The 57,671-nt window shown below is 33.2% G+C and carries 58 protein-coding genes (2 of these 58 only partly in view); 36 read left to right on the top strand and 22 right to left on the bottom strand.

Annotation, left to right across the window (positions count from 1 at the left end; genetic code table 11):
• The 3 genes in view from ACFO3N_RS10730 to ACFO3N_RS10720 are tightly spaced (at most 6 nt apart) and all read left to right on the top strand, a layout consistent with a single transcriptional unit that may run on beyond the window.
• Positions 1 to 559, top strand: partial view of a cell division ATP-binding protein FtsE gene (locus tag ACFO3N_RS10730; RefSeq protein ID WP_248725983.1) — the 3' portion only. Its footprint begins 125 nt before the window's first position; the window shows 559 of its 684 coding nt (coding positions 126-684); the start codon falls outside the window, past its left edge; its stop codon occupies positions 557 to 559.
• Positions 559 to 1,443 carry a glycosyltransferase family 2 protein gene (locus tag ACFO3N_RS10725; protein ID WP_379797603.1) on the top strand — a complete coding sequence of 295 codons (885 nt, stop codon included), beginning with the start codon at positions 559 to 561 and terminating at the stop codon, positions 1,441 to 1,443. Before ACFO3N_RS10730 ends, ACFO3N_RS10725 begins: the two co-directional genes overlap by 1 nt.
• Positions 1,444 to 1,449: 6 nt before the next feature.
• A complete protein-coding gene (locus tag ACFO3N_RS10720; protein ID WP_379797601.1) occupies positions 1,450 to 2,385 on the top strand; it encodes a glycosyltransferase family 2 protein in 936 nt (311 codons plus the stop codon).
• Here ACFO3N_RS10720 and ACFO3N_RS10715 read toward each other — a convergent pair.
• The 9 genes from ACFO3N_RS10715 to ACFO3N_RS10675 all read right to left on the bottom strand — a co-directional run bounded on the left by ACFO3N_RS10715 (position 2,372) and on the right by ACFO3N_RS10675 (position 10,670).
• Positions 2,372 to 2,776: a sugar 3,4-ketoisomerase gene (locus ACFO3N_RS10715; RefSeq protein ID WP_379797599.1), complete on the bottom strand. Its 405-nt coding sequence runs from the start codon at positions 2,774 to 2,776 to the stop codon at positions 2,372 to 2,374. The two genes, ACFO3N_RS10720 and ACFO3N_RS10715, sit on opposite strands and share 14 nt — an antisense overlap.
• Positions 2,777 to 2,785: 9 nt before the next feature.
• Positions 2,786 to 3,604: a glycosyltransferase family 2 protein gene (locus ACFO3N_RS10710; protein ID WP_379797597.1), complete on the bottom strand. Its 819-nt coding sequence runs from the start codon at positions 3,602 to 3,604 to the stop codon at positions 2,786 to 2,788.
• A gap of 91 nt (positions 3,605 to 3,695) precedes the next feature.
• Positions 3,696 to 4,781, bottom strand: a complete 1,086-nt coding sequence (locus tag ACFO3N_RS10705) for a glycosyltransferase (RefSeq protein WP_379797594.1) — start codon at positions 4,779 to 4,781, stop codon at positions 3,696 to 3,698.
• Between the two features lie 34 nt (positions 4,782 to 4,815).
• Entirely contained in the window at positions 4,816 to 6,090 is a 1,275-nt protein-coding gene (locus ACFO3N_RS10700; RefSeq protein WP_379797592.1) for an O-antigen translocase, read from the bottom strand.
• Between the two features lies 1 nt (position 6,091).
• Positions 6,092 to 7,189 (bottom strand): DegT/DnrJ/EryC1/StrS family aminotransferase, encoded by a 1,098-nt coding sequence (locus tag ACFO3N_RS10695; RefSeq protein WP_379797589.1) that lies wholly within the window; start codon positions 7,187 to 7,189, stop codon positions 6,092 to 6,094.
• A gap of 12 nt (positions 7,190 to 7,201) precedes the next feature.
• On the bottom strand, positions 7,202 to 8,179 hold the full coding sequence (locus tag ACFO3N_RS10690) for a GNAT family N-acetyltransferase (protein WP_379797587.1): 978 nt from the start codon (positions 8,177 to 8,179) through the stop codon (positions 7,202 to 7,204).
• Positions 8,180 to 8,185: 6 nt separating this feature from the next.
• On the bottom strand, positions 8,186 to 8,788 hold the full coding sequence (locus tag ACFO3N_RS10685; RefSeq protein ID WP_379797585.1) for a trimeric intracellular cation channel family protein: 603 nt from the start codon (positions 8,786 to 8,788) through the stop codon (positions 8,186 to 8,188).
• Between the two features lie 176 nt (positions 8,789 to 8,964).
• Positions 8,965 to 9,819, bottom strand: a complete 855-nt coding sequence (locus ACFO3N_RS10680; protein WP_379797583.1) for a hypothetical protein — start codon at positions 9,817 to 9,819, stop codon at positions 8,965 to 8,967.
• A 107-nt stretch (positions 9,820 to 9,926) separates the two neighbouring features.
• A complete protein-coding gene (locus ACFO3N_RS10675) occupies positions 9,927 to 10,670 on the bottom strand; it encodes an RDD family protein (RefSeq protein ID WP_095931417.1) in 744 nt (247 codons plus the stop codon).
• 20 nt (positions 10,671 to 10,690) lie between these two features.
• Between ACFO3N_RS10675 and ACFO3N_RS10670 the strand changes: the two genes are divergently transcribed.
• The 19 genes from ACFO3N_RS10670 (at position 10,691) to ACFO3N_RS10580 (ending at position 30,982) form a co-directional block, all read left to right on the top strand.
• The gene (locus ACFO3N_RS10670; RefSeq protein WP_379797581.1) at positions 10,691 to 11,671 is read left to right on the top strand and encodes a stage II sporulation protein M; all 981 of its coding nucleotides are present in this window, start codon (positions 10,691 to 10,693) and stop codon (positions 11,669 to 11,671) included.
• A gap of 9 nt (positions 11,672 to 11,680) precedes the next feature.
• Positions 11,681 to 12,457 carry a glycosyltransferase family protein gene (locus tag ACFO3N_RS10665; RefSeq protein WP_379797579.1) on the top strand — a complete coding sequence of 259 codons (777 nt, stop codon included), beginning with the start codon at positions 11,681 to 11,683 and terminating at the stop codon, positions 12,455 to 12,457.
• Entirely contained in the window at positions 12,450 to 13,652 is a 1,203-nt protein-coding gene (locus ACFO3N_RS10660; protein WP_379797577.1) for a DUF4350 domain-containing protein, read from the top strand. Before ACFO3N_RS10665 ends, ACFO3N_RS10660 begins: the two co-directional genes overlap by 8 nt.
• A 111-nt stretch (positions 13,653 to 13,763) precedes the next feature.
• On the top strand, positions 13,764 to 14,777 hold the full coding sequence (locus ACFO3N_RS10655; RefSeq protein WP_379797650.1) for an AAA family ATPase: 1,014 nt from the start codon (positions 13,764 to 13,766) through the stop codon (positions 14,775 to 14,777).
• Positions 14,778 to 14,947: 170 nt separating this feature from the next.
• Positions 14,948 to 16,279, top strand: a complete 1,332-nt coding sequence (locus ACFO3N_RS10650) for a DUF58 domain-containing protein (protein ID WP_379797575.1) — start codon at positions 14,948 to 14,950, stop codon at positions 16,277 to 16,279.
• 116 nt (positions 16,280 to 16,395) lie between these two features.
• Positions 16,396 to 17,481: a phosphoglyceromutase gene (locus ACFO3N_RS10645; protein WP_379797573.1), complete on the top strand. Its 1,086-nt coding sequence runs from the start codon at positions 16,396 to 16,398 to the stop codon at positions 17,479 to 17,481.
• Positions 17,482 to 17,738: 257 nt separating this feature from the next.
• Complete coding sequence (locus ACFO3N_RS10640) at positions 17,739 to 18,527, top strand: TrmH family RNA methyltransferase (RefSeq protein WP_379797571.1); 789 nt, start codon at positions 17,739 to 17,741, stop codon at positions 18,525 to 18,527.
• Between the two features lie 259 nt (positions 18,528 to 18,786).
• Positions 18,787 to 21,006, top strand: a complete 2,220-nt coding sequence (locus ACFO3N_RS10635) for a RelA/SpoT family protein (RefSeq protein ID WP_248725963.1) — start codon at positions 18,787 to 18,789, stop codon at positions 21,004 to 21,006.
• A 21-nt stretch (positions 21,007 to 21,027) separates the two neighbouring features.
• Positions 21,028 to 21,570 carry a hypothetical protein gene (locus tag ACFO3N_RS10630; RefSeq protein WP_379797569.1) on the top strand — a complete coding sequence of 181 codons (543 nt, stop codon included), beginning with the start codon at positions 21,028 to 21,030 and terminating at the stop codon, positions 21,568 to 21,570.
• 183 nt (positions 21,571 to 21,753) lie between these two features.
• A complete protein-coding gene (locus ACFO3N_RS10625; protein ID WP_008462215.1) occupies positions 21,754 to 22,218 on the top strand; it encodes a Fur family transcriptional regulator in 465 nt (154 codons plus the stop codon).
• Between the two features lie 99 nt (positions 22,219 to 22,317).
• A complete protein-coding gene (locus ACFO3N_RS10620; protein WP_379797567.1) occupies positions 22,318 to 23,589 on the top strand; it encodes an adenylosuccinate synthase in 1,272 nt (423 codons plus the stop codon).
• A gap of 54 nt (positions 23,590 to 23,643) precedes the next feature.
• A complete protein-coding gene (locus ACFO3N_RS10615; protein ID WP_379797565.1) occupies positions 23,644 to 24,228 on the top strand; it encodes an NUDIX domain-containing protein in 585 nt (194 codons plus the stop codon).
• A gap of 38 nt (positions 24,229 to 24,266) precedes the next feature.
• Positions 24,267 to 25,760, top strand: a complete 1,494-nt coding sequence (locus ACFO3N_RS10610) for a S41 family peptidase (protein WP_379797563.1) — start codon at positions 24,267 to 24,269, stop codon at positions 25,758 to 25,760.
• A 20-nt stretch (positions 25,761 to 25,780) separates the two neighbouring features.
• Positions 25,781 to 26,605 (top strand): DUF4261 domain-containing protein, encoded by an 825-nt coding sequence (locus tag ACFO3N_RS10605; RefSeq protein WP_379797561.1) that lies wholly within the window; start codon positions 25,781 to 25,783, stop codon positions 26,603 to 26,605.
• 152 nt (positions 26,606 to 26,757) lie between these two features.
• On the top strand, positions 26,758 to 27,642 hold the full coding sequence (locus ACFO3N_RS10600; RefSeq protein WP_379797559.1) for a L,D-transpeptidase: 885 nt from the start codon (positions 26,758 to 26,760) through the stop codon (positions 27,640 to 27,642).
• Positions 27,643 to 27,943: 301 nt separating this feature from the next.
• Complete coding sequence (locus ACFO3N_RS10595) at positions 27,944 to 28,534, top strand: TetR/AcrR family transcriptional regulator (protein ID WP_379797556.1); 591 nt, start codon at positions 27,944 to 27,946, stop codon at positions 28,532 to 28,534.
• Between the two features lie 96 nt (positions 28,535 to 28,630).
• Positions 28,631 to 29,761 (top strand): FAD-dependent oxidoreductase, encoded by a 1,131-nt coding sequence (locus ACFO3N_RS10590; protein WP_379797648.1) that lies wholly within the window; start codon positions 28,631 to 28,633, stop codon positions 29,759 to 29,761.
• Between the two features lie 80 nt (positions 29,762 to 29,841).
• Complete coding sequence (locus tag ACFO3N_RS10585; protein ID WP_379797554.1) at positions 29,842 to 30,090, top strand: DNA-directed RNA polymerase subunit alpha C-terminal domain-containing protein; 249 nt, start codon at positions 29,842 to 29,844, stop codon at positions 30,088 to 30,090.
• Positions 30,091 to 30,148: 58 nt separating this feature from the next.
• On the top strand, positions 30,149 to 30,982 hold the full coding sequence (locus ACFO3N_RS10580; RefSeq protein WP_379797552.1) for a hypothetical protein: 834 nt from the start codon (positions 30,149 to 30,151) through the stop codon (positions 30,980 to 30,982).
• Between the two features lie 55 nt (positions 30,983 to 31,037).
• On the opposite strand, the gene guaB is transcribed toward ACFO3N_RS10580, so the two are convergent.
• The 4 genes from guaB to ACFO3N_RS10560 all read right to left on the bottom strand — a co-directional run bounded on the left by guaB (position 31,038) and on the right by ACFO3N_RS10560 (position 35,596).
• Positions 31,038 to 32,510 carry an IMP dehydrogenase gene (gene guaB / locus ACFO3N_RS10575; RefSeq protein ID WP_095931398.1) on the bottom strand — a complete coding sequence of 491 codons (1,473 nt, stop codon included), beginning with the start codon at positions 32,508 to 32,510 and terminating at the stop codon, positions 31,038 to 31,040.
• 198 nt (positions 32,511 to 32,708) lie between these two features.
• Entirely contained in the window at positions 32,709 to 34,103 is a 1,395-nt protein-coding gene (locus ACFO3N_RS10570; RefSeq protein ID WP_379797549.1) for a DUF5723 family protein, read from the bottom strand.
• Positions 34,100 to 34,576, bottom strand: coding sequence for a hypothetical protein (locus ACFO3N_RS10565; protein ID WP_379797547.1), 477 nt, complete (start codon positions 34,574 to 34,576; stop codon positions 34,100 to 34,102). The genes ACFO3N_RS10570 and ACFO3N_RS10565 overlap by 4 nt, the downstream gene beginning before the upstream one ends.
• A 153-nt stretch (positions 34,577 to 34,729) precedes the next feature.
• Positions 34,730 to 35,596, bottom strand: a complete 867-nt coding sequence (locus tag ACFO3N_RS10560; RefSeq protein ID WP_379797545.1) for a hydroxymethylglutaryl-CoA lyase — start codon at positions 35,594 to 35,596, stop codon at positions 34,730 to 34,732.
• Between the two features lie 211 nt (positions 35,597 to 35,807).
• Between ACFO3N_RS10560 and ACFO3N_RS10555 the strand changes: the two genes are divergently transcribed.
• Together ACFO3N_RS10555 and ACFO3N_RS10550 are read left to right on the top strand one after the other, a co-directional pair.
• Positions 35,808 to 36,422 (top strand): hypothetical protein, encoded by a 615-nt coding sequence (locus ACFO3N_RS10555; protein ID WP_379797543.1) that lies wholly within the window; start codon positions 35,808 to 35,810, stop codon positions 36,420 to 36,422.
• Positions 36,419 to 37,135 carry a DUF3307 domain-containing protein gene (locus ACFO3N_RS10550; RefSeq protein WP_379797541.1) on the top strand — a complete coding sequence of 239 codons (717 nt, stop codon included), beginning with the start codon at positions 36,419 to 36,421 and terminating at the stop codon, positions 37,133 to 37,135. The genes ACFO3N_RS10555 and ACFO3N_RS10550 overlap by 4 nt, the downstream gene beginning before the upstream one ends.
• Here the strand turns inward: ACFO3N_RS10550 and ACFO3N_RS10545 are convergent.
• Positions 37,121 to 38,155: a quinone-dependent dihydroorotate dehydrogenase gene (locus tag ACFO3N_RS10545; protein WP_379797539.1), complete on the bottom strand. Its 1,035-nt coding sequence runs from the start codon at positions 38,153 to 38,155 to the stop codon at positions 37,121 to 37,123. The two genes, ACFO3N_RS10550 and ACFO3N_RS10545, sit on opposite strands and share 15 nt — an antisense overlap.
• Positions 38,156 to 38,400: 245 nt before the next feature.
• Here ACFO3N_RS10545 and ACFO3N_RS10540 point away from each other — a divergent pair, with 245 nt between their 5' ends.
• The 5 genes from ACFO3N_RS10540 to ACFO3N_RS10520 all read left to right on the top strand — a co-directional run bounded on the left by ACFO3N_RS10540 (position 38,401) and on the right by ACFO3N_RS10520 (position 43,894).
• Positions 38,401 to 39,621 carry an OprO/OprP family phosphate-selective porin gene (locus ACFO3N_RS10540; RefSeq protein WP_095931391.1) on the top strand — a complete coding sequence of 407 codons (1,221 nt, stop codon included), beginning with the start codon at positions 38,401 to 38,403 and terminating at the stop codon, positions 39,619 to 39,621.
• A gap of 73 nt (positions 39,622 to 39,694) precedes the next feature.
• Positions 39,695 to 40,681, top strand: coding sequence for a DUF6515 family protein (locus ACFO3N_RS10535; protein WP_379797537.1), 987 nt, complete (start codon positions 39,695 to 39,697; stop codon positions 40,679 to 40,681).
• 98 nt (positions 40,682 to 40,779) lie between these two features.
• On the top strand, positions 40,780 to 41,910 hold the full coding sequence (locus ACFO3N_RS10530) for a formylglycine-generating enzyme family protein (RefSeq protein ID WP_379797535.1): 1,131 nt from the start codon (positions 40,780 to 40,782) through the stop codon (positions 41,908 to 41,910).
• Between the two features lie 117 nt (positions 41,911 to 42,027).
• The gene (gene pepT, locus ACFO3N_RS10525) at positions 42,028 to 43,305 is read left to right on the top strand and encodes a peptidase T (RefSeq protein ID WP_379797533.1); all 1,278 of its coding nucleotides are present in this window, start codon (positions 42,028 to 42,030) and stop codon (positions 43,303 to 43,305) included.
• Position 43,306: 1 nt separating this feature from the next.
• Positions 43,307 to 43,894 (top strand): YdeI/OmpD-associated family protein, encoded by a 588-nt coding sequence (locus tag ACFO3N_RS10520; RefSeq protein WP_379797531.1) that lies wholly within the window; start codon positions 43,307 to 43,309, stop codon positions 43,892 to 43,894.
• 965 nt (positions 43,895 to 44,859) lie between these two features.
• Here ACFO3N_RS10520 and yajC read toward each other — a convergent pair.
• From yajC to ACFO3N_RS10505, 3 genes are all read right to left on the bottom strand, one after another.
• Entirely contained in the window at positions 44,860 to 45,135 is a 276-nt protein-coding gene (gene yajC, locus ACFO3N_RS10515) for a preprotein translocase subunit YajC (RefSeq protein WP_053471036.1), read from the bottom strand.
• Between the two features lie 139 nt (positions 45,136 to 45,274).
• Positions 45,275 to 46,186 carry a transcription antitermination factor NusB gene (nusB, locus tag ACFO3N_RS10510; protein ID WP_250835218.1) on the bottom strand — a complete coding sequence of 304 codons (912 nt, stop codon included), beginning with the start codon at positions 46,184 to 46,186 and terminating at the stop codon, positions 45,275 to 45,277.
• 286 nt (positions 46,187 to 46,472) lie between these two features.
• Positions 46,473 to 47,579 (bottom strand): Glu/Leu/Phe/Val family dehydrogenase, encoded by a 1,107-nt coding sequence (locus ACFO3N_RS10505; protein WP_379797529.1) that lies wholly within the window; start codon positions 47,577 to 47,579, stop codon positions 46,473 to 46,475.
• 203 nt (positions 47,580 to 47,782) lie between these two features.
• Between ACFO3N_RS10505 and ACFO3N_RS10500 the strand changes: the two genes are divergently transcribed.
• The 4 genes from ACFO3N_RS10500 to ACFO3N_RS10485 all read left to right on the top strand — a co-directional run bounded on the left by ACFO3N_RS10500 (position 47,783) and on the right by ACFO3N_RS10485 (position 51,546).
• A complete protein-coding gene (locus ACFO3N_RS10500; RefSeq protein WP_379797527.1) occupies positions 47,783 to 49,561 on the top strand; it encodes an ABC transporter ATP-binding protein in 1,779 nt (592 codons plus the stop codon).
• Between the two features lie 68 nt (positions 49,562 to 49,629).
• The gene (locus ACFO3N_RS10495; protein ID WP_095931384.1) at positions 49,630 to 49,998 is read left to right on the top strand and encodes a PUR family DNA/RNA-binding protein; all 369 of its coding nucleotides are present in this window, start codon (positions 49,630 to 49,632) and stop codon (positions 49,996 to 49,998) included.
• A 154-nt stretch (positions 49,999 to 50,152) separates the two neighbouring features.
• Positions 50,153 to 50,977 (top strand): alpha/beta hydrolase, encoded by an 825-nt coding sequence (locus ACFO3N_RS10490; protein ID WP_379797525.1) that lies wholly within the window; start codon positions 50,153 to 50,155, stop codon positions 50,975 to 50,977.
• A gap of 23 nt (positions 50,978 to 51,000) precedes the next feature.
• Positions 51,001 to 51,546 (top strand): RBBP9/YdeN family alpha/beta hydrolase, encoded by a 546-nt coding sequence (locus ACFO3N_RS10485; RefSeq protein WP_379797523.1) that lies wholly within the window; start codon positions 51,001 to 51,003, stop codon positions 51,544 to 51,546.
• Positions 51,547 to 51,719: 173 nt separating this feature from the next.
• Here the strand turns inward: ACFO3N_RS10485 and ACFO3N_RS10480 are convergent, their stop codons facing one another.
• Positions 51,720 to 52,055 (bottom strand): tRNA-binding protein, encoded by a 336-nt coding sequence (locus tag ACFO3N_RS10480; protein WP_379797521.1) that lies wholly within the window; start codon positions 52,053 to 52,055, stop codon positions 51,720 to 51,722.
• 130 nt (positions 52,056 to 52,185) lie between these two features.
• On the opposite strand from ACFO3N_RS10480, the gene ACFO3N_RS10475 reads away from it, so the two are divergent.
• The 3 genes from ACFO3N_RS10475 (at position 52,186) to ACFO3N_RS10465 (ending at position 54,532) form a co-directional block, all read left to right on the top strand.
• Positions 52,186 to 53,079, top strand: coding sequence for an alpha/beta fold hydrolase (locus ACFO3N_RS10475; protein WP_379797519.1), 894 nt, complete (start codon positions 52,186 to 52,188; stop codon positions 53,077 to 53,079).
• A gap of 127 nt (positions 53,080 to 53,206) precedes the next feature.
• Positions 53,207 to 53,761, top strand: a complete 555-nt coding sequence (locus tag ACFO3N_RS10470; RefSeq protein WP_379797518.1) for a thioredoxin family protein — start codon at positions 53,207 to 53,209, stop codon at positions 53,759 to 53,761.
• A gap of 375 nt (positions 53,762 to 54,136) precedes the next feature.
• Positions 54,137 to 54,532, top strand: a complete 396-nt coding sequence (locus ACFO3N_RS10465; protein WP_095931379.1) for a GreA/GreB family elongation factor — start codon at positions 54,137 to 54,139, stop codon at positions 54,530 to 54,532.
• 103 nt (positions 54,533 to 54,635) lie between these two features.
• Here the strand turns inward: ACFO3N_RS10465 and ACFO3N_RS10460 are convergent, their stop codons facing one another.
• The 4 genes from ACFO3N_RS10460 to ACFO3N_RS10445 all read right to left on the bottom strand — a co-directional run.
• Entirely contained in the window at positions 54,636 to 54,959 is a 324-nt protein-coding gene (locus ACFO3N_RS10460) for a c-type cytochrome (protein WP_379797516.1), read from the bottom strand.
• Positions 54,960 to 55,049: 90 nt separating this feature from the next.
• A complete protein-coding gene (locus tag ACFO3N_RS10455) occupies positions 55,050 to 55,982 on the bottom strand; it encodes a peptidylprolyl isomerase (RefSeq protein WP_250835211.1) in 933 nt (310 codons plus the stop codon).
• Between the two features lie 42 nt (positions 55,983 to 56,024).
• On the bottom strand, positions 56,025 to 57,179 hold the full coding sequence (locus tag ACFO3N_RS10450) for an MFS transporter (RefSeq protein ID WP_253251866.1): 1,155 nt from the start codon (positions 57,177 to 57,179) through the stop codon (positions 56,025 to 56,027).
• A gap of 142 nt (positions 57,180 to 57,321) precedes the next feature.
• Positions 57,322 to 57,671, bottom strand: partial view of a cupin domain-containing protein gene (locus tag ACFO3N_RS10445; RefSeq protein ID WP_379797646.1) — the 3' portion only. 1 nt of this gene lie beyond the right edge of the window; the window shows 350 of its 351 coding nt (coding positions 2-351); only part of the start codon is in view: it crosses the right edge, with 2 bases visible at positions 57,670 to 57,671; the stop codon is at positions 57,322 to 57,324.

Genomic DNA, 57,671 nt, shown 5'->3' with positions numbered 1-57,671 from the left:
TGGAAAAAGTAGTTTTCTAAAAACTTTATATGCTGATTTACCGTTAATTGAAGGTGAAGGACATATTGTTGAATTTGATTTGGCAACATTAAAAGAAAACGACATTCCGTATTTAAGACGTAAAATCGGAATCGTGTTTCAAGACTTTAAACTACTTCCAGACCGTTCAATAAAAGACAATATGCTTTTTGTTTTAAGAGCTACAGGATGGGTCGAAAAAGAAGCCATGCAACACAAAATTGATGAAGTTTTGGATAAAGTAGGCATGAAAGATTTTGTAAACAAAATGCCTCATCAGCTTTCTGGTGGAGAACAGCAGCGTGTTGCGATTGCAAGAGCGCTTTTAAACGATCCAGAATTTATCTTGGCCGACGAACCAACAGGAAACCTTGATCCTCAGACTAGTTCTGAAGTTTTAGAAGTTTTAAAAGCAATTAATGCTGCAGGTAAAACCATCATTATGGCAACTCATGATTATGCTTTATTGATGAAATTCCCATCTAAAACCCTAAAATGCGAAGATGAAAGAATCTTCGAAGTGGTACAAAGAAGCGTATAATGCTTTCCGTTTTAATTCCTGTTTATAATTACAATGTTTTACCGCTTGCTAGCGAACTCGTAAAGCAGTTCAATTCTTGTGGAATTACTTTTGAGATTATTTTTTTAGACGATGCTTCTCAAAAGTTTGTAATTGAAAACGAAAGAATTAATCTATTTAAAAACGCTTCTTATTCTATTTTAGAAAAAAATATCGGACGAAGTGCCATTAGGAATTTATTGGCTGAAAAAGCAGTTTACGAAAATTTACTTTTTCTAGATGCCGATACTTTTCCTGCCCATGCAGATTTTCTTTCTGTTTATATTTCGCAGATTAGCGATACTGAAAAGATAGTTTATGGAGGAATTTTATATGAAAGTTCTAAACCTGCAAAAAAGGAACTTTTAAGATGGATTTATGGAAAAAAAAGAGAAGCTTTATCAGTTTCCGAACGCATCAAAAATCCGCATCTTTCTTTTCTAACTTTAAACGTTCTTATAAAAAAAAACATTTTTTCTAAAGTCAGATTTAACGAAAATATTCCAAATCTAAGACATGAAGACACCTTATTTTCGTTTGAGTTAAAACAAAATCAAATTGAGGTTCTTCATATAGACAATCCTGTTTTTCATCTTGGTTTGGAAGACAGTAAAACATTTTTACAAAAATCTGAAGAAGCCGTTTTGGGTTTGAAAAATTTAATCGATTCGAATCTAATTTATCCGGATTACGTTAAACTGGCACATTATTTTCAACTCATTAAAAAATATCATCTTGTCTATTTAACCGCTTTTGGTTTTAGGATTTTTAAACCTTTATTTAAAAAACAGTTATTAAGCGCAAAACCTTCGCTTTTCCTTTTTGATATTTATAGATTGGGTTATTATTGCATTATAAAAAAATAATCAATTATGGTCTTTTTTTCGGTTGTTATTCCGTTATACAATAAAGCTGATTATATTGAAAACACTATAAAAAGTGTTCTCGATCAGACTTTTGCAGATTATGAAATCATTGTAGTGAATGATGGATCTACTGATGAAAGTGAAGCTATTGTACGCAGGTTTAATGATGAGAAAATTCAAGTTTTTAATCAAAAAAATCAAGGCGTTTCTGCTGCAAGAAATTTTGGAATAGAAAAATCGAAAGGAAAACTCATTGCGTTTATGGATGCAGATGATTTTTGGCTTCCAAATCATCTACAAGAGTTATCAGATTTGTATCGTGATTATCCAAATTGTGGCCTATATTGTTCACGCCATAAAATAAGAATTTCTAAAAACCGCTTTCAAATTCCTTATTATGATGCAATAGATAGTTCTTTTAGAGGAATTTTAAAAGATTATTTTCTTTCAAACAAGCCTTTTAGAATTACTTGGACTTCTTCTTTAGCTATTCCAAAAGAAATATTACAAAATATTGGCGGATTTACGCCAGAAGTTACAAATGGTCAAGATTTAGAATTATGGACTAAAATAGGCATAAAATATCCTGTTGCCTTAACAAACAAGACAACAGCTATCTATAATTTTAATATTGAAAATAGTCTAGCTAAAAACAAAATAAACTCGAAGGTTTTGATGAATTTCGAACAATTCAAAATCTTCGAAAAAGACAATCCGTCTCTTAAAAAGTTTCTGGATCTGTATCGAATTGAATACGGATTGCACTATTATATTTCTGGAAATAAAACCAAAAAAAACTTCTATTTTCAAGATGTTGACCCAGAAAATATCCCGCTGAATGTGAAGTTTTTATTAAAAGTTCCTCCCTTCATTTTACGATCTCTTTTAAAATTAAAAAGAAAACTAAAACAAAGCGGAATTGACTTTTCTATTTACGATTAGAATAGGCAATAAATTCATCAAACTCTCTGATGTAATCCTCTTCTATATAAACTTCTGAAGCAATTACAAGACAAACTGAACCAGAAGAAAAATTCTGCAATTCTCTCCAAATTCCTGGATTAATTAATAATCCTTCATAAGGTTTGTTTAAGGTAATAATCTGTTCCTCTTTTCCATCTTTCAAAACTACATCAAAACTACCGCTTAAAGCCACTAAAAACTCCTGAAGTTCTTTATGCGCATGCCCTCCTCGTTCGGCTCCGGCTGGCACATCATACAGATAATAAACCCTTTTAATATCGAACGGAACAGTAGTATTCTCAATTACAGAAAGATTACCTCTTCTCTCTTCTATTTTAGGAATAGCTATTATTTGTATTTTATCATTCATTTAGTATACTTATATTTTCTGAAACATTTTGTGCCCTTTTATGGCACTGCTAAAAATCGCTTTCAGATTATTCATTTTTATTTTCTTCTGCTTTAAATCGAAAAACATCTTTATGAAAATCCAAAAGATATATTTCTTTCTAAAAACCCTGGTAAACATTGCTCCACTAATAAAGTATCTCTCTAAAACATCTTTCTTATCTGACGAAGTCAATGTATTATGTGCCACAATTATTTGAGGTTCAAAAACAAGTTGTTTCCCGTCTTTTTTTAAATCGGATAAAAAAACAGCTTCTTCTCCCATTTCGAATATTCCTCCTAATCCAAAATTTTCATCAAATTTATGTTTCTCAAAATCAACATGATATTTATTTAATGTTATTTCGAACGAACTTGTATTCAAAATATCAAAAATGCTTAAACTGCTTTTAGAATTGACTGCATTTTTGTTTAAAGGTTTACTATTTGGTTTTAAAGCACTAAACTTTATTATTGCGGCATTGGGGTATTTTTGATAAGCATCTATTATTTTTTCAATAAAGCCTTTCTGAAACACTACATCATCGTCTGAAATTAAAAGAATTTTTCCTGTTGCATTTTCCAACGCTAAATTTCGGCTTTTAGAAAGTCCTTTTTCAGATGAATTTATGACTCTTATATTGGGATTAGTCGAGCTAAGTTTTGTTTCATTTTGAACCTGATTGATTACTAATATCGAAATCTTCGAATAATCAAAAGATGGAAACATGGGAACTAAAAAGTCCAATGAATCTCTATTCATTGTTGAAATTAGTATTTCCACATCTTTTTCTTCAAACAAAATATTCATTTTCAATTTTATTAAACCATCATAAAAAAACATTCGAATTCAAACTTAATGCATTGAAAAGTTTACAATGTCATTTTTTTAAAACAAATCACTATTTAGCATTCCAAAAATCAACATATTGCTGTGCAACTTGTATGTAATTATGATGCTGTTCTACAAATCTTCTGCTATTAAATGAAATTTCAGGGATATCCTTTTTATTTTCTATTAGCATTTTTAATTTGCTAGCAATATCTTCTTTAGAAGGAAATACATTGACAATTGGGCGATTATTATTTTCTTTTAACAACTCATACATTTCTGGTTCTCCACCACCCATTAAAACCAAACCATTTGCCATTCCAAGCAAGCCATTCATTCCAGGCGTATAAGAATAAAGCTGATCCAGCAACACATCCGACCCTGGCATCACTTTTACATATTCCTTCCAAGGCAAAGAAGTAACTTCATTTACTAAAACCTCATTCGGATAAGTTTCTTTAATTTTCATTAATTCTTCGTGAAATAAATCGGTGCCTTTTAGTTTAGATTTAAGCTTCTGAATTCCAATAAAAAATTTTACTTTATCCTGTCTGATTTCTTTTTGCTTATAAGGAAACAAATCAGTGTTAATAGGCAAAGGAATATAGGCCAATTTATCTTTATGGTAAGGTTCGTATGCTTTGTAATATTCATACAAACAAGAAATTATACCGTTACAAGTTTCTGCAATTTCAATATTTACATCTTGGAATTCATTATTTGTCCATTCACATTTATATATATCGAGAGGTTTATCTCCAATAAACAAATCGGTATATTTAAGTGTTTTGTTTTCTATGCACAGCTTCTCCCAAAAATAGTCACTGCCAAATGCTCCCAAAAAAACTTTCGCATTATTTTTTAATAAAAATCTATAAAAGAAAAGATTTCTTTTAATCCTTAAATTCAAAAATGAAGGATTGTTTATCTGAACTACATCATAACCTTTAAACTTTGTAAAAATAGTACTTACTCTAGCTAGATATTTAATTGAACTAAAAAAATCATTTCCAGACCGAAATAAATCAATATCTCTGTCATTTCCCATCCACTTACATCCATCAGAAGCTACAGTGACATCATGCCCTAATACCCTTAGTCCTTCAGCTAATGTAGAATGAAGAGCACTATATTCGCCTATTAAAAGAATTTTCAATGTAGTATTTTATTAAAAGATTAAACCAAAAAAATTAAAATAAACTTCTCCTGAAGTAAACACATAAAACCAACAAATAAATAAAATTATCTAATGCTTGAGCCATAACCACTCCATGAATTCCAAATAAAACAACCAAACAACGGCTAGAAAAATATAAGACCGCAAGCGATGCAATTTCTGAAATTATAAATGCTTTTGTCATTTTTTTTGCAAAAAACTGAAATCCTAAAATCCATGAAGCCGCTCTAAAAACATCACCAATCAATTGCCAAAAGAAGAGTGCTGTAACGGGCATAAATTCATCTGTAAAAAGTAGTTTAATTATAAAAAAACGGCTAAAATAAATTACAATTAATGCAACTGCAAAAACAGGCAAAATATGCTTATAAAAGCTCCAAAAAATTTTCTTTGCCTCTTGATTATTTTGTGCAACAGCTAATTTTGGTAAAAAATAAACAGATAAAATTGTTGTCACAAACATCATATAATAAGAAGAAATTCTGACGATGGTCTCCCAATAACCAGCTTGCTCTAATCCTACTATTTGAATTACATTTTTTCGAATGGCTAAATAAACAATAGGCCCCAAAACTGAAGAAACCAAGGCCATAAGAGAATAAGAAGATAAATTCTTTAAAACACGAAAATCAAAATAGCGGAACTTAATTGTTCGCAAAAAATTAAATTCTTTATTAATAAAATAAAAAGTAACAAAAAACAATAACGCTGGCGAGATAACAATTGAGAGTAAAGCACCCAATGTTTTAAAGTGCAAAATCATATAAAGGGAAACTAATAAACCAATTATATTTCCTAAAATGTTTACCCAGATGACAACCTTAAATTTACCTAATCCATTAATTATAGAAAGTAAAAAAACGGAAATCGCGTACCACGGCAATACCAAAGCTATCGCTTTAAAAACGATGCGATAATCGAAATCATTTCCAAAGATTTGTTTATTCCAGAATGATGCAAAAAAGTATAAAATAAAGCTTAAAACAATCGTAACAGCTAGCAAACATATAAAAGCAGTAGAAATTATTTTGTACAACTGGTCATCTTCCTTCTTCTTTTCTGCGACATACTTCACAATTCCATTTGAAAATCCCAAAGTTGAGATGCTTTCTAATGATGATGAAAAATTTCTTAGATTTCCAACCAAAGCCATTCCGCTTGGACCAACGAAAATGGCTAATATTTTTGAAGTAATTAATCCGATTCCGATTTTTAAAGCAACGCTCAAGCTGTTTAAAGACGTAATCTTAAACAAATTGGTTTTAATTATTTTTCTATAGAAATTCAAATTAATATTGATTTAGAATTTCTATGATAAAATCAACGTCAACTTCGGTTAAAACTGGACTCATTGGCAGACTCAGAACTTCATTATGGATTTTCTCTGTAATTGGAAATGACAGATTATTCCATTGTGGAAAAGCTTTTTGCTGATGTGGCGGAATTGGATAATGAATAACCGTTTGAATATTGTTTTGAGTTAAATATTCTTGTAAATTATTTCTACTTTCTGTTCGAATTACAAACAAATGAAAGACATGGTTGTTTGAAAAATCCCAAAATGGCAACGTTATTTTTTTGTTTTTAATTCCAGTTAAATATCGTTTTGCAACTGTTCTTCTTTTATCATTATCTGAATCCAAATGGGGTAATTTCAGATTTAAAAAACCTGCCTGCAATTCGTCTAATCGCGAATTCAAACCCATGTATTCGTTATAATATTTTTTTTCCGAACCATAATTTCGAAGCGAAAAAAGCACTTTTGCCAACTCCGAATCATTTGTAGTAATCGCTCCGCCATCGCCCAAACATCCTAAATTTTTTCCTGGATAAAAACTATAGGCGATTGCTGATTTTATATTGTTGCTTTTAGATTTTAGATTTTCAGCTCCGTGAGATTGTGCTGCATCTTCAACGACAATTAAATTATGTCTTTCTGCAATTTCATTTATGCTCTCCATTTCGGCTATTTGTCCGTATAAATGAACAGCTAAAATAGCTTTGGTTTTTGGAGTTATTTTCTCCTGAATTAAATCTGGATTTATATTATACGTTTCTAGTCTTGGTTCAACCAAAACAGGAACTAAATCAGCTTGTAGAATAGCCAAAATACTCGCAATGTAAGTGTTTGCTGGAACAATAACTTCATCTCCTTTATTAAGTTCTCCGAGTTCGATATACCCTTTAAAAATAAGAACTAAAGCATCCAATCCGTTTCCAACTCCAATACAATATCTAGATTTACAATATTCAGCGAAAGCCTTTTCAAATGCTTCCACTTCTTTCCCTAAAATGTACCAGCCATTTTCTAAAACCAATTTCAGTTTTTGCTGAAAAGCGGTTTCATATGGTTCATTTATTTTTTTAAGGTCAAGAAAAGATATCATCTCTGTTTTGTTTTAAATAAGAATGCTTTCTAATTTAGTATAATTTGCAGTATCGACTTCATAGAAATCATGTACTATGGTGCTAGATCCAAAACTTTCTTTCCAATAGGTCAATCCTTCGTTTAGATTTTTTCCTTGATTTTCATTTGAAATTCCGAAATCAAAAAAACGTTTTTCAGCAAAACGTTCATTAATGAGGTAATGAAAAAGATAATCTAAACTTCCTAAATCTTCTTTGTCCGGATCTTTTGAAATATACTGGCAATGTGCCACATTTTTTGTTTCAAAAATCGTCGTTCCGCCTACAATTTCGTCATTTTTATAAATATTGAACTGATGAATATTTTCAGAAAAAAGCGATTTTAATCTGTTTATTTCATCAATGGAATGAACTGGCGCTGCATGATGTGTTTTTTCTAAATTCGGAATAAGAATTTTGCTCCAAAACAATTCAAACTGATTCTCTTCTTTAATAATCAATTCGTTGGAAATTGCCTTTTTTAGTCCTCTTTTTCTAATTTTAGAAATTGTTTTTTCTTGCTGTAAATCAATTACAGAAAGAGAATCTCTTCTCACAAGCTTTGCTTCTGCCAGAAATAAACTGTATAAAATTTCTTCTGCAGGTTTCAAATGATAAATGGAAGGAAGAGTTTTAAAGTATAATTTATCCAAATTATTTTTGTTCAGAAAAAACAACACCTCTCTAAAAATGTCGATAACCACTTTTTGTTTGGTTTGTTCTTTATAAACCAGTCCTCCATAAGTTAAACCTTGATGAGAATGTAGCGCATTTTCTTTTTTATTGGCAGGAAGAATAGCAAGTAACTTTTTATCTTCAAAAACCAAAAGCGAAAAATCTTCAAAGCTATCTTTGTGGTATTCCATAAAATCGCGATGAAACAAAAAAGTTGCATTTTTAGCCTGAGCAACAAAATCGTTCCAAACCGAATAATCTTTCTGATCGTATTTTTTAATGATAAATTTCGCCATACTGAATTACATGTGATCAAATGCTTTTAAATGCCATTTGTATTTAACCGCCATTAATCGAACCACAATAATAACCAGAGAAGTAACTAAATATAAGATATCGTCATTTAAATTTAATTTTCGTAATCCAAAAAAAACAATTCCACCCAAAATACAGATGGTTGCGTAGATTTCTTCTCGAAAAACGTTTGGAATTTCGTTACATAAAATATCACGAATTACACCGCCAAAACAAGCAGTCATTGTTCCTAACGCGATACAAATTGCTGGGTGAAGTCCCGTTATAAGCCCTCTTTCGAGACCTATTAAAGTAAAAACTCCAAGTCCAATGGTATCAAAGAGAAACAATGAGGTTCGAAGTTTGTCAAATCTTTTTCTGAAAATAATGGCTAGAAAAAATCCCAAGATAATCACATATACGTATTGCATGTCACGCATCCAGCCAACAGGAGTTCTGCCAATTAAGACATCGCGAAGCGTTCCGCCTCCAACTGCAGTAACAAATGCAATGATAAAAACACCAAACGGATCTAGTTTTTTATGCATTGCTGTTAGGGCGCCGGACATAGCAAACGCCATTGTCCCAATAATATCAAGTAAGTGAAACATTTTTTCTGAGTTACAAAGATGCAAAGCGTCAAAGTTACAAAGTTGTAAGGAATAATCTTAGTAAATCTGACTCCGAAAAAAACCTGTCCTTTTTTCTAAGCTACAAAAAAGCAAAGTATCAAAGCTACATAGTTGTAAAGAACGATCTTAGCCAATCCAACTCATAGAAATACTTACTATTTTTTTACATAAATCGGACTTCTTTTTAATAAATATGAAATAGAATCCATCCATCCGTCTTTTAATGCTAGCAAAGGTTTACGGGTTTGAGAATAGATTTTATCTGTGTTTCTGTACATATCAAAATAAACCGTATAGTAATAATAGGTTTGGTTGTTTGCTGTTGTAGTCGAAATATCGCTGGTGGTTACTTTTTTATTGTTGTTGCTTACTTTAGCATTTCCGCTATCATAAGTGGTTGCTGTAGTTCCCGTTCCAATGGTGTATGAAACTTTTGCAGCAACAATATTATCCACTCCTAATATTTTTTCCAGATCTTCTATTGGCGTTTCGTCAATGTTATTATGATCAATTCCAGCTTTGTGCAATAGACTGTTTGTGGTTCTTAAATCCTGAACCGTCAACGGAAAAATATTAGCTGATTTATCTAATAACTTATTATACAAATCGTTTTGAGCAAATTTTGCCATATCCTCAGAACCTTGCTGATTATCTGCATTTACATAAGGAACTGGCAATACAGCAATTGTATTGTGCTGTTTCTCTGCACTGACTATGTTTGGAGATGACGTACTTTGAGCACTGTTTGTTGCGTTTGGAGAAATGTCAAAGGTTTGAGATCTTCCGCTTGCAAAATCGATCTTCGCAATCTGAGAAACGTCTAGCGAAATCTGAACCGTCTCGCCTGGAAGTGAATACTCTACTGTTTTATCAGACATTTTTAAAACCGTACATTCAATAATCTGATAATCTCTTTTTATAATTTTATCTAATTTTTTTCCGCTTTGAGCAAAACTTACGCAAGCAGATAACAGTACTAGTAATACGAGAAAAGGCTTTGTAATTTTCATTTGTTTGGAAATTTATGAATTAATTATCTACATATAAATTTACGAAGAAAAAATAAAAAATTATCAGCAAAAATTAGAAAAATCAAATAATTATTCAAAGAAAAAAATTACATGTTTTGAGTATAAAAATTATAATCTTTTAAAATTATTCGAATAAAATCGATGTTGTTTCCAGATTGATTTTTAATGCCTGTTACACTTTCAATTTTTGCCACTAATTTGTAAAGAACCTCATGATCATTTTTAGCCGCTGCCTTTTGATAGGTTTCTTTAATAATTCTCATATCATTATCTGAAAGCTTAATAACCAAAGGATAAGTTGGCACATAGGCTTCACCAATTTCTTCTAAAATAGTATGGCTAATATTAATTCTATTCTTTAAAGTAATTACTGCTGTTCCTGCCGCCATGTCTCCCAATCGTTGCGATTTCTGACTCGTAATAACTGAAATAAGTCCCGGAAGACCGAAAAAAGTAAAAAAGTCAATTACTCTAAAAAACCATCGAATTAAATAATCTCCAAAACCCGCTTGATAACCGTCAATTTTAACGACTTTAATCTTCAATAATTTTTTACCCAATGACTGTCCTTCAAAAACACTTTCTAAAACCAGCGAGTACACTATAACTGGCGAATAGAGCAGTAAAAAAATCGCGCCACGCGACCAACCATCCAAATTAACCATCAGTCTATCTAGCTGTAACCAATCAAAAAGTATTATTGAAAGCGCAGTTATATAACAGATTATAATGAACAAATCAATAAAAAAAGCTCCTAGTCTTTCACCAACAGAAGCGGCAATAAAATTTATTTTGACATTTTGTGTCGTATTAATAGATAATTCTGACATATTTCATATTTTAGCCTACAATGAGAGAAATCGCCTTTATAAAACAAAACAGAGAAAAATGGCTCGAGTTTGAGCTGGCAATTTTTGGTAAAGCTAAAAAAAATCCTGATGAATTAGCTAATTTGTACATTCAAATGATGAATGATTTATCGTATGCGCAAACGTATTATCCTAAAAGTAAAACGGTTGTATATTTAAATCATCTTGCTTCTCAGATTTATCAAAAGATTTATAAAACCAAACGCACAGACCAGAATCGAGTTATAGATTTCTTTAAAATCGAAGTTCCTTTATTGGTTTACGAATACAGAAGGTATTTGGTATATGCTTTTGTCTTGTTTTTTGTTACCGTTTCAATCGGAGTTCTTTCTGCTCGCTACGATCGTGATTTTGTACGTCTGATTTTAGGCGATGATTACGTCAATATGACTTTAGAAAACATAAAAAAAGGCAATCCGATGGCCGTATACGGTTCGGGCAGTAATTGGGGAAGTTTTATCGGCATTACTGTAAACAACCTTTTTGTAGGCGCCAAATGTTATTTCTACGGTATTTTTGCAGGAATTGGAACTTTCAATATCTTTCTTCAAAACTGTATCATGCTGGGTTCTTTTCAATACTTTTTCTACGAACAGGGCGTCTTCTGGAAAAGCGTTCGAGGAATTTGGATTCATGGTTCTATGGAAATTTTCGCAATTGTTATTGAAACAACCGCTGGATTTATTTTAGGCGCTTCTATCCTATTTCCTAAAACTTTTTCGAGAATGAATTCTTTTAAAATTGGTTTCAAAAATAGCTTCAAAATATTCTTAAGCACTTTCCCTTTTACAATAAGCGCAGGATTTTTAGAAGGTTTTATTACAAGATATTCTATCGATATGCCTAATTGGCTAAGCAGTTTTATTATCTTGTTTACGCTTGCAATAATTTCATTTTATTACTTGATATACCCTTTCATTGTACACAAAAAAATTCATTCTTTAACCGCCGAAAAACTTTAAGACCAAGTAATGACAAGATTATTATTTATTTTATCTTTTCTTTTGTGCTGTAGTATTTCTCAGGCTCAGGATTCTATTCCTATTACTGAAGATCCTCCAAAAATTACTGCAATTAAATATACCGAAAAAGACATTCAAATAGATTCTGGCACTGTAGAAACCAAACATTTTGAAAAGAATTTCAAGAAAAAATATACCGACAAAGAATTTATTTACGAATACAAAGCGCCCGAAAAAAACTGGTGGGATCACTTTAAGCATTGGCTAGCAAGACTAATTTTTAATTTATTTAATTTCAGCAGCGTAAAAACATCACTAAATTTTGTTGTTATTTTATTCAGAATAATTGCTGTTTTGGTCGTAATTGTTTTGATTTATTTTATTGCAAAAGCCTTAACCAAACAAGAAGGAAGATGGATTTTTGGAAAAAATGCCAATAAAAAAACATTATTTTATTCTGATGCCGAGAAAAACATTCATCTTTTAGATTTCGAAAAACTTATTAGAGAAAGCATTGAGGCGGGCGAAAGAAGAATTGCAATTCGATATTATTATTTATGGCTTTTAAAGGTAATGGCACAGAATAATTATATTGAATGGGATATCGAAAAAACCAATTCTGATTATTTGTACGAATTATACAACCCTGCGCATAAAGAAGAGTTCACCTATCTTTCTTATTTGTACAATTATATTTGGTACGGCGAATTTGAAATTGACGACGTAACATTTAGAAAGACTGAAAACAGATTTAAAAAAGCATTAAAAACCTTTGGTAATGGATAATAAAGTTAAAATATACATTGCTATTCTGGTTTTAATTTTCGGAATAACATTATTAGTAGACAAAGGACAGCCAAAACCTATTGACTGGACGCCTACGTACTCCGTTGATGATAAAATTCCGTTTGGTTTATACATTTTTGATCATGAAGCAGACGGCCTTTTTAAACAGAAAGTAGAAAGAATTTCGACACAAACTCCTTACGAATACCTAGATTCGCAATATGATGCCAGAGAGAATGTAGAAACGTATAAAATAAAAGGAACTTTTGTTAACATTTCTGAAGTTAATAATATTGACGAGCAGTCGATGAAAGAAATTTTATATTTTGTTTCTCACGGAAATAATGCTTTTCTAAGCATGAAAGTATTTCCGAAAGTATTGCTGGATTCTTTAAAAATCGAATTAAAAACCGATTTTATGCCCGTTGACAGCGTTTCGGTTTGGATGGCAAATAAAAAAGTAAACTCTAAAAAATATACTCTTAATACAGGATTAAGCGATTACTTTTCAAAAATAGACACTTTAAGCACCAAAGTTTTAGGCTATCAAAACAGTACTAAAAACAAAAGACAAGTCAATTTTATCGAAGTGCCTTATAAAAATGGTTATCTCTATCTGCACACGCAGCCAGTAGCTTTTACCAATTATAATCTGCTGAAAAAAAATTATTATCAGTACACCGAAAATCTGGTGTCCTATATTCCGAAAGGAAATATTTTTTGGTACAATAAAAGCTTTAACGACCAACGAATTTCAAGTTCTCCGTTGCGATATATCTGGAGTCAGCCCGCTTTAAAATCGGCTTGGTATTTAGGTTTAATCGGAATTCTTATTTTTATGATTTTCAATGCAAAACGAAAACAGCGTATTGTACAAATTATAAAACCGTTACAGAATTTAACCGTTGACTTTACCAAAACAGTTGGAAATTTATATTATCAGGAAGGTGATCACACGAATATCATTGATAAAAAGATTATTTACTTTTTAGAAAAAATAAGAACCGATTATTTGCTTGATACAACCAAACTCGATGATGATTTTATAACCAAATTGCATTATAAAACAGGAAAAGACGAAAAAGATATTCGAGACTTGGTGCAATTAATTAATGATCACCGAAATAGTTATCACGGAAGTCTGGAAGAAGACCTCCTTAGACTAAACAAAGCAATAGAAAAGATTTTACATTAACTAGAATAGTTTGCCAGCGATTAAAAGGATTAAAATAATTTTATAAAAAATAATCTGCGCTAATCATTTTAATCTGTGGCAAAAAAAAAACATAAAATAACAGACCAAATTATGGACGACATCAATACAACATCAAACGAAATCACAAACGAAAATGTGAATTTTGAAACGAGAATTAACTTAACGCCTCTTTTAGAACACGTAAACACGATTAAGAAAGAAATAGAAACAGTAATTGTGGGTCAGCACAAAATGGTTGATCAGCTTTTGGTGGCTATTTTATCAAACGGTCACGTTCTTTTAGAAGGTGTTCCTGGAGTTGCCAAAACAATTACGGCTAAATTATTGGCTAAAACTTTAAATATTGATTTTAGCAGAATCCAGTTTACTCCCGATTTAATGCCTTCTGATATTTTAGGAACTTCAATTTTCAATCTGAAAAACTCAGAATTTGAATTCAAAAAAGGACCCATTTTTTCTAATTTGATTTTAATTGACGAGATCAATCGTGCTCCTGCAAAAACACAGGCTGCACTTTTTGAAGTTATGGAAGAACGCCAAATTACAATTGACGGTTCTGCTTATCAATTAGAAGCTCCTTTTTTGGTAATTGCAACTCAGAATCCTGTAGAGCAAGAAGGAACGTATCGTTTGCCTGAAGCGCAATTGGACCGTTTTCTTTTTAAAATTACAATTGATTATCCAAAATTGAATGAGGAGATTTTAATTATCCAAAGAGAACATTCTTTACAAGATCACGGAAAACTAGATGCCATTAAAACTATTCTTTCTGGAGAGGAAATCAAAGGATATCAAGCTTTGGTAAAACAAATTAGAGTAGAACAAAATTTACTGGAATACATTGCCCGAATTGTAGTAAATACGCGCGAAAATGCCTTTTTATATTTAGGGGCGTCGCCTCGTGCTTCTATCGCTATTTTGAACGCATCAAAAGGTTTTGCGGCAATCCGCGGACGCGATTTTGTTACGCCTGAAGACATTAAAGAAGCGGCTATTCCAGTTTTACAACATCGTGTAATTGTTGCGCCAGAACGTGAAATGGAAGGAATTACAAGCTCGGAAATCATTAAACAGATTATTGAAACAGTAGAAATTCCGAGATAATTTAAGTTTTCAGTAGCAGTTTCAGTTTACAGTTATTCTGAAACTGAAAAATTTGCAAACAACACTTGTCTCCCGAGCGAAATATAAGGGTATAAAGGGCTTCGACTTCGCTCAGCCTGACAAACAGAGGTAAAACTTGAAACCTGAAACTTGAAACTTGAAACAAAAAAATGAAATTCATAAAAAGTCTGTATCTGAATAATTTCTTTTTCTATGTGCTAATAGGCATTATAGGATTGTTTATCTGTGCCTTTATTTTTCCAAATATGTATAATGCAGTTTGGTTGTTGGTTTTAGTTTTGGTTACTTTTTTAGGACTTGACATTTTACTTTTATATTTATCCAGAACAGGACTAGAAGCAGAAAGAATTACGCCCGAAAAATTATCAAACGGAGATTTAAATCCCATTACAATCCATCTTAAAAACCATTATACTTTTCCTATTTCGGTGAAGATTATTGATGAAATTCCGTTTCAATTTCAGATTCGCGACTTCAAAATAAAAAAAACAATAAAAGCGGCCACGCAAAAAGAAGTTGGTTACGATCTTCGTCCAACAGAACGCGGAGAATATCATTTCGGTTCTTTAAACATTTACGTTTCTTCGCCTTTACGACTTATTTCTAGAAGATTTTCTTTTGATAACAATCAAATGGTTCCGACCTATCCTTCTTACATTCAATTAAGAAAATATGATTTGATTGCTTTTTCAAACAATTTATTTCAATACGGAATTAAAAAAATACGCCGAATTGGCCACACAATGGAGTTTGAGCAGATTAAAGAATATGTTCAAGGCGACGATTTAAGAACGCTGAACTGGAAAGCGACTGCAAAAAGAAACTCCTTGATGGTCAATCAGTTTCAGGACGAAAAATCGCAATCGGTTTATATGGCAATCGATAAAGGCCGCGTCATGCAAATGCCTTTTGACGGATTAAGTTTATTGGATTACGCCATTAATTCTTCCTTGGTTTTATCGAATGTGATTCTGAAAAAACAAGACAAAGCAGGTCTTTTTTCTTTTTCTAAAAAAGTAGAAAATCGAGTTTTTGCTGAAAGAAGAGCCTCGCAAATGCAGAAAATTCTTGAAACGCTATACAATGTAAAAACCGATTTCTTCGAAAGTGATTACAGCCGATTGTATGTTGACATTAAAAAAAACATCAATCAAAGAAGTTTGATCATTCTATACACCAATTTTGAAACAATGGATGGTCTAAATCGTCAATTGCCTTATTTAAAAGGAATTGCCAAAAGCCATTTATTGGTTGTGGTTTTCTTTCAAAATACAGAACTTAATTCCATCATCAATAAAAAAACAGCAACGATTCAAGAAGTTTACGATAAAGTAATTGCCGAAAAATTCATGTTCGAAAAACGATTAATTGTAAACGAATTAAAGAAATACGGAATCCATTCTGTCTTAACACAGCCAGAAAATCTTACGCTTGACGCCATAAATAAATATTTGGAAATTAAGTCAAGAGGGATTTTATAGCCATGTTTATCTGTTAATTTATGGTTATTTTAAAGATTGAATTTACTATTATCTCTTTTATTAAATTAGTTTTGAAAGAAAATAATCTAAATATAACAACATAAAACAGATAAAAAATGAAAAAAGCAATCTTAATTCTGTTCCTTTTATTAAGCATTCAATCTCAAGCCCAAAAAACAGAAAATATTATCATTATAACTACAGATGGTTTTAGGTGGCAGGAAGTTTTTAAAGGAATTGATCCTGCGATTGCCAATGACAAAAAATTCAATCAAGGAGATAGCGCTTACATTTATAAAAAATATAGTGATGCTGATGTCAAAGAAGCTCGTAAAAAGCTAATGCCTTTTTTCTGGTCTGAAATTGCTTCGAAAGGTCAGATTTATGGAAATAGAGATTTAGGAAATAAAGTTGATGTAGCCAATCCGTACTGGTTTAGTTATCCTGGTTATAGCGAAATTATGACTGGAAATGTAGACTTAAAAGTCAATTCAAACAGCTATAAAGCCAATCCTAATGTGAATGTTCTGGAATTTTTAAATCAGCAGTCTAAATTAAAAGGAAAAATTGCTGCTTTTGGAGCATGGGATGCTTTTGATAGAATCTTAAACGAAGAAAGAAGCGGATTTCCTGTAATTTCTGCATTTGATAAAGTGGGCGGAAACAAACCCACAGCAGCTCAGCATTTATTAAATGAAATGCGTGACAATTCATATAAACCATTTCACATGGATGAATGTCTAGATGTTTTTACGCATTATCAAGCTTTAGATGAATTGAAAACTAAAAAACCAAAAGTACTTTACATTGCGTATGGAGAAACCGATGAATGGGCCCATCACGCACAATACCGCTCGTATTTGGACGCAGCCAATCAAGTCGATAAATGGATTCAGGAAATCTGGAATTTTGTTCAAAATGATCCGCAATACAAAAACAAAACAACTCTTTTCATAACAGTCGATCACGGACGCGGAGACAAAGTAAAAGCGCAATGGACAGATCACGGTTCTGACGTTCCAGGTGCTTCAGAAATTTGGTTCGCCGCAATGGGACCAGAAATTGCTCCAAAGGGAGAAATCAAAACGAACTCTCAACTTTATCAAAAACAGTTTGCTCAAACTTTAGCAAAAATTATGGGATATAATTTCAAAACGGATCATCCTGTTGAAACAGAGATTAAAGAAGTTTTCGATAAATAATTTTTCCAGCAACGACCCGAGCGATAGCGAATAGGCGAAGTAATTGCATTAATTTTTACGAATTTCTATTTTGTTTTGCCACAGATTAAGGGATTAAAAATGATTTAATCTGTGAGAATCTCTTTAATCTGTGGCGAAAAATTATTGCAATTTGTGGCAAAAGAAACTTTATTGCTATACCTACAAGGTTTTAAAAACCTTGCAGGAAGAAAAAAACTCTGTACCTTTGCCCCTCTGCAACTTTGAGCCTTAAAAAAATGAAACAAATCACTTCAATTCAAAATCCGTTTATCAAATCTTTGGTTTTACTTCAAGAAAAATCCAAAGCCAGAAAACAAACCGGAACATTTTTGATTGAAGGTTTAAGAGAAATTTCATTAGCCATAAAAGGCGGTTACGAAATCGAAACGGTTTTGTTTTTACCCGAATTAGTTTCTGAATCGGAAATCGATAAACTAATTCAAAATTCTTTTCAAATTATAGAAATCAATAAAGAGGTTTATCAAAAATTGGCCTATCGTGATACTACAGAAGGAATTTTAGCGATAGCGAAAACCAAATCATTAAAATTATCAGATTTGAAGTTATCAGATAATCCATTGATTTTAGTGATAGAATCTTTAGAAAAACCAGGAAATATTGGTGCCGTTTTACGAACTGCAGATGCAGCCAATTTAGACGCTGTTTTAATCGCCAATCCGAAAAGCGATTTGTACAATCCGAATATTGTTCGTTCGAGCGTTGGATGTCTTTTTACCAACCAAATCGCAACAGGAACATCTGAGGAAATTATTGCTTTTTTGAAAGAAAAAAAGATCAATTTCTACAGTGCAACTTTACAAAATTCAACTTCATATCATACTCAAAATTTTACTACACCAACCGCTTTGGTCGTTGGTACAGAAGCAACAGGTTTAACGCAAGAATGGCGTGAGGCTGCAACCCAAAATATCATAATTCCAATGCAAGGAGAAATCGACAGCATGAATGTTTCTGTCGCAGCTGCAATTTTAATTTTCGAAGCTAAAAGACAAAGAGGGTTTTGATTTTAGATTTTAGATTTTAGATTTTAGATTTTCTAAAAGTCGCTTTGCTCCTTTTTGGAATTTGGGATTTAAAAATTGTAATTTATTTTTAATCCCCTTTTCGGCTGTCAGGCTGAGCGAAGTCGAAGCCCTTTTTTACAGACAAAAAAACAAAAATTGCACCCTCGAAAATCTAAAATCTTCACTCTAAAATCTACAATTATATAGCCTTGCGTATGTTCAAACTAATTCTTATTTTTAGTACTTGAACTATGCCGTTATGACAGAAATAGATATTGAAAAAGAAAACAAAGCTATTGCGCAGGAATACAAGGAATTACTTCGAATAAGTTACCAAACTTTAAGCCCAACAGACAAAAAATTAATTCGAAAAGCTTTTGATGTAGCCGTTGATGCCCACAAAGAACAGAGACGTAAATCGGGCGAAGCGTATATCTTTCATCCTATTGCAGTTGCAAAAATTGTTGCCTCAGAAATTGGTCTGGGAGCGACCTCTATCGCCGCGGCCTTATTGCACGATGTTGTTGAAGATACTCCTGTAACTGTTGATGAAATTGAACGCCTATTTAATCCGAAAGTAGCACAGCTTGTTGAAGGTTTAACAAAGATTTCATTAGTCCAAAAAGATTTGAACGCTTCAATGCAGGCTGAGAATTTCAGAAAAATGATTCTGACCTTAAACGATGATGTTCGTGTAATTTTGATCAAATTGGCCGATCGTTTGCATAATATGCAAACCATGGATTCGATGGCAGAATACAAACAAACCAAAATTGCTTCTGAAACTCTATATATTTATGCTCCTCTAGCCCACCGTTTGGGACTTTATAACATTAAAACCAAACTTGAAGATTTAGGATTAAAATACACAGAACCGGCAGTTTACAATGACATTGTAAGCAAAATTCGTGAAACAAAAGAAGAACAAGATGCTTATATCAAAGATATTTCAGATGTTTTAAAGAAATCTTTAGATAGCGAAGGTGTAGACTATATCATCAAAGGAAGACCAAAATCTATTTATTCTATTCGTCGAAAAATGCGTGCGCAAAACGTAACTTTTGATGAAGTTTATGATAAGTTCGCCCTAAGAATTGTGTACAAAGCCGATCCGCATGAAGAAAAATTCATTGCCTGGAAAATATATTCTATCGTAACAGATCATTATCGCCCAAGCCCCAGCCGTTTGCGCGACTGGATTTCATCACCAAAATCAACTGGTTATGAAGCGCTTCACATTACTGTAATGGGCCCAAAAGGACGTTGGGTTGAAGTTCAGGTTCGAAGCGAACGTATGGACGAAATCGCTGAAAAAGGTTACGCAGCACATTATAAATATAAAAACGGCGCAACAGAAGAAAGCGGTCTGGATACTTGGCTGAATCTTCTTCGCGAAGCGTTGGAAAATCCCGAAACCAATGCGGTTGATTTTGTGGAAGATTTTAAAATGAATCTGTATTCTAAAGAAATCTTTGTCTTTACTCCAAAAGGAGAAATCAAATCGTTGCCAAAAGGCGCGACTTCTCTTGATTTTGCTTTCAGCATTCACTCTGAAATCGGAATTAAAACTCGCGGAACTCGTGTAAACGGACGACTAGTTCCATTAAACTACGAATTAAAAAGTGGTGATCAGGTTGAAGTAATTACTTCTCCAAACCAAAAACCAACGGTAAACTGGTTAGAATATGTAACGACTTCGAGAGCTAAAAATAAAATTAAAAACGTTCTTAACGAGAACACTAAAAAAATTGCGGAAGAAGGAAAAGAATTACTTGTTAGAAAATTAAAACACCTAAAAGTTACATTTAACGAACAGGTAACAAACGAGTTAGTTAACTTCTTTAAACTAAAAACAAGTTTAGATTTATTTTATAGAGTTGGAATTGGTGCAATCGAAAATCAGCAGTTAAAGGATTATGCGGCGCAGAAAAGCAATTCGTTTATCAATTTCTTTAAAAATAAAATTAAGCGAACGAAAGATACCGCAGATGAGGATATTCACAAACCAGTCATTAGCAGTAACTATGACATGCTTGTTTTTGGAACCGAACATGATAAGTTAGACTATAAACTTTCACAATGCTGCAACCCAATTCCTGGTGATGATGTTTTTGGTTTTGTTACCATTAACGAAGGAATAAAAGTGCATAAAAAAGATTGTCCGAACGCGATCGGAATGCAGTCGAATTACGCTTACAGAATTATGAGTGCCAAATGGATTGATTCTTCGCAAGAGGAATTCAAAGCCATTATCAATATTACAGGAATGGATGTTTTAGGACTTACCAACCAATTGACAAAGGTAATTTCGAACAATATGAGCGTAAATATTCAAAGTATTTCGCTTAGTACAGATGCTGGAATTTTCCACGGACAAGTTGCCGTAATTGTTAAAAACAATACGATTTTGAAAAAAATGATTAGCGCCATCAAGAAAATTGACGGAGTTGACAAGGTTACTAGAGAGTATAGAACTTAAACTAATTCATAAACATTAATCATGGAAAATCAATCCTTAGAAATTCCTAAAATAGCATTTGATGAAAATGGAGAGCTTTTAATTACGGCATCTGAATCTTCATCAAAAGATGATTTTGATTTTTTTCAAGGAAAATCTGTTATTCGCAACAGAAAATTAAAATCCAGATTGACGAATTGCGATGAGTGGATTGAATTTCCTTCAACACAGGAAATGTACAAGATTTTAAATGGAATTGGAAACATTGATAATTTTCTAGCCACTTTTGATGGAGAACCTTTTGAAGGTATGACAGTAAGATTATTTAATCCGATAACAAAATTATGGAGCATTTACTGGTCAGATTCTACTACGGGAATATTAGACAAACCTGTAGTGGGTTCTTTTGAAAATAAAGTGGGGCATTTTTTTTCTAAAGATGTTTTTGATCAAAAACCAGTTATTCAAGTATTCCGATGGGATGCTCGAGACGAAAAGAATCCTGTCTGGAGCCAAGCAATGTCTGATGATAAAGGAAAAACTTGGGAATGGAACTGGTATATGTATATGTCGAAATCAAGTTAGCCATTGTTAGTTTTTTCATAAATTAAAAAAATTATGTTAATTAAGCTAAATTAACCTTTGAAAATATTTTTAACGTAAAAGCCTGTATTTAGTGCATTATAACTAATCAAAAACATGTTTAAACGTTAAACTTTAAACCCGAAACTTTTATTCATTAAAAATAAAAAATTATCTTTGCCGGATATGACACTTATTTCAACTGACAACACTAAGAATCAAGAAATTGTAAAAAATGTTTTTACACTATATCTTGAACAAAAAGGGCATCGCAAAACTCCTGAGCGTTATGCTATACTTCAGGAAATTTACGATAGCGAGGAGCATTTTGATATAGAGAACCTTTATATCAAAATGAAAAACAAAAACTATCGTGTAAGTAGAGCTACTTTATACAACACGATCGAGTTATTGTTGGACTGCGCTTTGGTTAGAAAACATCAATTTGGACAAAATCAGGCTTACTACGAAAAATCATATTTTGATAAACAGCACGATCATATCATTATGACAGATTCTGGTGAGGTAATCGAATTTTGTGATCCAAGAATTCAAACCATCAAAAAGACTATCGAAGAAATTTTTGATATTGAAATCACAAATCACTCGCTTTATTTCTACGGAAACAAAAAGCAAAACTCAAATTCATAGTTTTTTCAAATTAGACTTTTCGAAAAAAAAATAAAAAAATAAAATTAACTACATAATCAGTAGGGCAACTTAGATTGTCTCAACGCAAATTAAAACAGAATGACCGTAGATTTATTACTAGGATTACAATGGGGAGATGAAGGTAAAGGAAAAATTGTTGACGTACTTACCTCAAATTACGATATTATTGCACGTTTCCAAGGAGGACCAAATGCAGGACATACTCTAGAATTTGACGGAATTAAACACGTACTAAGAACAATTCCTTCTGGAATTTTTCATAAAAACTCGGTAAATATCATCGGAAATGGTGTTGTAATTGATCCAGTAGTTTTTCAAAAAGAAATTGAAGGTTTAGAAAAATTCAACCTTGATATCAAAAAGAAATTAATCATTTCTAGAAAAGCACACTTAATTTTACCAACTCACCGTTTGCTTGACGCTGCTTCTGAAGCTTCTAAAGGAAAAGCAAAAATTGGTTCTACTCTTAAAGGAATTGGACCAACTTACATGGACAAGACTGGTAGAAATGGTTTACGTGTTGGAGATATCGAACTAGAAGATTTTAAAGAGCGTTACAGAGCTTTAGCTGACAAACATGAAGCAATGATTGCTTTTTATGATGTTGCTATTCAATATAATTTAGCTGAATTAGAAAAAGAATTCTTTGAAGCTATTGAAGAATTAAAAAAATTAGATTTCATTGATAGTGAAGAATACATGCACCAAGCTCAAAAAGCTGGAAAATCGATTCTTTGTGAAGGTGCTCAAGGATCTTTATTAGATGTTGATTTCGGAACTTATCCTTTCGTAACTTCATCAAACACTACTGCTGCTGGAGCTTGTACTGGTTTAGGAATTGCTCCTAACAAAATCAAAGAAGTTTACGGAATTTTTAAAGCTTATGTTACACGTGTAGGTAGCGGACCTTTCCCAACTGAACTTTTTGACGAGGTTGGTGCTACAATGGCAAAAGTGGGTAACGAATTTGGTTCTGTAACAGGAAGACAAAGACGTTGCGGATGGTTAGACCTTGTTGCTTTAAAATATGCCGTTCAAGTTAACGGAGTTACTCAGTTAATGATGATGAAAGGTGATGTACTTTCTGGTTTCGAAACTTTAAAAGTTTGTACGGAATACAACTACAAAGGACAAAACATTTCTCACTTTCCTTACAACATTGAGCCAGAAAATGTTACTCCGATTTACAAAGAGTTTAAAGGATGGAAACAAGATTTAACTGGATTGACAACTTATGATCAATTGCCAATTGAGCTAAAAGAATATATTGAGTTTATTGAGAAAGAAATCGAAGTGCCAATCAAAATTGTATCGGTTGGACCAGACAGAAAACAAACAATAACAAAATAATACATTTAAACGCTCTGATAATCAGGGCGTTTTTTTTATGAAATAATTTTCCAAATGAGAAAGAATCCAGAAATCGAAATAACAGATACCAAATTGCTTTCAGACAATTGGTACATATTGAACAAAGTAACTTTTAATTACAAAAAGGAAAACGAAAAAACAGAATCACATATTCGTGAAGTTTATGATCGCGGAAATGGCGCTGGGATATTACTATACAATACTGCCAAGAAAACAGTTGTACTAACTAGACAATTTCGTTTACCAACTTACCTTAACGGAAACAAAACCGGAATGATGATTGAGGTTTGCGCAGGACTTTTAGACAAAGACAATGCTGAACAAGCTATTATTCGCGAAACAGAAGAAGAAACTGGCTATCGTTTAAGCAAAGTCCAAAAAGTAATCGAAACGTATATGTCTCCGGGTTCTGTAACCGAAATTTTATATCTTTTTGTGGGCGAATACAACGAAAACATGAAAGTAAGCGAAGGCGGCGGATTGGATGCTGAACAGGAAAACATAGAAGTTTTAGAATTTACTTTTGATGAAGCTTATGCCATGATCGAATCTGGGGAAATTTCAGATGCTAAAACGATTATGCTATTGCAACACGCTAAAATAAAAGGATTGATTTAATTTTTTTTGAGTATTTTAGATTAACCAAACCATCTAAAATGCCCAAACTTAGAATAGTATTTATTTTTCTTTTGCCATTATTTGTTCTCTCGCAAAACAAAAAATGGCCAGCTGAAAAACTCAAACAAGATTTAATCTTGTTTAAGGAAATAAGAGAAAAAGCCAATTCAGGACTTTATAAATACAGAACAAAACAACAGATTGACAGTATTTATTCTTGGGCTTTTTCGAAGATCAAAGATCCAAAAGAACTTATCGAATTCTACAAAATACTTTTGCAGATTACCGATTTTGAAGGAAGTCTGCACAATGACACAACACTTCCTGATGATTTTGAGAAAAAATATTCATCAGGAAATGTTTTCTTTCCATATCCCGTAAAATTAATCCAAAATCAGTTACTTCTTAATTTTGAAAATGCTGAAATTCCGCTAGGCTCTCAAATTTACAGCATTAATGGCATTGAGACCAAAAAACTACTTACCTCTCTCTTTAAGTATTACACAACAGACGGTTACAACACTACAGGAAAATCAATCGGAATTGGAAGTTCTTTCGCTAAATATTTCCAAATGGAATATGGTGCTCAAAAAAGCTTTTTAGTTGAATATTCACTTCCTAATCAAACGCAAAGACTGACCAAAACCATTTATCCTGTTTCGAATGAAATTCGAAAAGAAAACTTCAAAAACCGATTTTCTTTACCAATTGATAGCCTTCAATATAACCGTGCAAAAGACAAATATTCATTTAAAGTAATTTCAAGAAAAACAGCCTTACTTTCTGTTCATACTTTTGTAATTGGTCGAAATGCAAAAGACAAACAGCATATAGCCTATAAAAAATATTTGGACAGCTGTTTTCAATATCTTTCTACACATTCTGAAATTCAGAACTTAATTATCGATGTTAGAAACAATGGCGGTGGCACCGATCCAAATGATATTGTGACTTTTTCTTATTTGGCACAAAAGGTTTATCGCGAAAATGCTTCAGCTTATGTAAATTTTCAAAAAATACCTTTCCCAAATTATTTTGTTTACGAAGAAACAAATGCTAAAAAACAGCAAGAAGAACGCAAGGATTTTGAAGATGAATTAAAAGAAGAATTTCCGAAATTCGAAAATGGAAAATATTTTCAAGACGAAAAATTCAATCCTTTATTACAGCCTGATCAAAACAGTTTTAAAGGGCAAATTTATATGCTAATTAGTTCGAGAATCGCTTCTGCCGGATCGCTATTTGCTTCGCTTGTTGCAGGTAACACAAATGCCATAGCAATTGGCGAAGAAACCATGGGCGGTTATTACGGACATAATGGCCACACTCCTATCGAATATGAATTACCGAATACAAAAATCAAAACGCAGTTTTCTATTGTAAATCTAGAACAAGATGTTCCTAAAAAAGCAAATCAAATTTTTGGAAGAGGAATAATTCCTGATCATGAAATTTTACAGACTTTTGATGATTTTATGAAAAATAGAGATACTCAATTGGAATATACTTTGAAACAAATCGAACAAAAATAACTTAACCTAAAACCTAAATCATGGGATTATTTGACCTATTCAAGAAAAAAGAAACTCCGCAGAAAAACGAAACTTCTCAAAAAGACGAAACTTCTCAGAAAGACGAAAAAGGGGTATTACTTGCAATGCCTTTGTTTAATAACAACGAAAGTTACAGTATAGACCGCGTAATGGATAACCTGAAAAATTTCTGGGGATTATCTATTGTCAATTTTTCAGGAAATGATACTTCTGCTGTTTTTAAATTGGATAATGAATTAGTAGCTATAGCTTATGTGCCGGCACAAATTCCTGGCGAAGAACTTTCAACAACCATTCAATATGCATACAATTGGCATACTGCAGGAGAAGATTTAAAAAACTACACGGGACATGCAATCGTTTCTGTTATGTCTTCACAGGGAAGTCAAGTAGAACGATATACCCTTTTAAGCAAATTATTATGCTCTATTCTTGCCACTTCAAATTCAGTAGGCGTTTATCAAGGAAAACAAACCCTTTTGATACCTAGAGATCAATATTTGGAAAACATTCCTGATTTACAGCAAGGAAAATCTCCTGTTCAAGTATGGATTTATATTGGCATCAAAACCTCTGAGCAAGGAAACTACATATATACTTATGGATTGCCTGAATTTGAAAAACAAGAAATGGAAGTCTTACAATCGCCTTTGGAGCTGCCAGAACTGTTTAATTTCTTTACTAGCATTATTTCATATGTTATTAATAGCGATATTACATTGAGAAACGGAGAAACTTTAGGATATACTGAAGACCAGAAAATAAAAATTACAGCTTCGAAAGGATTTTTTGTGGAAGGGCAAACTTTAAGATTAGAAGTATAATTTCTTCAATTACAAAATCTAAAAGACAATTTAGTTATACGAGTTCTTTTCTTTCATCAATTTAAAATGAAAATCCCGAAACCTATTCCAAAAATTATGTAACCCTTTTCAGCTATCATAATCATAACTTTATATTTATAAAAATACGACCTATGAAAAAGTTATATTACACAGCAAACGCCCTACTTTTATTAATGTTAGTCTTATTAGGTTCTTGCAAAAAAACCGATACGATAACATTGACTGAAAACAAAAAAGAGAAAAAGAAAGTAATTGAATATAAAAAACCAGAAACCGTTTCTTACCAAGTTGAAAAAACAAAAGAATGGCTGAAGCTTAATGAAGCTGATAGTTCAAAAATGGATATTGTCTATGCTTTAAATCGAACTGATAAAGCTAATTTCAAAAAACTGGATTCTGTTGTTATTCCAGCAGATTTTAGTGGGGATTTAGTTTATTATCTTCCCTTCCCAATTCATGTTTCGGCTTTAGAGGAAGTTTCAAAAATTATTCTTTTTTCTTATCCAACCCAAACTTTTGCGGCTTATGAAAATGGTGAATTAGTTAGAACAGGACCAACAAATATGGGAAGAAAAAAAGATCCTACTCCAACAGGATTATTTTTCACGAATTGGAAAGCAGAAAAAACAACCAGTACTTTTAATGACGAATGGGATTTAAAATGGAATTTTAATATCGAAAACAAATTAGGAGTTGGCTTTCACGAATATGATTTGCCTGGTTATCCTGCTTCTCATTCTTGTTTGAGATTATTAGAGAAAGATGCTAAATACCTTTACAAATTTGCTGACGAATGGATTCTGAAAGACAAAGAAAATGTAAAAGTAAAAGGTACGCCTGTAATCGTTTTTGGAAGTTATGATTTTGATGGACCAAAACCGTGGCTTAAATTGGCTTCAGATCCAGAAGCTTTAAATATCTCTCAAGGCAATATTGAAAATACTGTAAAACCCTATTTAAAAGAAATCTTAGAAAATCAAAACCTAAGAGAAGCCGATCCCACAAAAACTTTATAAAATATACTATAAATAAAAGAATCAGCTGAAATGATATACTATCGTTTCAGCTTTTTTTTTGTTTGCTTTTAAACCTAAAATTTGGCTAAAGCCCTTCTCTTTGTCCTTTCTTAAACCTCCTGCTAAAGCTGGAGGCAATTCACACTTTCAAGTCTTTAGCCTCTGTCTCTTTGCACCTTTGAACCTAAATAAAAAAAACTCAGAACCTCAACCCCTTAGAACCTTAGCATCTCAAAAAAATCCATAAATAAGCGATCGTTCATTTATTATTTATATCTTTGCATCATAATTAGTTAGAATTATGAGAACTAGAGATACAAATAAAGAAGAAATTGTAAAGCAAAAAGCAATAGAAATGATCGTTGCACAAGGTATAGAAGGCTTTGGAATGAATCGTCTGGCTAAAGAATGCGGTGTTTCTGTAGCAACACTTTACATCTATTATTCGGATAAAGAAGATCTGATTCGCAAAATTGGAATTGAAATCGGTCAAAATTTCTTTGAAAAGATGTTTGATGGTTTCGCTACAGATATGTCTTTTAGAGAAGGATTACGAAATCAATGGGAAAATCGTATTTATTTCAATCTCAATTTTCCACTACAAACTACCTGTTTTGAACTTTTAAGACATTCTACTCACGGCGATGCAATCCTACAAGAAGTAACAGGAAAGTACAAGCAAATGATGACTGAATTTATGGTTTTGGCAATTGAGCGAAAAGAACTCATTTCTGTCCCTTATGAAGTATTTTGGAGTATTGCTTACGGCTCACTTTATTCTCTTTTAGAATTTCATAGAGATGGAAAATCAATGTCTGGAAAATCTTTCTTTCTCAATGACAAGATTAAAAATGAAGCTTTTAACCTTGTTTTAAAAGCATTAACTCCCTGATTAAAATTCAATAGCAATATCAATAGCAATAACAAAATCAATATCAATAGCAATAACAGATTAAATACAATATAATTTCAATAAAATGAAAACTTCATTATAGAAAATAAAAAAATCGCCATTATTGGTGGCGGACCTGTTGGGCTAACCACTGCAAGAATTTTACAAATTAATGGTGCAGATGTTACGGTTTATGAAAGAGACATTAATGCACAAGCGCGAACATCTGGAGGAACTTTGGACATTCATTCTGATTCTGGTCAATTTGCGATTCAGAAAGCGAGTTTAATGGAGGAATTTAAAAAATACGCACGACCAACTGGAGAAAAAATGGCTGATATGAACGGAAATATTACTTCTGACGAAATGCCTGATGAAACTAATGCTTTTTCGCGCCCAGAAATTGACCGTAACGATCTTCGAAAAATTATGCTGGAGAATCTAACCGAAAATACAGTAGTTTGGGATAGCCAACTAATTAATATTGAAAAACTTGAAGACCAATATGTTTTAGAATTCAAAAATGGCACAACAGCAACTGCCGATTTTGTAATCGTTGCAAATGGCGGAAGATCGAACGCTAGAAAATTTGTGAGCGATCAAGAACCTCAGCTTTCTGGAACTTATATTATTCAAGGAGAAATTATGAATCCTGATCAAGATTATCCAGAATTTAAACCAAAATACGGAAACGGAAATGTGATGGCAATGGGAGAACACAAAATGTTTTACACTCATACCATGCGCGATGGTTCTGTTCATTTTGGAGTTTCTTTTAAAGCCGATGAAGATTGGGTTTCGAACCACGGGATTAATTTTGAAGATGATCAATCTGTGATTTCTTTTTTGAATCAAACTTTTGAAAATTGGGGAGATGATTACAAAAAATTCTTTGCCGCTTCTACGGAGTTTTCTGGTTTGCCTTTAAGATTGTTTTCTTTGGAAGAATCTTGGAAAGAACATTCAAATCTTACACTTGTTGGCGACGCAGCACATTTAATGCCTCCATTTGCAGGCGAAGGTGTAAATATGGGCTTGTTTGATGCTTTCCATTTAACCCAAAATTTAACCAACGGAAAATTTAAAACAATTGATGAAGCAATCGCTGATTACGAGAAAAAAATGTTCGGCTATGCATTAGAAGCACAGCGTATGACAAAGAAAATGGAAGATTTACTGCATTCGGATATTGTGGCTGAAGATATTCTAAACAGCCGTTACGAATAAATTTCATAGCTTTATAGTTATAATGAACCTTTCAAAAAATAATAGAACTTGCAAAAAAGGGCATCACTATTTTAAAACTAGTGACTGCCCTACTTGTCCTATTTGCGAAGCTGAAAAAAAGCCCAAATCTGGGATTTTTATCTATTTTATCTGCACCTGCAAGAAGAGCTTTAGAAAGTAAAAGCATTAAAACTGTAGAAGATTTATCACAATATACTCAAGCAGAAATTATGTCTTTGCACGGAATTGGTCCAAGCAGTTTGCCAAAACTTTTGGAAGAGTTAAGAAAGAATGGTCTTGCTTTTAAAGAAAATAATTCTAACCTATAAAGTAGTTTTTATTTCTTACTTTCGTTTTCTAAGCGAAAAAAAGCGCTTTGAACTACTTATGAAAAGACTATTTTTATTTCTTCTTTCTTTTGTTACATTTTTAAACCATGCCCAATCTAACCAAATTTTAGATTTTAAAGCTGGCTATGCTCCAGAAACCAATTATCTTCAAACCACGATTAATTCATCCGATTATGAAGTTATGTATTCTGGTAGCGAAACGTTCTTAGAAACCTTAAAGAGTAATAAAGTACAAAATCCTTCTAAAATAAAAACTGTCTTTAATTTAGAAACGGTTTCTAAAACTGGTAAAAGTGATAAAAGCGGTAATTTCCCAATAACAATTGAATACCTGAAATCTGTAGATGTCGATGGAAAAACGATAATTCCAAACGGCACCCTGATTTATGGAAAAGCTTCCTTATCTACTATGCCAGAAATAGATTCTATTGTTTCTAAAGACATGGAAGAGGATTTTAAAAATACTGTTTTTCAAATGGTTAAAAACACATTTTCACAATTGGCTCTTCCGCATAAAAAGCTAAAAATAGGTGAATCTTTTACTCAAGAAAGCCCATTGACATTGCCTATCGCAGGCATAAATATTGAAATGCAAATTACTACTGTCTACAATTTAAAAAGCTTTAATTCTAAAAATGCTTTCTTTGATATTACGCAGACTTACACCATAAAAATGTCTGACAATAGATTTGAAACCAACGGATCTGGGATTGGAAAAGGCAATTTGATTTATGATATCCCCAATCATTTTATAAGCGAAAACAATTTAGAAATGGATTTTACTCTCGGTTTAAAACACACTGATTTTGCCTTAGATTTAAAATCTAAAAGTGATTTCAAACAAACATCAACCATATCAAAAGGCAAATAAACAAAAGGCGTAAGAAAAAAATCTTACGCCTTTTGTTTTATATCAAAACTTAAAATTATCTAGAATAATTTGGAGCTTCTTTTGTAATCGTCACGTTATGCGGGTGGCTTTCTGTAATTCCGCTAGAAGTGATTCTAACGAAACGTCCAGATTCTTGTAAAGTTGGAATATCTTTAGAACCACAGTATCCCATACCTGCGCGTAGACCTCCAATAAACTGAAGCATGCTTTCGTTTAATTCTCCTTTGTAAGGAACACGTCCAACGATTCCTTCTGGAACTAATTTTTTAACGTCGTCTTCAACATCTTGGAAATAACGATCTTTAGATCCTGTTTGCATTGCTTCAACAGAACCCATTCCGCGGTAAGATTTGAATTTTCTTCCTTCAAAAATAATAGTTTCTCCTGGAGATTCTTTTGTTCCTGCAAGTAACGAACCCAACATTACACAGTCGGCACCCGCAGCGATTGCTTTAGGAATATCTCCTGTATAACGAATTCCACCATCTGCAATAACTGGAACTCCAGTTCCTTTAATTGCCGCTGCAACTTCTAAAACTGCTGAGAATTGAGGAAAACCAACACCTGCAACGATACGAGTTGTACAGATAGAACCAGGTCCGATTCCAACTTTTACACCGTCAGCACCATTTTCTACTAAATATTTAGCCGCTTCTGGAGTTGCAATGTTTCCAACAATTACATCGATTTGAGGGAATTTTGATTTTACTTCTTTCAGTACATTCACCACACCTTCTGTATGTCCGTGAGCTGTATCGATAATAATTGCATCTACACCTGCAGCGACCAAAGCTTCTGCTCTTAAAACAGCATCTCCAGTAACTCCAATTGCAGCAGCAACTCTTAAACGACCAAAACTATCTTTATTAGCAATTGGTTTTTGAGTCAGTTTTGTAATATCTCTAAAAGTAATTAAACCAACTAATTCATTTTGAGCATTTACAACTGGTAATTTTTCGATTTTATGGCCTTGCAAAACTACTTCAGCTTGCTCAAGTGAAGTTCCTTCTGCTACAGTTACTAAGTTTTGGCTTGTCATAACCTCAGCGATTGGTCTCGCACCGTTTTTCTCAAAACGTAAGTCACGATTAGTAACAATTCCTTTAAGGATTCTATTTTCGTCAACAATTGGAATACCACCGATTCCGAATTCTTTCATGGCATTTTTTGCATCAGCAATTGTAGAGTTGGTTGGTAATGTTACCGGATCGATAATCATACCTGCTTCTGCACGTTTTACTTTTCGAACTTTTCCTGCTTGTTGTTCGATAGTCATATTTTTATGTAAAACACCTATTCCGCCTTCTTGTGCCATAGCAATTGCCATTGCGCTTTCAGTTACTGTATCCATAGCAGCAGATACAATTGGAACGTTTAATGTAATGTTTCTTGAGAATTTTGATTTAATGCTCACTTCGCGAGGAAGCACATTCGAGTAGTTAGGTACTAATAATACATCGTCGTAAGTTAAACCTTCGCCGATAATCTTGGAGTTGTGTGCTATCATGTTGCAATTTCTAGTTGAATTGCGTGCAAATATAGTGAATAAATTGGAAACTTGAATACTAACTTATTCATAAAATTGACTTTACACGAAAAACCTTACGGTTTTAAAACTTCAATAATTAAATTCCAAATTCCAAAACTTAACCTAAATTCTAATACTCCATAGTTTATATGTTGGAATTTAAAAAATTGAAAATTTCTATTCTTTGTCTTGAAAAACAAAATTGATTCCGAGTTGAAAGGCGGCACTGCTGGCTTTGGAAATGTCTTTATATTCTAAAACATTATTGACCAGAGCATAAATATTTACTGGACCAATTGTTCCGGCAAGTCCTAATCCGACGTTTTTATTTGAAAAAGTATCTAAGGTATAGGTTGCTTTAAAATCTAATTTTTTAAAAATATTTCTTCTATAAAAAGCGGTTATCGCAAACAAAGGTGTTCGAGGGGCAGACATTGCAAAAACTTGTACTCCTGCCGCATTTTTATAATATTTATTGACTTTTCCATGACAATTGCATTCGTCATCTGGACGCGCTTCTCCAAATGAATATTCTATAGAAGAGTAAAGTTTTGTTGGGCGCCAAGTGGTATACTTATTATAAAGTGTATCTCTTGGTATTGCTTTGTCAAATTCGTCAAAAACATTTTCAGGATCATCTGTCCCCATAAAATCCGGATTTGCACCATTGTAACGGTAAATTCCTTTATAGGTAAGTGTTTCAATATCTTTGGTCTGCCTCACAAAACCCAAATCTATAACACTTGCGGTAAACTGTAAATTGTCTTTTATATAATAGGTAATTCCGGCATCTATTCCAAAACCTAGACTTCCGTTAAAAAAGGTGTTATTGGCAATATCACGAACTACATTTCCTTCATATTCATCTTTTGTAAAACGGGCAAGACCAGATGTTCTCAATTCTAAATTGGAAGAAATAACCTGACTGTACAAGTTTGGTGTTCCTGGCTCCTCGCCTGTATAGACGTAACCTGAGTTTTTTGTAGAAGTTGCATTTGCACCACTTGAGTAGATTTTAGCGCGACCTCCGTAAACAAATTTGTCATTGAGTTTTTTATGAAAACCAACATGAAAAACAGAAAGCACTTCGGCTTTCATGCTTAAATCGCCTAGATTAAATGATTTTCCGATATAATCTCGATTTCCGTTTAAAGCCAGTAAAGCAAGGTCTTTGGGAACAAACATAAAGAAGTCGAATTCCTGATACAATCCAAAGGAAATATAAGAACGGCTTTCTCTGCCTCCAATTCTAAATCCGCCAGAAAATATTTCCAATTGCTGATTGGTAACTATTTTATCTCTGCTGGAAGATTTATTTACAACATCTCTAACCTTTTGATTAAAATCGACTCCGTCGTCTGAAAACAGATCATAGGCTGAGAAACTGCTAGATCCGACATTAGCTGAAATTCCAGACAAAACGGGAAATCCAAAATAGTATTTATACGAAACATCTGCTCCTGGATTTACAAGCGAAGACTGCGGAATTGACGTGAAATTATACAACAATTCTCTGTTTTGGGCAAAACAGAAAATAGGAAAAAACAAGCAAAGTAGTAGCGCCTTTCTCATTCGATTACTAAATAAGCCGTTGCACTTGATCTTAATTTTAAATTTCCTTCACTCTGGCTATTTAATGGAGGCCCTGAGGCAATTACTACCACAAAACCAATTTTTTGAGTTTGTTTTAAAAGATCCAATCGAGCATTTTCAAAAACTTCTGTTGGATATTTTATAACATTTGGTGTTCCTTTATAAGATGGAACTGTAAAAGATATAGTTTGCAAAACCTCATTTTGATCATTCAGCAAAAGCATATTTAAAACGAAAGCACGATTGATGTTATTTTCGACTTCAAAATCAAACTCTGCTTTTTTAAGACGTTCGGTAAAGAATTTCTCTTTAAAAACATCAAAGTCTCTAACATCTGGATAGACATTAGTTCCTCCATCGTCTATAAGTCTATTGGCCGGAATATTAAAATACGCAAGATTGGCTACAAAAACAGGCTCTATCTTAAAATCGTTTACCTGATCAAAATTCAAATCGCTTGAACAGGAAAATAATAAAAAGGTACAAAATAATAGGCTCGAAATTTTATTTAATGGGCTTGACCTCATGATAATAACTATAGCAATAATAAATGTAACGCATTATGCAAACAATCATTATCTAAGGTAAGAAAATATAACTATTTTTTAATGAAACTTTCCAAACAATTTTGAAGCTTCATTGTATGCGCTTTCAAAACTAAGAAAATTGAGTCCGGTTATTTTTTTATTGGCAGTAAAATAGGAAACGAGTTTTTCTGTTGGCATATTTCCTGTTAATTTATCGGTTGCCATTGGGCAGCCTCCGAAACCTTGAATAGCTCCATCAAAACGAATGCAGCCTGCTTTTGCCGCAGCATCGATTTTTTCGAACCAGCTTTCTGGCGTGGTATGAAGATGGGCTCCAAACTCAATTTCAGGATATTTCGGAATTAAATCTGAAAACAAATATGTAATTACTTCTGGCGTAGAAGTTCCAACAGTATCAGAAAGCGATAAAATTTTTACGCCCATTGCTGCCAGTTTTTCGGTCCATTCTGCTACAATTTCAACATTCCACGGATCTCCATAAGGATTTCCGAAACCCATGGAAAGATAGGTCACAACTTCTTTATTTTTCTTATCGGCAACTTCCAGAATTTCTTCTAAGGTAACCAAAGATTCTGCAATAGTTTTATGCGTATTACGCATTTGAAAGTTCTCTGAAATAGAAAATGGAAAACCTAGATATTGAATCTGCTCATAATTTGCAGCTGTTATAGCGCCTTGTGTATTGGCAATAATAGAAAGCAATTTACTTGTTGTTTGAGACAAATCTAACTGCTCTAGAACCTCAGCAGTATCTTGCATTTGCGGAATAGCTTTTGGAGAAACAAAACTTCCAAAATCGATTGTATCAAAGCCAACTCGTAACAAAGCTTGTATGTAAGTAACTTTATTTTTTGTCGGAATAAAAGCCTTAATGCCTTGCATGGCATCTCTAGGGCATTCGATAATTTTGATTTCTTTACTCAAAGCATATTCTTTTGTAAAGGCTAAGTTAGTTTCTTTTTTAATGAAATAAAAGAGATTTTTATTTGAAGTCTATTATTACAAAATAGAATCATATTTTTAAAAATTACCAAAAAGTGTAATATTTTAAATTATTACCAAAAAACGTAATAATAAAATTTATTACGTATATTTGTAATAGAAAATTTATAATTTTTTTACTTATATTTGAGTTATGACTAGTGTAATTACAGGCGACATAATTGGTTCAAGACAACAGGAATCTCAGCATTGGGTCGAGGATTTAAAGAAGATCTTGGCTCCATTTGGCAAAACTCCAAATCAGTGGGAAGTATATCGAGGTGACGAATTTCAAATTGAAGTTAGTAATCCCGAAGATGCTTTACTGACTGCGATTTTAATAAAAGCGCATTTAAGATCCATAAAATCTGATGCTCGAATGAGTATTGGTTTTGGAAATAAAACGCACAATGCTGCACGTATTTCTGAAAGTAATGGTTCTGCGTTCATCAATTCTGGTGAACTTTTTGAAACTTTGAAAAAACAAAAAGTCACTTTGGCGATGCGAACAGGAGATTTAGATTTCGATGAAAAACTGAATTTAATGTTACAGCTAGCGTTAACTTTTATGGACAGCTGGCTGGTTCAATCGGCAGAATTTGTAGCTCTGGCAATAGAAAATCCAACTTTATCGCAAGAAGAATTAGGACAAAAACTAGGCATAAACCAAGCTGCTGTGAGCCGAAGACAAAAACGCGCTCAGTTTGATTTGGTTATGAATTTAGATCGTTATTTTAGAACACAAATAAAACAACTTACAGCCTCATGATTTTATTTATAAAACTGCTTCTCGCTCATTTATTAGGAGATTTTATCTGGCAGCCTAATTCTTGGGTAGCCGATAAAGAAACTAAAAAACATAAAAGCGTTTACTTATATGTTCATATTTTACTTCATGGAGTTTTAGCTGCTATTTTGGCAGGAGAAATCAGTTTTATTCCTTATGCTGTTTTAATTGCTGTTACGCACGGAATTGTCGATTTGATAAAACTCAATTTCCAAAAAGCAAAAACAAAACGCACATGGTTTGTAGTAGACCAAATTGCACATGTTTTGATTTTAATTGGAGTTGTATTGCTTTATCAAAACAAAACCATCGTCAATTTCTGGTCTGATAATGAATTCTGGATTTTAATAACTGGGATTATATTGGTTACCAAACCTTCTTCCATTTTTATCAAAACCATTATTTCGATTTGGAGTCCTGAAAACCAAATCAGCCAAAAAGACAATTCTCTTGCCAGTGCAGGAAATTACATTGGCATTTTAGAACGTCTTTTGGTCGTTTGTTTTATTCTTACTGCTCACTTTGAAGCAATTGGATTTCTGCTTGCCGCTAAATCTATTTTTAGGTTCGGTGATTTAAAAGAAGCCAAAGACCGAAAATTAACCGAATATGTAATGATCGGAACTTTAATCAGTTTTGGTATTGCCATAATAGCAGGCCTTTTAGTCCAAGCACTACTTTTACAACTGCCCTAAAACCTTTTTGTTAATTGCTTTTATCAAAGCTGGACCTTCGTAAATAAAGCCAGTGTACAACTGCACCAAACTTGCTCCTGCATTTAGTTTTTCAATTGCATCGTCTGCAGAATGAATTCCTCCTACTCCAATAATTGGGAATGCTTTATTGCTTTTTTCAGATAGAAAACGAATCACTTCTGTAGAACGTTTCGTTAATGGTTTTCCAGACAAACCTCCAGTTTCTGTTTGGTTTGCAGATTGTAATCCTTCTCTTGAAATTGTAGTATTTGTAGCAATTACACCTGCAATTTGAGTTGTTTTTACAATATCAATAATATCTAATAATTGCTCATCTGTTAAGTCTGGAGCTATTTTTAAAAGAATTGGTTTTACTTTTTGTGTGCTTGTTTTTTGCTTTTCTACATTTCTATTTTGCAAAGTCTGCAATAAAGCCGTCAAAGGCTCTTTGTCTTGTAAAGCTCTTAGATTTGGTGTGTTTGGTGAACTTACATTCACTACAAAATAATCTACGTGATTAAAAAGCGCATCAAAACAAATGATATAATCCTTAACGGCATCTTCGTTATCGGTTACTTTGTTTTTTCCGATATTTCCACCAATTAAAACACCAGTATTCTTTTTCAAACGTTCTACCGCTTCTAGAACACCACCATTATTAAATCCCATTCGGTTAATAATTGCTTGGTCTTCTTTTAATCTAAACAAACGTTTCTTCGGATTTCCTTCTTGTCCAACTGGCGTTACCGTTCCGATTTCGATAAAACCAAAACCAAAATCGCCAAGTTCTTTGTATAGTTTTGCATCTTTATCAAAACCAGCTGCAAGTCCAACCGGATTTTTAAATTTAATTCCGAAAACTTCTCTTTCTAATCGAGCATCTTTTACCTCATAAATTGATCTTATAATTGCCGAAACGCCAGGTATTTTTGAAATGAATTTTACAAATGAGAAAGTAAAATAATGCACTTTTTCAGGATCAAAACAAAAAAGTATCGGACGAATTATCAATTTATACATAAGAGTTGTGTTGTTGTTATTTTGGCTGCAAATTTAGATATTATAGTTTAAAAAGGTGTCTTTTTACGAAAACAAATAATTTCTATTTTGTTTAATTCTTTAATTTATAAATTACATAGTTCTGCTTTTTCATGTTGCAAGTTATAATTTGAAACCAGTTCAAGCTTATCAACAATCAACTCTCGTTCATTTATTATTTAATTTTGAGATGCTTAACAAAATCTTTTATACAAACCATCACACTTATGTATAAAGAAAAAATCGTAAATCTAAAATTTAAAAACGTCCTTTTAGCTCTGCTATTAGCAATTAGCTATAAAGGGCTTTCGCAACAAGAAAAAGATACTACAAAGCTGATGAATGTTCGGTATGGCAGTAAAGGAATTGAATTGGAAACCCGAGACAAAAAGTTCCTTTTTCAACTACAAAGCCGGTTCCAATTTCGTTTCTCCACTCCTTACGATACAGATCCTTTAACTTATGACGATTACAGTCAAGATGCTAAAACGACTTTTAAAATAAATCGTGCTAGGCTAAAAATTGGCGGCCATGCTTTTGAACCTTGGCTGAAATATTATTGGGAATATGAATTGAGTCAGTCCAACTTACTTGATTTCAGAATTATGATTGAAAAGTGGGATTGGCTGAGTTTTAAAGTTGGACAATGGAAAACAGAATTTACACGCGAACGTTTCATAAGCAGTGGCGAACAGCAAATGGTTGAGCGATCTTTAATTAATCGTCCCTTTACGGTAGACAGACAATTGGGAGTTGAAGTTTACGGGCATTTAAAAGGAGCTGGAATTGCCGATTTTAATTATTGGGCTGCAGCTTTGACAGGAACAGGACGAGGAAGCACCTCTAATGACGATAATCATTTAATGTATTTTGGAAGAGCACAATGGAATTTTTTAGGAAGATTTCTTGATTTTGAAGGCTGTGATTTAGAATTTCACGAAAAACTCACTCCGATTATAGCCTTTTCAGCCATAACCAACCGAAGCCCTTATACCCGTTTCTCTCAAGCGGGAGGAGGGTCTCTAGACGGATTTGAAAATGGTTTACCGGGACAATACAGAGTCAATCAATGGAATTTTGAAACTGCTTTTATGTATCGTGGTTTTTCTTGGCAAAGCGAATTACATACCAAAGAAATTATTGATAAAATAAACAATGATGACACAACCATAATGAAAGGATATTACGTTCAGGCAGGCTATTTTTTTCATAATGTTTTCGAATGGTGGCCAAAACACTTAGAAATGGCTGGTCGTCATGCTGCTTACAGGCCCGATAATTCGATAAGAGAAAATAGACAAGACGAATCTACATTGGCTTTTAACTGGTTTTTTAAAGGACACAAAAACAAACTGACCTCAGAGGTGAGTTATTTTACTTTTCAAGACAAAACACTTTCCTTACAGCAAGGATGGCGATTTAGAATACAATGGGATATCTCATTATAAATCAAACTTTTAATCCATTAATTCAAAACGGACATTTTTTTTTCATAACTTTAAATCACATAAATTACTGAATATGAAAAGTATATCGAAAACAGTAAAAAAACTGGCACTTTTAATGTGTTTGACTGGAGCTTTTTTGTTTATTTCTGTTGACAGTTTAGCACAACGCCATCGTGGTGGCGGTGGCGGATTCAATAGAGGCGGCGGTGCAGTACAAAGTCGTCCGGCAAGACCTGCTACACAGTCTAGGCCAAATGTGACAAGACCTAGCACAACAAGGCCAGCGACAACAACTAGACCAGCAACAACTAGACCTGGGGCAAATAACTCAGGAACTCAAATAACCAGACCTACAAACAATTCCAACAGAAACAATACGGTAAATAGAAACAATACCGTAAACAGAAATAATGTTGGCAACAGAAACACCAACATAAGCGGCAATACGGTTAATAGAAACAGAAATAATGTCAATATTAATGTTAACAATAGCGTTCATGTTCGCAATAATCGAAATACAGTAGTTCGTCCAGGATATAGACCATATACACGCCCACCTTATGTGTATGGCGGTTATAGATACAACTGTTATCATCCGTATTATCCGCGTCCCTATGTGCCTTTTTATTGGGGACCTGTTTGGCATCCGTGGGGATTTTTTGTCGCCACTCTCGCAACTACTGCTATTATTGTCAGTGTTGAAAACAATAAATACCATTACGATCAAGGCGTTTGGTATACTTCGACCAACGGTGGTTACACTGCCGTACCTGCGCCAGTTGGCGGTACTGTAAATAACATTCCAAGCGGAGCAGAAACGGTTAATACCGGAACGGTAAATAATTACTATTATGGCGGAACGTATTATGAAAAAGATGGAGAAAAATATACTGTCGTTGCCCCTACTGCCGGAACAATAGTAGAGAAACTACCAGAAGGCGGAGAAGAAGTGACTATAGGCGATGTAAAATATGTAAAATTTGGAGAAACCTACTATCAACCCGTGCAAGTTGATGGCAAAGACAAATACGAAGTCGTCCAAGTTGAAAAAGATAGTTAATTTTATTAATTCTATAAAATTACTATACTATAAAAGTAATTTTACCTAATTTTATGCCCACTATTGATAACCATTATAAGCTCAAAAATAAATAAACCATGAAAAACAAAACCTTTTGGATTTTTGCGTTACTCACATTATCCATTATTTCAATCGCTTACAGTTATACCAGATTTACAACTAAAGCTGAAACAACAGCAGCAGAATGTCATGATGCGCCAAGTAATGTTGAATCTGAATTTAAACCAACTGTCGAAAATAAATTTAAACCTGCAGAAAAAGCACCAAAAGGTATGGTTTGGATTCCTGGTGGCGAATTTTCTATGGGAACTAATGTTGAAGACGAAAGTCTGTGCAGCATTAAAGGCGTAACGAAAGATGCAGCTCCAATTCATAGAGTGTATCTTGATGGCTATTATATGGATGAAACTGAAGTAACCAATGAAGAATTCGAAAAATTTGTAAAAGCCACAGGATATGTAACTGTTGCCGAACAAAAACCAACAAAAGAGGAATTTCCATCAGCAAGCGAAGAAGATTTAGTGACAGGTTCTGTGGTCTTCACTCCTACACCATCCGCAGTTAATTTGAATAATTTCTTGCAATGGTGGCGTTATGAACCAGGTGCAGATTGGAGACACCCTGAAGGCCCGCAAAGCAACATTATAGGAAAAGAAAAATATCCTGTTGTTCATGTCGTTTATGAAGATGCTCAAGCTTACGCAAAATGGGCCGGAAAAAGACTTCCAACAGAAGCAGAATGGGAATTTGCAGCAAGAGGCGGTAAAACTGGAAATCTATATGCTTGGGGAAATGATTTAAAACCTAAAGGAAAATTTCAAGCTAATATTTACCAAGGACACTTCCCTATTAAAGATGGCGATACAGGAGAAGATGGTTTCAAAGGAATTGCTCCAACAAAACAATACGCTCCAAATGCATATGGTTTGTATGATATTGCTGGAAATGTATGGGAATGGGTACACGATTGGTATAGTGTAGATTATTACAAATCATTAGCAGAAAGCGGAAAAGTAACAAAAAATCCGCAAGGTCCAGACGCTTATTATGATCCAAACGACCCTACTGAAATAAAACGTGTTCATCGTGGCGGTTCATTCTTATGTACAGATCAATATTGCACGCGATACATGGTTGGAACAAGAGGAAAAGGCGAAATCAGATCTGCTGCAAACCACGTAGGTTTTAGATGTGTAAAAAGCAAATAACAAACTCAAAATACCAAAAAGGGATTCAATTTAGAATCCCTTTTTTAATAATTCAGATATCGAAAGCTAAATTTCTTAGCAGAAAAATTTTTCTATATTTGCTAAAAATTCAAAAAAATGCAACATATCATAGATCGCTTTATCAGTTATGTAACGATTGATACGGAATCGGATCCAAATTCACAAACAACACCAAGTACGCAAAAACAATGGAATCTTGCCAATAAATTAGTTGACGAATTAAAAGCAGTTGGCCTTGAAGATGTAACGATTGATGACAAAGCTTATATCATGGCGACGCTGCCAAGTAATGTTGATCATGAAGTACCAACTATTGGTTTTGTTTCTCATTTTGACACTTCGCCAGACTTTAGCGGAGCAAATGTAAAACCTCAGATTGTTGAAAATTACGACGGAAAAGATATCGTATTGAATGCTGAGAAAAACATTATTTTATCTCCAGATTACTTTAAAGATTTATTATTATATAAAGGGCAAACGATCATTACAACTGATGGAACAACTTTATTAGGAGCTGATGATAAAGCCGGAATTACAGAAATCGTTTCAGCAATGGAATATCTTATTCAACATCCAGAAATCAAACACGGAAAAATCAGAATCGGTTTTACTCCCGATGAAGAAATCGGCCGTGGCGCGCATCATTTTGATGTAGAAAAATTTGGAGCACAATGGGCTTACACAATGGACGGAAGTCAGATTGGAGAATTAGAATACGAAAATTTCAACGCTGCTGGAGCTAAAATCACTTTTAAAGGAAAAAGCGTTCACCCAGGTTACGCTAAAGGAAAAATGATCAATTCTATGCTTTTAGCAAATGATTTCATTAACGAACTTCCAAAAGGTGAAACGCCGCAGGAAACTAGAGGTTATGAAGGTTTTTTCCACGTTCATCATATCAAAGGAAACATTGAAGAGACAGTTTTAGAATTGATTATTCGTGATCACAACAGAAAGAAATTCGAAAAAAGAAAAGAATTGATTCATAAATTGGCGAAACAATTCAATAAAAAATTCGCGAAGAAATTTGGCGAAGATATTGTTGTTGCTGAAGTTAAAGATCAATATTATAATATGAAAGAAAAGGTTCTTCCTGTAAAACATATTGTAGATATTGCCGAAAAAGCAATGAGAGAATTAAACATCAAGCCGATCATCAAACCTATTCGAGGCGGAACAGACGGTTCTCAATTGTCTTTTATGGGACTACCTTGTCCGAACATTTTTGCTGGTGGACATAACTTTCACGGAAAATACGAATATGTTCCTGCAGAAAGTATCCAAAAAGCAACTGATGTAATTGTAAAAATTGCCGAGTTGACTGCTATACCAGGAATTTTTGATACAACAGAAAAATCTAAAAGAAAAAGATAAAGTGGAACCGAATTCTGATAAAAAACACGTTTGGGATAAAGTCAATCAATGGGAAGAAGAACTTCTTTTTCTAAAATCGATTATTGATAAAACTGAGCTGGTTGAAACCATAAAATGGGGAGGTCCTATTTATGTTTACAACAAAAAAAATGTTATCGGAATTGGAGGTTTTAAAAATTATTTTGCAATTTGGTTTTTAAATGGCGTATTTCTGAAAGATGAGAAAAAGAGATTAATCAACGCTCAGGAAGACAAAACAAAATCGATGCGCCAATGGCGTTTTACTTCTAAAGATGAAGTAAACGAAAAAGAAGTCTTAGAATACATTCAAGAAGCAATTGAAAACGAAAAGCAAGGAAAAGTTATTAAACCTTCTAAAAAAGAAGCTATTGTATCTGAACTTTTAGAAAATGAAATGACTCAAAATCCAGCTTTAAAAGAAGCTTTTTCGAAGTTTTCTCCATATAAACAATATGAGTTTTTAGAATATATTGAATCGGCTAAACAGGAAAAAACAAAGCTTTCGAGAATTGAAAAAGTGATTCCGATGATTTTGGCGAATGTTGGATTGAATGATAAATATCGATAAATAAATTTCAATTTAGATAATTCCAAATTCCAAACTATACGAGAACCTTTGTCAAAGTTTAAAACTTTGACAAAGGTTTTTCTTTTTTTGTCATCCTGACGAAGGAAGGATCACACTAGAAACTCCACAAAGTATGGAGGACAATCTTTGTCGATTCTCGCGTGTGATCCTTCCTTCGTCAGGATGACATCACTGTAACAAATTATTTATCAATTAGATCGACGAGATAAAAATGGACGCAATCATAATTGCTATCCGTTTCCCGTGGTTGAAACCACGGGCTATGTTTTTCATACAATGAATTAAAATCTTTGAGGAGCTACTTGTGGAGATTTCTCCCTTCGGTCGAAATGACAAAAATGGGTGAAAAAAGTCCCAAACTCCACTATTCCAATTCCGAAGTCTGTGGAGAAAATTCCAAATTCCAAAACTATACGAGAACCTTTGTCAAAGTTTTAAACTTTGACAAAGGTTTTTTTTATAATAGAGAACACATCATCTGGTAAATATAACCCGTGGTTTCAACCACGGGACGCAATCATAATCCATATTGACCTGATTTCAACCACGGGAACGCAATCATAATCACAATCTATATCCCAGTGGTTGAAACCACTGGCTATATTTTTAATACAGTAAATTTAAAATCTTTGTAGAGCTACTTGCGAAGATTTCTCTCTTCGTTCGAAATGACAAAAATGGATAAAAAAAATCTCAAACTCCAAAACTATATTAAACCTTTGTCCAAGCTTAAAACTTTGACAAAGGTCTTTCTTTTTTTGTCATTCTTGGCGAAGCAAGGATCACACTAGAAATTCTGCAAAGTATAGAGGACAATCTTTGTCGATTCTCGCGTGTGATACTTCCTTCGTCAGGATAACAAGATTACCGAGAATAAAATAAAAAAATCCCAAACTCCATATTTGGAATTTGGGATTTTAAATATTGTAATTTTTAAAAAAAAATTAAGCTTTTTTATTCAAAGCAGCGCTCAATTCAAGAGAAATTGCAGAACGCTCTAATTTTAATTTTCCTGACATAGTTTCGATTACAACAGTAGTTTCTGCTAATTCAGCGATTTTACCGTGGAAACCACTTTTTGTTACTATTTTGTCACCTACTTTTAGGCTGCTTTCAAATTCTTTTTCGTTTTTAGCTCTTTTTTGTTGTGGTCTGATCATGAAGAAATAGATTACCACGAACATCAAAAGAAATGGCGCAAATTGAGTTAATTGTCCCATAATTTAAATTTGTTTTTGATTTATATTTAATATTTTTTTTTAGCTCTTCGACTTCGCTCAGAGAGACAAAGCAGTTGGAATTTGGACTCGAGCGATAGTGAATAGGCGAAGCAATTTAAAAAATTGATTATTTTAAATCTTACATCAAGCCTCTTCCCGCTTTTATCATCTTTTTATTGGCAGTAAGCTCTTTAACAAGATTATCTAAAATTCCGTTGATAAAAATACTACTTTTTGGTGTAGAATACTCTTTCGCAATTTCTAAATATTCGTTAAGAGTTACTTTTACTGGAATTGAAGGGAATTTAATAAACTCGCAAATTGCCATTTTCAAGATAATAGTATCAATCTCGGCAATACGATCACTGTCCCAATTTGGTGTTTTATCTTCATATTCTTTTGCAAATGCCGTTTCATTTAAAATTGTTCTTCTAAATAAATCTTTTGCAAAATCTTTATCCTCAACATCTTTATACAATTTAGGCACTCTAAAATCATCTGGATCTTCTGTTTTAATTGCTTTCAATTGTTTCACAATATGAGTATTTACAACAGGAATATCATCAACCCAAGTCAATTTATCGTCTTCTAAGTACTCGTATAATTTTTCATTTGGAACAATAACATTTTCAAACAAATCAATAATAAATTGTCTGTCTTCTTCAAACGTATTTACGTTATTGCTCATATATTTTTGATAGATATCGCTTGCTTTAACATCATTTAAAAGCAAAATAATATAATCATCGTTCAATGACCAGTTATTGATTTTACGATTTTCTAAAGCGATACTAAGAGAATTGCTTTCAGCAAGAAGTTGAAAAATTTTATTCTTTACAAATTTTTCATTCGGATTACGTTCTGCGGCAGTTGCCAGGTGTTTTTTGCTTGACAGATGCAAATAGACAGCTTCTTTTTTGCAAATTTCTATCAATGAAGAAAGCATTATAAGATATAAGTCCTGAATATTATCAATGCTGTAGAAAAGAAATTTCTCTTCTTTTTCCATGTTATCAGAACCGCTTTGGTGCATTGCATAAATGGATTGCATTACTTTAACGCGTATGTGTCTTCTATTTACCACCTTGTAAGAACATTTAAAAATTAGTCTGCAAAAGTATAACTTTTGATACGTATTTTAAAATTAATTCGTAAAAAAGTAGTTGTTTTAGTGGTTAGTTTTCAGAATTTAGCGGTTAGTCTCTATTTATAGTGGTCAGTGAGCAGTTTTTAGTGGGCAGTACCAAACATGCACAAAAAAAATCTCAGTTACAGATTAAACTGTAAACTGAGACTTTAAGACTGAACACTTAAAAAAGTGAACACTGAACACTTAATTACTTCTTAGCGTTCTCGATTCTTCTTTGATCGATACGATTTTGAGCAATAGTAAGAGCCGCTTTATGCGTTGTGATTCCGTTTTTAGCAGCGAAATCAATAATTTCTAAAGTTGTATTGTAGATATTCTCTGTTTTAGTCATGATTTCAGCTTTACCGTAGTTAGCTAATTCAGCATAAACATTGATAATTCCACCCGCATTGATTAAGAAATCTGGAGCATATAAAATTCCTCTTTCTTGTAATCTTGCCCCGTGAACATTCTCATCAGCTAATTGGTTGTTGGCTGCACCAGCAATCACTTTTGCTTTAATTTTATCTACTGTATTATCATTAATTGTCGCTCCCATCGCACATGGCGCATAGATATCAACATCTGCAGTATATAAATCTTCACCAGTATAAATTGTTGCATTGTATTTTGAAGCAACTTGGAATAATTTTTCTTCGTTGATATCAGAAATAGTTACCTGCGCTCCTTCTTTAGTTAAATACTCAACCAAAGTTTCACCAACGTGTCCAATTCCTTGTACCAAAACTTTTTTACCCTCTAAAACATCACTTCCAAACTGACTTTTAGCAGCAGCTTTCATACCCAAATAAACACCGTAAGCTGTAATTGGAGAAGGATTTCCAGAACCACCTCTTTCTTCAGAAATACCAGTAACGTAAGGCGTTACATCTCTTACAGTATCCATGTCTTTAGTTTCCATTCCGACATCTTCTGCTGTAATATATCTTCCGCTTAATGAGTGAACAAACTCTCCAAACTTACGCATTAACTCAGGAGTTTTTTGCGTTTTAGCATCACCAATAATAACTGCTTTACCACCACCAATATTCAGTCCAGTAATAGCCGATTTAAACGTCATACCTCTCGAAAGGCGTAAAACGTCATTTAAAGCTTCCCATTCTGTGTTGTAATTCCACATTCTGGTTCCTCCCAAAGCTGGTCCCATAACCGAATTATGAATACCAATAATTGCTTTTAAACCTGTATCTTTGTCATTGCAAAATACAATTTGTTCGTGATCGTCAAAAGACAACTGTCCAAAAACAGGATCCATTTTTTGAAGTTCCTTTCCAGTTGCGAAAGTTGCATCCATAGCGCTAGTATAAATTAGTTAAAATTATGAATTCGTCAAAAAGACTTCTCAAACATAATTAAAAAATACACATGTGCTAATTTTTTATCTTTAAAATAACAATATTACAATATAATTGTTTTGATTAAATCGCAAATTATTATAATTTTCTTTAATAATAATTCTTAAAAACAAATCAATTCAATATTAGATTTCTTAAAAAAATGAAAGAATTAAGCTATTTAAATAAATATTTCATTAAATATAAATACAGTTTCTCTGCAGGTATTTTAATAACCATAATCGCACAAATATTTTCTTTATTTACACCAAAACTTATCAGTAAGTCTTTAAATGCTATTGAAAATTTTGATAAACTTTCTGTTGCAGAGCAAAACTCCGAAGCTGTAATCGCTAGTTTTCGTCAGGATCTCATTCATAATGTGCTACTTATCATTGGAACTACGATTGTCGCAGGTTTTCTGACGTTTCTAATGCGCCAGACTTTGATCGTAATGTCACGTCATATTGAATTTGATTTAAAAAATGAAGTTTTCAGACAATACGAGAATCTTTCTCAGAATTTCTACAAACAAAATAGAACGGGAGATTTAATGAACCGTATTAGCGAAGACGTTTCCAAAGTTCGTATGTATGTTGGGCCCGCAGTAATGTATACTATTAATACATTTATTCGTTTTGCGATCGTTATAATATATATGTATAATGTATCGCCACTTCTTACTTTATATACTATATTGCCTTTGCCAATTCTTTCATATTGCATTTTCAAGTTAAGCTCTGAAATCAATAAAAGAAGTACCACTTTCCAACAATACCTTTCTAAAGTTTCCAGTTTTACTCAGGAAATTTTTTCAGGAATTCGCGTAATAAAAGCCTATTCGTTAGAAAATCAGCATCAAAACAATATGGTTGATTTGGCTGAAGAAAGCAAACGTAAAAGTTTAAGTCTTGCAAGAGTTCAATCTCTATTTGGACCTTTAATGATTGCGCTTATCGGAATCAGTAATTTGGTTGTAATCTATTTTGGAGGTGTAATGTATATTAATGGAAGCATTTCTAATATTGGGACAATTGCAGAATTTATCTTATATGTAAATATGCTGACTTGGCCAGTTGCTTCTTTAGGATGGGTTTCTTCTATGGTTCAAGAAGCAGAAGCATCTCAAAAACGCTTGAATGAATTCTTAAAAATTGAACCAGAAATCAAAAACAACAACGAAAACTCATCTGCTATCCAAGGAAATATCTCTTTCGAAAATGTTTCTTTTACTTACCAGGACACTAATATTGAAGCTTTAAAAAATGTTTCTTTTACAGTAAAAAAAGGAGAAACATTAGCGATATTAGGAAAAACAGGTTCTGGAAAATCGACTATTCTTTCTTTGATTTCGAGACTATATGATGTAACCGAAGGTGAAGTTAAAATTGATGAAAACGAAATCAGTACTTTAAACTTAAATGATCTTCGCAACAACATCGGAATCGTGCCTCAAGATGCTTTCTTATTTTCGGATACGATTAAAAACAACATCAAATTCGGAAATCAAAATGCTACTGATGATGAAGTAATCGAAGCTGCTAAAAACGCGGTGGTTCACGACAATATTATCGCCTTTAATAAACAGTACGACACCGTTTTAGGAGAAAGAGGAATCACGCTTTCGGGTGGGCAAAAACAGCGTGTTTCTATTGCTAGAGCCATTATTAAAAACCCTGCAATCTTACTTTTTGACGATTGTTTGTCTGCTGTCGATACCGAAACCGAAGAAATGATTTTGAACAATTTATTTGAAATTTCTAAAGATAAAACCACTATAATTGTGAGTCATCGTGTATCATCTGCAAAGAATGCAGACAAAATTATCATATTAGAAAATGGTAGGATAATTCAACAAGGCTCTCATAATCAATTAATAAATCAAGAAGGATATTATTCGGCGTTATATTTAAAACAACTTTCGGAAAAAGAATTACTTTAATTGTTGCGTAATAGATAAATTTTTATGATTTTTGAGTACTATTAATTCCAAAAATGATAGAACGTATTATGAGAGAAAATGACATGTTAGAAAAAGAAGAGATTTTTTCTAAAGTATTACGAGCAGGAAGAAGAACTTATTTCTTTGATGTGAGAGCTACCAAAGCTGATGATTATTACATTACTATTACCGAAAGCAAAAAATTTACTGAGGAAGATGGTTCTTTTCACTTCAAAAAACACAAAATTTACTTATACAAAGAAGATTTTAGTGCTTTTGCCGAAATATTAGAGGAAATGACTTCTTATGTTTTAAACCACAAAGGCGAAGAAGTAATTTCTGAAAGACACCAAAAAGACTTTAAAAAAGAATACAGTTCTGAAAAAACTGAAAGTCAAAGATCTAGTTTTACAGATATCGATTTTGACGATATTTAATCAAAATCATCTACATAAAGTAGAAGTCCAATTTGTTCTGCATTTTGGACTTTTTTTATATATTTAGTTTTCGTATAAAGTTAAAAGTTATTAGGTTAAGAGTTAAACGTCATAACTTACACCTTATAACTTATAACATTCAACTTCCATAAAAATGAAAAAATTAATTCTTCTTTTAAGTTTCATCTTCTTCGGAATTTCTCTTTCTGCACAGAATATAGAATATGAAACGAAAAACAACATTCAATATTATAATGCATCGGTAAATAAATCAGACAAATATATCAACGAAAGATGTGTGCTAGATATTTACTATCCAAAAAATAAAACCGGATTTGCTACAATCGTTTGGTTTCACGGCGGCGGATTAACTGGCGGAAACAAAGAAATTCCTGAAGCTTTAAAAAATAAAGGTTTTGCTATTATTGGAGTTAATTATAGGCTTTCGCCAAAAGCAAAAGCTGCAAAAGCCATTGAAGATGCAGCTGCAACAGTTGCATGGACTTTTAACAATATTGCTAATTATGGAGGCGACAAAACAAAGATTTTTGTCTCTGGACATTCTGCTGGAGCTTATCTCGGTTTGATGATTGGGTTAGATAAAAAATGGCTTGAAAAGGAAAAAATTGATGCCAATCAAATCGCCGGTCTTATTCCGTTTAGCAGTCAATGTATTACTCATTTCGAAATAAGAAGAGAAAAAGGAATTCCAGAAAAACAACCAACAATTGATGAATTTGCTCCTTTATATCATGTTCGTGCAGATGCGCCGCCAATATTATTAATTACTGGAGATCGTGAATTAGAAATGCTTGGCCGCTATGAAGAAAACGCCTACTTGGCAAGAATGATGAAATTGGTCGGACATACACAAACTAAACTTTACGAATTAGACGGTTACAACCACGGCATGACAGAACCTGCTTTTCCTCTTTTGGTAAATGAAGTAAACCGAATTTTGAAAGAAACTAAAAAATAATCACTAAATAAAATTCCACGGCAATGGAGACACAACTATTAATTATACCAGGACTTGGAGATTCTGGAGAGAAACACTGGCAAACCTTTTGGCATCAAAAATTCGAAAACTCGATTCGTGTTGTACAAGATAATTGGGACGAGCCCATTCTAGAAGAATGGCTTGACCGATTAAACGAGAATATCTCTAAACTTAATAAACCAACTATTTTAGTGGCGCATAGTTTAGCCATATCATTGGTTTTGCATTGGGCAGAAAAATACAATAACCCGAATGTTATCGGTGCTTTTTTAGTCGCTCCTGCAGATGTCGATTCGCCAGAACACACGCCAGAATGCACCAGAAATTTTTCGCCGATTCCGCTTTATAAATTGCCTTTTCCTTCGGTAGTCGTGGCAAGCGAAAATGACCCTTATGCTTCTTTTGAAAGAAAAAAATATTTCGCTGAAAAATGGGGAAGTGATTTTGTAAATGTTGGCCAACAAGGTCACATTAATTCTGATTCTGATTTAAAATATTGGGAAGAAGGACAGGTTATTTTGCAGAAGTTGATTGAAAGGATTGAATAGTGGTCAGTATTTTAGTGGTCAGTGTTCAGTTTTTTTTTAGTATTCAGTATTCATTTTTAAAGAAAGCTCAACACTGATTTCTTTTCGCTCTTTTAAAACTGATCACTAAGAAACTGAACACTGATAACTTTCACTCTTTAAAACTGATCACTAATAAACTGACCACTGAACACTTACCCAATACGTAATCCATTAGGAATCTTAAAATCGGGAGCCAATAAAATTACGTCTCCCTCCTCGCCTACGGCACCAAGAACAAGACATTCACTCATGAACTTTCCGATTTGTTTTTTGGGGAAATTGACAACCGCCACAATCTGACGATTTACTAAATCTTCCTTTTGGTATCGTTTGGTAATTTGCGCAGATGATTTCCTAATTCCGATTTTCGAGCCAAAATCGATCGTTAATTGGTAGGCAGGTTTTCTTGCTTCAGGAAAATCATTGACTTCAATAATAGTTCCTACGCGCATATCTGTGCGCTCAAATTCATTCCAGGTTAAATCCATTTCTAAATTGTATTATTTACAAACCTATAAATTTTGTAATTAATGCGCCTAATTCTATAACCTATTTCTTTTACTTACGAGCTAATTTTACTTGAAGAAAAACGAAAACACTCACGTAAAAAGATATAACATGGAACATACTGAACCAAATGCATGCATGTCAATTAAGGATTTTGAATCTAATTTAAAACAGGTTCATACCGATAAATATATAGAAACTGCTCAAAATGTGAGGCTTTATGTAAAGGATTACGGTCAGGGAAAACCTGTTATCTTAATTCACGGCTGGCCGCTTTCTAATGAAATGTGGGAATATCAGATTGATCATTTAGTACAAAATAATTATCGTGTAATTGCCTACGACCGACGCGGATTTGGAAAATCTTCTCAACCGTGGGATGGCTACGATTATGATACTTTGACAGATGATCTAAAGGAAATTATTGAGCAACTAGAATTAGAAAATGTAACTCTAGTTGGTTTCTCAATGGGCGGTGGTGAAGTAGTTCGTTATTTCAGCCGTCATGGCGGAAAAGGAGTTACAAAAGCCGCTTTGATTTCGTCAATCATTCCTTTTCTGTTAAAAACGCATGATAATCCAGACGGACATCCAAAAGAAAAAAGCGAAAATACAGCAGCAGCAATAAAAGAAGATAGAATTGCTTTTATTGATAATTTCGGAAAAACATTTTTCGGTGTCAATATTATCAACAAACCTTTAAGCACGCCTTTATTAGAATATTACAGAGCTTTATGTTCAGCGGCTTCTCCACGAGCTACTTTAAAATGCGCTGAATCTTTTTCATTCACAGATTTTAGAGATGAAGTAGATTTCATAAAAGTTCCAACTTTAATCATTCACGGAGACGATGATAAAATTGTGCCGATTGACCTAACATCCAGAAAAGCAGCAAAATCTATAGCAAACAATACTTATATCGAATATGAAGGTGCACCTCACGGACTTTTTTATACCGATAGAGAAAAGCTAAATGAAGATTTACTGGCTTTTTTGAATTCATAAAAACTTAAAAAAGTATCCAAAGAAGCAAGCTGGATCAGCTAACTGCTTTCTTTGGGTATTTTTTATTATTATGCTCTTTTATTTACAGATTTTTAAAGCTACTTTTGAAAATCAAATTTCGAATAAAATGGCACGAACTGAATCAACAATGCTTCCTTTAGGAACAGTTGCACCTGATTTTTATCTAAAAGATACCAACTCGAACAATACTTTTTCTTTTGAAGATTTAAAAGGTTCGAAAGGTACTTTGGTAATGTTCATTTGTAATCATTGTCCATTTGTGCATCATGTAATAACCGAAATTGTAATGATTGCGAATGATTATCGCGTTCAAGGACTTGGAGTAATTGCCATTTCTAGTAATGATGTTGTCAAGTATCCTGAAGACAGTCCAGAATTAATGACGGACTTTGCCATGGAAAACAAAATTGATTTTCCTTATTTGTACGATGAAAGTCAGGAAACAGCAAAAGCTTATCAAGCGGCTTGCACCCCAGATTTCTATTTATTTGATAATCAAGACAAATTATTCTATCGCGGGCAACTTGACGATTCAAGACCTGGCAACGGAATTCCTCTTAGCGGAAGTGACCTTAGAGGGGCAATTGACGCCTTAATTTACAACAGAAGTTTAAAAGAACCACAGAAACCTAGTTTGGGCTGTGGCATTAAATGGAAGTAAAACCTCACTAAATTCAAAAAGATTAACTATCTTTGCAAATCAATTTAATCTCCTTATGGGAAATAAAACACCATTTACAGCTTCTATAAAGTCGTTTTGCTTAGCAAAACCGCTACCTGCTGTAATTATTTCACATAATAAGGCCTTTATTTTTTAGGCCTCCGTCTACTTCACTTTTCTTCTTTTTGACGGAGGATTTACATCAGCTTAAACATTTTATTATTTGACAAAAATCAATTTTTGATCAGATATTTTTTTGTTTTTCAGATTAAACATTTCGATTCTGTCTTTTAAAGTCAGAGAAATTTTTACTTGTAGATTATTCTAAGAAGAAAACATTATTTAAAATTTTATAACAATAAATTCAATATAGATATGAAACCAACACCCACTTTCTGTAAATCAGATTATCAATTTTTAAGAGAATTGATTTTAAAAAGTAAAAACTCGACAAATACTAAAGAAGCCAATCAGCTTTCGCAAGAATTAGATCGCGCTGTAATTAGTAAAGAAAGCGAATTGGATAGTTCGGTAATCCGAATCAATTCATTTGTAACGATAGAAGATGTAAAAGCCAAGAAACAAATGAAAATTCAAATCGTTTTACCTTCAGCAGCAGACGTAAAACAATCTAAAATATCAATTCTAGCGCCTTTAAGTGTTGCTATTATTGGGTTTAAAGAAAATGACGAGGTTGATTGGGAATTACCAGCTGGCATCAAAACTTTAAAAGTAATAGCTGTAGATAACTCTGCAGTACATCATTCTTAAATTTAAAAACACCTCATTTTGTGACGGTGTTTTTTTTATATCTATTTGAAAACAAAAAACCGATTCAATAATGAATCGGTTTTTTGTTTTTATATAACAAGTGCTACAATTGAGAATCTATAAAATTGGTTATCGATGCCATCTTTATATCATCAAGTTTAGCCTTTTTCTGCATTCTTACCAAAATTGGTTTCCACTCTTCTTTACTAAATTGTTTTGGCTCATACCATTTATGGCATTTCGCACAATTATTATCATACAATTGTTTTCCTTCCGCTAACGCTGGATCACCAAATATAAGATCCTTAGCAGATACGTCTTTTGATGGCGGAGGTGGCGGTGGCGGAGGTGTCTCTCCTTTGGATTGTTTGGCACCGCAGGCAGCAAGAATCAAGACTGCTCCCACTAGAATTATAGTTTTTTTCATTCCTTATGTTTTTAGTAAATATAAAAAAATCCCATAAGCTACAGCCTATGGGATATTTATTTAAAACAATACTAAATTGCTTTTAAAGTCTTATTTTACGTCCATTAATTCAACGTCGAAAATCAAAGTTGCGTTTGGTGGAATAACTCCTCCAGCACCAGCTGGTCCGTATCCTAAATCAGATGGAATAACAAAACGAGCTTTGTCTCCAACTTGCAATAAAGCAATACCTTCGTCCCATCCTTCAATAACTTGTCCAATTCCTAATTTGAATTCGATTGGTTTTTTACGTGGGTAAGAAGAATCAAATACTTTTCCGTTTTCTAGAGAACCTTCGTAGTGAACAGAAACTGTTTTTCCTGCTTCAGCTCTTTTTCCTTCTCCTTTTTGAATCATTTTATAACGTAAACCGCTTTCTGTTCTATCAAAACCAGCAGCTAATTGTTCCATTTTTGCTTCAGATTCTGCTTTTAAAGCTGCTTCTCTTTTTAGACGAGCACCTTTTAAACCAATGAAAGCTTCAATTGCATTCCATTTTTGAGCTTCTTCTCCAACTCTGATAATCTCAACTGACTCTAAATTGTCTCCTTGAGCAACAGCATCAACAACATCTTGTCCTTCAACAACGTTTCCAAAAACAGTATGTTTATTATCTAACCAAGGAGTTGCAACGTGCGTAATGAAAAATTGAGAACCATTACTTCCTGGTCCTGAATTAGCCATAGATAAAACTCCTGGACGATCGTGTTTTAAACTTGGGTGAAATTCATCATCAAATTTATAACCTGGATCTCCAGTTCCAGTTCCTTTTGGACAACCACCTTGAATCATGAAATCTGCAATTACTCTATGAAAAGTTAATCCGTCATAGAATTTTTGTCCTTGAGGCTTCACTTTATTTTCCATATTTCCTTCTGCAAGAGCAACAAAGTTACCTACAGTTCCCGGTGTCAAATCGTGTGTCAATTTTACTAAAATTGAACCTTTGCTAGTATTAAATTTAGCGTATATTCCGTTTTCCATGTTGTTATTTTTAATTTGAACGCAAATTTACAAATTAATTTTTTAATCAATTTGCGCTTTTGCCTTTTTAGATTTTGATTTATAAGTAAGTCCATAGACTATTAATGACAAAGTAGATAAAATCATACATCCAATAGCTACAGCGTGCCATCCGCCCCATTTCCACAACATTAAACCATAAGCAGATCCTGCAGCAGTACCTAGAAAAGTAAGCGACATAAACACCGTATTCAATCTGTTTCTTGCTTCTGGCAATAACGAATAAACTCGTGTTTGGTTTGAAATGTGAACGCCTTGAATTCCGATATCAATAAACACAATTCCGATTGCAATACCGATTACACTTTCAATAGCAAAATAGAAAACTATAAAGCTTATTAAAACTAATAAACAGCCATAACCTACTGCAATTCTAGAGTTTCCTTTATCTCCTAATTTCCCAACCAAAGGCGCAGCCAAAGCTCCAGAAGCTCCAACAATTCCGAACAGACCAATTGTAGCACTGTTGAAATTAAAAGGTTCGCCAGAAAGCAACAAAACCATTGTAGTCCAGAATGCTCCAAATTGAGCAAAACTAAAAACATTAATTGCCGTTGCTTCGCGCAAAACGGGCTGTGTTTTGATTAGCGTAAACAAAGATTGGATTAATTGGCCATAAGTTCCTTGAAACTGTGGCTTATTCTGCGGAAATTTACTTTGAATGACAAAAAAGATCAAAAGACAAATTCCGGCCGCGATATAAAACATTGATCTCCAACCTAAAACTTGGCCGATAAATCCGCTTAACGTTCGCGAAAGCAAAATCCCAACTAAAAGTCCGCTCATAATAGTTCCAACCACTTTCCCTCGTTCTTCGGGCGCGCTTAAAGAAGCTGCAAGAGGAAGAATAAGCTGTGGTACAATCGACGTGATTCCAATTAGCAATGAAGCAATTTGCAAAACAAGAAAACTTTTGGCTGTTGCTGCAATTAATAAAGCAATTACAGTAGCAAAAGTGGTCATTAAAATTTGCCTTTTTCGTTCTATTTTATCGCCAAGCGGAACCATAAAAAACAGTCCGATCGCATAACCTGCTTGAGTTAGATAGGTTATCGTTCCGGCGCTGGCTTCAGGAATTTTAAATTCGTTGGCAATTAAAACAATCAAAGGCTGGCAGTAATAAAGATTTGCAACTATAAGACCAGTGCAAACTGCCATAAAAAGTACATTTGTTTTAGATAAATTCATGCTGCAAAAATACCGATCTAATCTTAATTGAATCTTTAAAAAAGTTATAAAATTTTTAAATTTAAGATTAGATCAGGATTTTAAAGCTAAAAATTAACTGATTTTAAACCTGTTATGATTTTAAAAAATCTTCTCTCGCAGGGCCAAAAACATCCGTTAGCATTCCTGTTTCCAAACAAACAACTCCATGAATTGCATGAGGCGGAATGTAAAAACTATCGCCTTCCTTTAACGTTTCGGTCACACCGTTTATCGTAACATCGAATTTTCCGCTTGCTACATAAGTAACCTGTGTATGATAATGTTCGTGCAAAACACCAATTCCACCTTTCTCAAAATGGACATTTACCAGCATCACTCTTTCGTCAAAAGCTAAAATCTTGCGTTTTATTCCTTCTCCGACTACTTCCCACTCTATTTCGTCACCTTTTATAAATTCTTTGCTTGTTCCTAAACTCATAA

This window comes from Flavobacterium chungangensis (genome assembly GCF_042654045.1).
GTDB lineage: Bacteria > Bacteroidota > Bacteroidia > Flavobacteriales > Flavobacteriaceae > Flavobacterium > Flavobacterium chungangensis.
Note: the sequence above shows the minus strand (reverse complement) of the source record. Positions and strands in the feature narration are given on the sequence as shown.

What these genes read in the sequence shown, in the direction of transcription:
- guaB (WP_095931398.1), bottom strand. Translation starts at nt 32,510, where the DNA reads ATGATAGCACACAACTCCAAGATTATCGGCGAAGGTTTAACTTACGAC.
- ACFO3N_RS10535 (WP_379797537.1), top strand. Translation starts at nt 39,695, where the DNA reads ATGAAAAGTATATCGAAAACAGTAAAAAAACTGGCACTTTTAATGTGT.
- ACFO3N_RS10625 (WP_008462215.1), top strand. Translation starts at nt 21,754, where the DNA reads ATGACACTTATTTCAACTGACAACACTAAGAATCAAGAAATTGTAAAA.
- ACFO3N_RS10635 (WP_248725963.1), top strand. Translation starts at nt 18,787, where the DNA reads ATGACAGAAATAGATATTGAAAAAGAAAACAAAGCTATTGCGCAGGAA.
- ACFO3N_RS10465 (WP_095931379.1), top strand. Translation starts at nt 54,137, where the DNA reads ATGAAACCAACACCCACTTTCTGTAAATCAGATTATCAATTTTTAAGA.
- ACFO3N_RS10640 (WP_379797571.1), top strand. Translation starts at nt 17,739, where the DNA reads ATGAAACAAATCACTTCAATTCAAAATCCGTTTATCAAATCTTTGGTT.
- ACFO3N_RS10715 (WP_379797599.1), bottom strand. Translation starts at nt 2,776, where the DNA reads ATGAATGATAAAATACAAATAATAGCTATTCCTAAAATAGAAGAGAGA.
- ACFO3N_RS10460 (WP_379797516.1), bottom strand. Translation starts at nt 54,959, where the DNA reads ATGAAAAAAACTATAATTCTAGTGGGAGCAGTCTTGATTCTTGCTGCC.
- ACFO3N_RS10665 (WP_379797579.1), top strand. Translation starts at nt 11,681, where the DNA reads ATGACAAGATTATTATTTATTTTATCTTTTCTTTTGTGCTGTAGTATT.
- ACFO3N_RS10545 (WP_379797539.1), bottom strand. Translation starts at nt 38,155, where the DNA reads ATGTATAAATTGATAATTCGTCCGATACTTTTTTGTTTTGATCCTGAA.
- ACFO3N_RS10610 (WP_379797563.1), top strand. Translation starts at nt 24,267, where the DNA reads ATGCCCAAACTTAGAATAGTATTTATTTTTCTTTTGCCATTATTTGTT.
- ACFO3N_RS10470 (WP_379797518.1), top strand. Translation starts at nt 53,207, where the DNA reads ATGGCACGAACTGAATCAACAATGCTTCCTTTAGGAACAGTTGCACCT.
- ACFO3N_RS10690 (WP_379797587.1), bottom strand. Translation starts at nt 8,179, where the DNA reads ATGGCGAAATTTATCATTAAAAAATACGATCAGAAAGATTATTCGGTT.
- ACFO3N_RS10650 (WP_379797575.1), top strand. Translation starts at nt 14,948, where the DNA reads ATGAAATTCATAAAAAGTCTGTATCTGAATAATTTCTTTTTCTATGTG.
- ACFO3N_RS10670 (WP_379797581.1), top strand. Translation starts at nt 10,691, where the DNA reads ATGAGAGAAATCGCCTTTATAAAACAAAACAGAGAAAAATGGCTCGAG.
- ACFO3N_RS10695 (WP_379797589.1), bottom strand. Translation starts at nt 7,189, where the DNA reads ATGATATCTTTTCTTGACCTTAAAAAAATAAATGAACCATATGAAACC.
- ACFO3N_RS10530 (WP_379797535.1), top strand. Translation starts at nt 40,780, where the DNA reads ATGAAAAACAAAACCTTTTGGATTTTTGCGTTACTCACATTATCCATT.
- ACFO3N_RS10615 (WP_379797565.1), top strand. Translation starts at nt 23,644, where the DNA reads ATGAGAAAGAATCCAGAAATCGAAATAACAGATACCAAATTGCTTTCA.
- ACFO3N_RS10555 (WP_379797543.1), top strand. Translation starts at nt 35,808, where the DNA reads ATGACTAGTGTAATTACAGGCGACATAATTGGTTCAAGACAACAGGAA.
- ACFO3N_RS10485 (WP_379797523.1), top strand. Translation starts at nt 51,001, where the DNA reads ATGGAGACACAACTATTAATTATACCAGGACTTGGAGATTCTGGAGAG.
- ACFO3N_RS10480 (WP_379797521.1), bottom strand. Translation starts at nt 52,055, where the DNA reads ATGGATTTAACCTGGAATGAATTTGAGCGCACAGATATGCGCGTAGGA.
- ACFO3N_RS10720 (WP_379797601.1), top strand. Translation starts at nt 1,450, where the DNA reads ATGGTCTTTTTTTCGGTTGTTATTCCGTTATACAATAAAGCTGATTAT.
- ACFO3N_RS10725 (WP_379797603.1), top strand. Translation starts at nt 559, where the DNA reads ATGCTTTCCGTTTTAATTCCTGTTTATAATTACAATGTTTTACCGCTT.
- ACFO3N_RS10450 (WP_253251866.1), bottom strand. Translation starts at nt 57,179, where the DNA reads ATGGCAGTTTGCACTGGTCTTATAGTTGCAAATCTTTATTACTGCCAG.
- ACFO3N_RS10680 (WP_379797583.1), bottom strand. Translation starts at nt 9,819, where the DNA reads ATGAAAATTACAAAGCCTTTTCTCGTATTACTAGTACTGTTATCTGCT.
- pepT (WP_379797533.1), top strand. Translation starts at nt 42,028, where the DNA reads ATGCAACATATCATAGATCGCTTTATCAGTTATGTAACGATTGATACG.
- yajC (WP_053471036.1), bottom strand. Translation starts at nt 45,135, where the DNA reads ATGGGACAATTAACTCAATTTGCGCCATTTCTTTTGATGTTCGTGGTA.
- ACFO3N_RS10550 (WP_379797541.1), top strand. Translation starts at nt 36,419, where the DNA reads ATGATTTTATTTATAAAACTGCTTCTCGCTCATTTATTAGGAGATTTT.
- ACFO3N_RS10630 (WP_379797569.1), top strand. Translation starts at nt 21,028, where the DNA reads ATGGAAAATCAATCCTTAGAAATTCCTAAAATAGCATTTGATGAAAAT.
- nusB (WP_250835218.1), bottom strand. Translation starts at nt 46,186, where the DNA reads ATGCAATCCATTTATGCAATGCACCAAAGCGGTTCTGATAACATGGAA.
- ACFO3N_RS10490 (WP_379797525.1), top strand. Translation starts at nt 50,153, where the DNA reads ATGAAAAAATTAATTCTTCTTTTAAGTTTCATCTTCTTCGGAATTTCT.
- ACFO3N_RS10605 (WP_379797561.1), top strand. Translation starts at nt 25,781, where the DNA reads ATGGGATTATTTGACCTATTCAAGAAAAAAGAAACTCCGCAGAAAAAC.
- ACFO3N_RS10660 (WP_379797577.1), top strand. Translation starts at nt 12,450, where the DNA reads ATGGATAATAAAGTTAAAATATACATTGCTATTCTGGTTTTAATTTTC.
- ACFO3N_RS10685 (WP_379797585.1), bottom strand. Translation starts at nt 8,788, where the DNA reads ATGTTTCACTTACTTGATATTATTGGGACAATGGCGTTTGCTATGTCC.
- ACFO3N_RS10710 (WP_379797597.1), bottom strand. Translation starts at nt 3,604, where the DNA reads ATGAATATTTTGTTTGAAGAAAAAGATGTGGAAATACTAATTTCAACA.
- ACFO3N_RS10540 (WP_095931391.1), top strand. Translation starts at nt 38,401, where the DNA reads ATGTATAAAGAAAAAATCGTAAATCTAAAATTTAAAAACGTCCTTTTA.
- ACFO3N_RS10495 (WP_095931384.1), top strand. Translation starts at nt 49,630, where the DNA reads ATGAGAGAAAATGACATGTTAGAAAAAGAAGAGATTTTTTCTAAAGTA.
- ACFO3N_RS10620 (WP_379797567.1), top strand. Translation starts at nt 22,318, where the DNA reads ATGACCGTAGATTTATTACTAGGATTACAATGGGGAGATGAAGGTAAA.
- ACFO3N_RS10645 (WP_379797573.1), top strand. Translation starts at nt 16,396, where the DNA reads ATGAAAAAAGCAATCTTAATTCTGTTCCTTTTATTAAGCATTCAATCT.
- ACFO3N_RS10475 (WP_379797519.1), top strand. Translation starts at nt 52,186, where the DNA reads ATGGAACATACTGAACCAAATGCATGCATGTCAATTAAGGATTTTGAA.
- ACFO3N_RS10595 (WP_379797556.1), top strand. Translation starts at nt 27,944, where the DNA reads ATGAGAACTAGAGATACAAATAAAGAAGAAATTGTAAAGCAAAAAGCA.
- ACFO3N_RS10455 (WP_250835211.1), bottom strand. Translation starts at nt 55,982, where the DNA reads ATGGAAAACGGAATATACGCTAAATTTAATACTAGCAAAGGTTCAATT.
- ACFO3N_RS10655 (WP_379797650.1), top strand. Translation starts at nt 13,764, where the DNA reads ATGGACGACATCAATACAACATCAAACGAAATCACAAACGAAAATGTG.
- ACFO3N_RS10675 (WP_095931417.1), bottom strand. Translation starts at nt 10,670, where the DNA reads ATGTCAGAATTATCTATTAATACGACACAAAATGTCAAAATAAATTTT.
- ACFO3N_RS10505 (WP_379797529.1), bottom strand. Translation starts at nt 47,579, where the DNA reads ATGGATGCAACTTTCGCAACTGGAAAGGAACTTCAAAAAATGGATCCT.
- ACFO3N_RS10600 (WP_379797559.1), top strand. Translation starts at nt 26,758, where the DNA reads ATGAAAAAGTTATATTACACAGCAAACGCCCTACTTTTATTAATGTTA.
- ACFO3N_RS10580 (WP_379797552.1), top strand. Translation starts at nt 30,149, where the DNA reads ATGAAAAGACTATTTTTATTTCTTCTTTCTTTTGTTACATTTTTAAAC.
- ACFO3N_RS10570 (WP_379797549.1), bottom strand. Translation starts at nt 34,103, where the DNA reads ATGAGAAAGGCGCTACTACTTTGCTTGTTTTTTCCTATTTTCTGTTTT.
- ACFO3N_RS10500 (WP_379797527.1), top strand. Translation starts at nt 47,783, where the DNA reads ATGAAAGAATTAAGCTATTTAAATAAATATTTCATTAAATATAAATAC.